The 56,487-nt window shown below is 62.7% G+C and carries 53 protein-coding genes (1 of these 53 only partly in view); 23 read left to right on the top strand and 30 right to left on the bottom strand.

All coding sequences use genetic code 11. From position 1 onward, the window contains the following. Positions 1–509: the 3' portion of a DMT family transporter gene (locus tag J4E58_RS04215; RefSeq protein WP_053259695.1), read on the top strand. 463 nt of this gene lie to the left of the window's left edge; 509 of the gene's 972 nt are visible here — the last part of the coding sequence; its start codon lies off the left edge, out of view; its stop codon occupies positions 507–509. A 200-nt stretch (positions 510–709) separates the two neighbouring features. On the opposite strand, the gene J4E58_RS04210 is transcribed toward J4E58_RS04215, so the two are convergent. Further along, positions 710–1,684: a D-glycerate dehydrogenase gene (locus J4E58_RS04210; RefSeq protein WP_053259696.1), complete on the bottom strand. Its 975-nt coding sequence runs from the start codon at positions 1,682–1,684 to the stop codon at positions 710–712. A 230-nt stretch (positions 1,685–1,914) separates the two neighbouring features. Then, entirely contained in the window at positions 1,915–2,883 is a 969-nt protein-coding gene (locus J4E58_RS04205; protein WP_007930066.1) for a LysR family transcriptional regulator, read from the bottom strand. 262 nt (positions 2,884–3,145) lie between these two features. Here J4E58_RS04205 and J4E58_RS04200 point away from each other — a divergent pair, with 262 nt between their 5' ends. From J4E58_RS04200 to J4E58_RS04185, 4 genes are read left to right on the top strand one after another with little or no spacing between them, the layout of a single operon-like run. Then, positions 3,146–4,657, top strand: coding sequence for an efflux transporter outer membrane subunit (locus J4E58_RS04200; protein WP_087091299.1), 1,512 nt, complete (start codon positions 3,146–3,148; stop codon positions 4,655–4,657). Between the two features lie 53 nt (positions 4,658–4,710). Continuing rightward, the gene (locus J4E58_RS04195) at positions 4,711–6,915 is read left to right on the top strand and encodes an FUSC family protein (protein ID WP_087091300.1); all 2,205 of its coding nucleotides are present in this window, start codon (positions 4,711–4,713) and stop codon (positions 6,913–6,915) included. Continuing rightward, entirely contained in the window at positions 6,905–7,105 is a 201-nt protein-coding gene (locus J4E58_RS04190; protein WP_007930063.1) for a DUF1656 domain-containing protein, read from the top strand. Before J4E58_RS04195 ends, J4E58_RS04190 begins: the two co-directional genes overlap by 11 nt. Positions 7,106–7,115: 10 nt before the next feature. Continuing rightward, positions 7,116–7,976 (top strand): HlyD family secretion protein, encoded by an 861-nt coding sequence (locus J4E58_RS04185; RefSeq protein ID WP_085529874.1) that lies wholly within the window; start codon positions 7,116–7,118, stop codon positions 7,974–7,976. A gap of 72 nt (positions 7,977–8,048) precedes the next feature. Here J4E58_RS04185 and J4E58_RS04180 read toward each other — a convergent pair whose 3' ends face one another. From J4E58_RS04180 to J4E58_RS04160, 5 genes are all read right to left on the bottom strand, one after another. After that, complete coding sequence (locus J4E58_RS04180) at positions 8,049–9,071, bottom strand: sel1 repeat family protein (RefSeq protein ID WP_256580906.1); 1,023 nt, start codon at positions 9,069–9,071, stop codon at positions 8,049–8,051. 278 nt (positions 9,072–9,349) lie between these two features. Next, entirely contained in the window at positions 9,350–10,381 is a 1,032-nt protein-coding gene (locus J4E58_RS04175; RefSeq protein ID WP_087091302.1) for a hypothetical protein, read from the bottom strand. A 233-nt stretch (positions 10,382–10,614) separates the two neighbouring features. Further along, on the bottom strand, positions 10,615–11,610 hold the full coding sequence (locus J4E58_RS04170) for a hypothetical protein (RefSeq protein ID WP_256583137.1): 996 nt from the start codon (positions 11,608–11,610) through the stop codon (positions 10,615–10,617). Positions 11,611–11,828: 218 nt separating this feature from the next. Continuing rightward, positions 11,829–12,653, bottom strand: a complete 825-nt coding sequence (locus tag J4E58_RS04165) for an SDR family oxidoreductase (protein WP_087091304.1) — start codon at positions 12,651–12,653, stop codon at positions 11,829–11,831. Positions 12,654–12,688: 35 nt separating this feature from the next. Next, positions 12,689–13,153, bottom strand: a complete 465-nt coding sequence (locus J4E58_RS04160) for a hypothetical protein (protein WP_053259703.1) — start codon at positions 13,151–13,153, stop codon at positions 12,689–12,691. 192 nt (positions 13,154–13,345) lie between these two features. On the opposite strand from J4E58_RS04160, the gene J4E58_RS04155 reads away from it, so the two are divergent. The 5 genes from J4E58_RS04155 to J4E58_RS04135 all read left to right on the top strand — a co-directional run bounded on the left by J4E58_RS04155 (position 13,346) and on the right by J4E58_RS04135 (position 16,215). Then, the gene (locus J4E58_RS04155; RefSeq protein ID WP_081002213.1) at positions 13,346–13,753 is read left to right on the top strand and encodes a PAAR domain-containing protein; all 408 of its coding nucleotides are present in this window, start codon (positions 13,346–13,348) and stop codon (positions 13,751–13,753) included. Continuing rightward, positions 13,750–14,292 (top strand): DUF4123 domain-containing protein, encoded by a 543-nt coding sequence (locus tag J4E58_RS04150; RefSeq protein WP_007930056.1) that lies wholly within the window; start codon positions 13,750–13,752, stop codon positions 14,290–14,292. The genes J4E58_RS04155 and J4E58_RS04150 overlap by 4 nt, the downstream gene beginning before the upstream one ends. Then, positions 14,280–14,666, top strand: a complete 387-nt coding sequence (locus J4E58_RS04145; RefSeq protein WP_007930053.1) for a hypothetical protein — start codon at positions 14,280–14,282, stop codon at positions 14,664–14,666. Before J4E58_RS04150 ends, J4E58_RS04145 begins: the two co-directional genes overlap by 13 nt. Positions 14,667–15,031: 365 nt before the next feature. Further along, on the top strand, positions 15,032–15,487 hold the full coding sequence (locus tag J4E58_RS32105) for a Tox-REase-5 domain-containing protein (RefSeq protein WP_053259706.1): 456 nt from the start codon (positions 15,032–15,034) through the stop codon (positions 15,485–15,487). 14 nt (positions 15,488–15,501) lie between these two features. Next, positions 15,502–16,215: an Imm52 family immunity protein gene (locus J4E58_RS04135; protein WP_007930050.1), complete on the top strand. Its 714-nt coding sequence runs from the start codon at positions 15,502–15,504 to the stop codon at positions 16,213–16,215. Positions 16,216–16,327: 112 nt separating this feature from the next. Here the strand turns inward: J4E58_RS04135 and J4E58_RS04130 are convergent, their stop codons facing one another. From J4E58_RS04130 to yaaA, 16 genes are all read right to left on the bottom strand, one after another. Continuing rightward, positions 16,328–16,723 carry a hypothetical protein gene (locus J4E58_RS04130; protein WP_172963042.1) on the bottom strand — a complete coding sequence of 132 codons (396 nt, stop codon included), beginning with the start codon at positions 16,721–16,723 and terminating at the stop codon, positions 16,328–16,330. A gap of 109 nt (positions 16,724–16,832) precedes the next feature. Beyond that, a complete protein-coding gene (locus J4E58_RS04125; protein WP_009042263.1) occupies positions 16,833–17,225 on the bottom strand; it encodes a hypothetical protein in 393 nt (130 codons plus the stop codon). Continuing rightward, positions 17,219–18,418 (bottom strand): hypothetical protein, encoded by a 1,200-nt coding sequence (locus J4E58_RS04120; protein ID WP_087091305.1) that lies wholly within the window; start codon positions 18,416–18,418, stop codon positions 17,219–17,221. The genes J4E58_RS04125 and J4E58_RS04120 overlap by 7 nt, the downstream gene beginning before the upstream one ends. Positions 18,419–18,799: 381 nt before the next feature. Further along, positions 18,800–20,251 (bottom strand): mannose-1-phosphate guanylyltransferase/mannose-6-phosphate isomerase, encoded by a 1,452-nt coding sequence (locus J4E58_RS04115; protein ID WP_007930049.1) that lies wholly within the window; start codon positions 20,249–20,251, stop codon positions 18,800–18,802. Between the two features lie 182 nt (positions 20,252–20,433). Then, positions 20,434–21,090, bottom strand: a complete 657-nt coding sequence (locus J4E58_RS04110) for an alginate O-acetyltransferase AlgF (RefSeq protein ID WP_053259711.1) — start codon at positions 21,088–21,090, stop codon at positions 20,434–20,436. Between the two features lie 16 nt (positions 21,091–21,106). Next, complete coding sequence (locus tag J4E58_RS04105; protein WP_007930047.1) at positions 21,107–22,282, bottom strand: alginate O-acetyltransferase; 1,176 nt, start codon at positions 22,280–22,282, stop codon at positions 21,107–21,109. Between the two features lie 11 nt (positions 22,283–22,293). After that, positions 22,294–23,859 carry an MBOAT family protein gene (locus tag J4E58_RS04100; protein ID WP_087091306.1) on the bottom strand — a complete coding sequence of 522 codons (1,566 nt, stop codon included), beginning with the start codon at positions 23,857–23,859 and terminating at the stop codon, positions 22,294–22,296. Positions 23,860–24,071: 212 nt separating this feature from the next. Continuing rightward, positions 24,072–25,196, bottom strand: a complete 1,125-nt coding sequence (locus J4E58_RS04095) for a mannuronate-specific alginate lyase (RefSeq protein WP_053259713.1) — start codon at positions 25,194–25,196, stop codon at positions 24,072–24,074. 7 nt (positions 25,197–25,203) lie between these two features. Continuing rightward, on the bottom strand, positions 25,204–26,652 hold the full coding sequence (locus tag J4E58_RS04090; protein ID WP_007932828.1) for an alginate O-acetyltransferase: 1,449 nt from the start codon (positions 26,650–26,652) through the stop codon (positions 25,204–25,206). Between the two features lie 11 nt (positions 26,653–26,663). Then, on the bottom strand, positions 26,664–28,268 hold the full coding sequence (algG, locus tag J4E58_RS04085; RefSeq protein ID WP_087091307.1) for a mannuronan 5-epimerase AlgG: 1,605 nt from the start codon (positions 28,266–28,268) through the stop codon (positions 26,664–26,666). Between the two features lie 26 nt (positions 28,269–28,294). Continuing rightward, positions 28,295–29,947 carry an alginate export family protein gene (locus tag J4E58_RS04080; RefSeq protein ID WP_256583136.1) on the bottom strand — a complete coding sequence of 551 codons (1,653 nt, stop codon included), beginning with the start codon at positions 29,945–29,947 and terminating at the stop codon, positions 28,295–28,297. Next, positions 29,944–31,476: an alginate biosynthesis TPR repeat lipoprotein AlgK gene (gene algK / locus J4E58_RS04075; RefSeq protein ID WP_062823611.1), complete on the bottom strand. Its 1,533-nt coding sequence runs from the start codon at positions 31,474–31,476 to the stop codon at positions 29,944–29,946. Before algK ends, J4E58_RS04080 begins: the two co-directional genes overlap by 4 nt. A gap of 26 nt (positions 31,477–31,502) precedes the next feature. Beyond that, positions 31,503–32,672 carry an alginate biosynthesis protein Alg44 gene (locus J4E58_RS04070; protein WP_087091308.1) on the bottom strand — a complete coding sequence of 390 codons (1,170 nt, stop codon included), beginning with the start codon at positions 32,670–32,672 and terminating at the stop codon, positions 31,503–31,505. Positions 32,673–32,707: 35 nt separating this feature from the next. Next, on the bottom strand, positions 32,708–34,189 hold the full coding sequence (gene alg8 / locus J4E58_RS04065) for a mannuronan synthase (protein WP_009042274.1): 1,482 nt from the start codon (positions 34,187–34,189) through the stop codon (positions 32,708–32,710). A 204-nt stretch (positions 34,190–34,393) separates the two neighbouring features. Then, the gene (locus J4E58_RS04060; protein ID WP_087091309.1) at positions 34,394–35,710 is read right to left on the bottom strand and encodes a nucleotide sugar dehydrogenase; all 1,317 of its coding nucleotides are present in this window, start codon (positions 35,708–35,710) and stop codon (positions 34,394–34,396) included. An 813-nt stretch (positions 35,711–36,523) separates the two neighbouring features. Continuing rightward, on the bottom strand, positions 36,524–37,303 hold the full coding sequence (gene yaaA, locus J4E58_RS04055; protein WP_087091310.1) for a peroxide stress protein YaaA: 780 nt from the start codon (positions 37,301–37,303) through the stop codon (positions 36,524–36,526). A 226-nt stretch (positions 37,304–37,529) separates the two neighbouring features. On the opposite strand from yaaA, the gene J4E58_RS04050 reads away from it, so the two are divergent. The 6 genes from J4E58_RS04050 (at position 37,530) to J4E58_RS04025 (ending at position 42,916) form a co-directional block, all read left to right on the top strand. Continuing rightward, entirely contained in the window at positions 37,530–38,654 is a 1,125-nt protein-coding gene (locus J4E58_RS04050; protein WP_087091311.1) for a polysaccharide deacetylase family protein, read from the top strand. A gap of 348 nt (positions 38,655–39,002) precedes the next feature. Further along, entirely contained in the window at positions 39,003–40,397 is a 1,395-nt protein-coding gene (locus J4E58_RS04045) for a PhoH family protein (RefSeq protein WP_007929389.1), read from the top strand. 264 nt (positions 40,398–40,661) lie between these two features. Then, positions 40,662–41,135: a cyclic pyranopterin monophosphate synthase MoaC gene (gene moaC / locus J4E58_RS04040; RefSeq protein WP_009047097.1), complete on the top strand. Its 474-nt coding sequence runs from the start codon at positions 40,662–40,664 to the stop codon at positions 41,133–41,135. Then, positions 41,132–41,374, top strand: a complete 243-nt coding sequence (gene moaD / locus J4E58_RS04035; protein ID WP_007932097.1) for a molybdopterin converting factor subunit 1 — start codon at positions 41,132–41,134, stop codon at positions 41,372–41,374. The genes moaC and moaD overlap by 4 nt, the downstream gene beginning before the upstream one ends. Position 41,375: 1 nt before the next feature. Next, complete coding sequence (gene moaE, locus J4E58_RS04030) at positions 41,376–41,828, top strand: molybdopterin synthase catalytic subunit MoaE (protein WP_007932098.1); 453 nt, start codon at positions 41,376–41,378, stop codon at positions 41,826–41,828. 311 nt (positions 41,829–42,139) lie between these two features. Then, entirely contained in the window at positions 42,140–42,916 is a 777-nt protein-coding gene (locus J4E58_RS04025) for an ABC transporter substrate-binding protein (protein WP_087091312.1), read from the top strand. Between the two features lie 83 nt (positions 42,917–42,999). On the opposite strand, the gene J4E58_RS04020 is transcribed toward J4E58_RS04025, so the two are convergent. The 5 genes from J4E58_RS04020 to J4E58_RS04000 all read right to left on the bottom strand — a co-directional run bounded on the left by J4E58_RS04020 (position 43,000) and on the right by J4E58_RS04000 (position 48,301). After that, positions 43,000–43,626, bottom strand: coding sequence for a transcriptional regulator (locus J4E58_RS04020; protein ID WP_009042281.1), 627 nt, complete (start codon positions 43,624–43,626; stop codon positions 43,000–43,002). 87 nt (positions 43,627–43,713) lie between these two features. Then, positions 43,714–44,841 carry an FAD-binding oxidoreductase gene (locus J4E58_RS04015; protein ID WP_087091313.1) on the bottom strand — a complete coding sequence of 376 codons (1,128 nt, stop codon included), beginning with the start codon at positions 44,839–44,841 and terminating at the stop codon, positions 43,714–43,716. 126 nt (positions 44,842–44,967) lie between these two features. After that, complete coding sequence (locus J4E58_RS04010; protein ID WP_087091314.1) at positions 44,968–45,921, bottom strand: ornithine cyclodeaminase family protein; 954 nt, start codon at positions 45,919–45,921, stop codon at positions 44,968–44,970. A 138-nt stretch (positions 45,922–46,059) separates the two neighbouring features. Next, complete coding sequence (gene rhlB / locus J4E58_RS04005) at positions 46,060–47,550, bottom strand: ATP-dependent RNA helicase RhlB (RefSeq protein ID WP_087091315.1); 1,491 nt, start codon at positions 47,548–47,550, stop codon at positions 46,060–46,062. Between the two features lie 94 nt (positions 47,551–47,644). Next, a complete protein-coding gene (locus tag J4E58_RS04000) occupies positions 47,645–48,301 on the bottom strand; it encodes an alpha/beta hydrolase (RefSeq protein ID WP_087091316.1) in 657 nt (218 codons plus the stop codon). A gap of 467 nt (positions 48,302–48,768) precedes the next feature. On the opposite strand from J4E58_RS04000, the gene J4E58_RS03995 reads away from it, so the two are divergent. The 4 genes from J4E58_RS03995 to J4E58_RS03980 all read left to right on the top strand — a co-directional run bounded on the left by J4E58_RS03995 (position 48,769) and on the right by J4E58_RS03980 (position 52,931). Then, positions 48,769–49,800 carry an amino acid ABC transporter substrate-binding protein gene (locus tag J4E58_RS03995; RefSeq protein ID WP_087091317.1) on the top strand — a complete coding sequence of 344 codons (1,032 nt, stop codon included), beginning with the start codon at positions 48,769–48,771 and terminating at the stop codon, positions 49,798–49,800. Between the two features lie 66 nt (positions 49,801–49,866). Continuing rightward, entirely contained in the window at positions 49,867–51,048 is a 1,182-nt protein-coding gene (locus tag J4E58_RS03990; protein ID WP_087091318.1) for an amino acid ABC transporter permease, read from the top strand. 10 nt (positions 51,049–51,058) lie between these two features. Further along, entirely contained in the window at positions 51,059–52,156 is a 1,098-nt protein-coding gene (locus J4E58_RS03985) for an amino acid ABC transporter permease (protein ID WP_007932114.1), read from the top strand. A gap of 10 nt (positions 52,157–52,166) precedes the next feature. Then, complete coding sequence (locus tag J4E58_RS03980; protein WP_007932116.1) at positions 52,167–52,931, top strand: amino acid ABC transporter ATP-binding protein; 765 nt, start codon at positions 52,167–52,169, stop codon at positions 52,929–52,931. Between the two features lie 60 nt (positions 52,932–52,991). On the opposite strand, the gene J4E58_RS03975 is transcribed toward J4E58_RS03980, so the two are convergent. Next, on the bottom strand, positions 52,992–53,465 hold the full coding sequence (locus J4E58_RS03975; RefSeq protein WP_087091319.1) for a type II toxin-antitoxin system MqsA family antitoxin: 474 nt from the start codon (positions 53,463–53,465) through the stop codon (positions 52,992–52,994). Continuing rightward, positions 53,462–53,773 (bottom strand): type II toxin-antitoxin system MqsR family toxin, encoded by a 312-nt coding sequence (locus J4E58_RS03970; RefSeq protein ID WP_087091320.1) that lies wholly within the window; start codon positions 53,771–53,773, stop codon positions 53,462–53,464. The genes J4E58_RS03975 and J4E58_RS03970 overlap by 4 nt, the downstream gene beginning before the upstream one ends. Before the next feature lie 165 nt (positions 53,774–53,938). On the opposite strand from J4E58_RS03970, the gene J4E58_RS03965 reads away from it, so the two are divergent. The 3 genes from J4E58_RS03965 (at position 53,939) to J4E58_RS03955 (ending at position 56,477) form a co-directional block, all read left to right on the top strand. After that, the gene (locus tag J4E58_RS03965) at positions 53,939–54,598 is read left to right on the top strand and encodes a FadR/GntR family transcriptional regulator (protein ID WP_087091321.1); all 660 of its coding nucleotides are present in this window, start codon (positions 53,939–53,941) and stop codon (positions 54,596–54,598) included. Further along, positions 54,588–55,907, top strand: a complete 1,320-nt coding sequence (locus J4E58_RS03960; RefSeq protein WP_087091322.1) for a CynX/NimT family MFS transporter — start codon at positions 54,588–54,590, stop codon at positions 55,905–55,907. Before J4E58_RS03965 ends, J4E58_RS03960 begins: the two co-directional genes overlap by 11 nt. A gap of 99 nt (positions 55,908–56,006) precedes the next feature. Beyond that, positions 56,007–56,477 carry a nuclear transport factor 2 family protein gene (locus J4E58_RS03955; RefSeq protein ID WP_087091323.1) on the top strand — a complete coding sequence of 157 codons (471 nt, stop codon included), beginning with the start codon at positions 56,007–56,009 and terminating at the stop codon, positions 56,475–56,477. Positions 56,478–56,487 lie beyond the last annotated feature (10 nt).

Raw genomic sequence — 56,487 nt, 5'->3', positions numbered from 1 at the left:
TGTTGGGCACCTTGTGTTTCTCGGCGGGCAACATGCTTTCCAGCCTGCAGCAGAAAGCAGGCCTCAGGCCGCTGACCACCAACGCCTGGGGCATGGCCTATGGCGCGGCGATGCTGGCGGGCTATTGCCTGGTCAAGGGCATCCCTTTCGATATGGAGTGGAACGCGCGCTACATCGGCTCCTTGCTGTATCTAGTGATCCCGGGGTCGGTGATCGGCTTCACCGCCTACCTGACCCTGGTTGGCCGCATGGGCCCGGAGCGGGCGGCCTACTGCACCGTGCTGTTCCCGGTGGTGGCGCTGAATGTCTCGGCCTTCGCCGAAGGTTACCAGTGGACCGCCCCGGCGCTGGCCGGGCTGGTCCTGGTGATGCTGGGCAACGTGCTGGTGTTCCGCAAGCCCAGACTTGTGCCTGCATCTGCATCCGGATTTGAATCTGAATCTGTAGCCGCTGCCGAGCCTGCGAGGCTGCGAACGGCGGCGCAGCCGTCGCAAAACCAGGCGACCTGATTCTGCAGGTCTATCGCTGAAGGTCCTGCGGACCTTTTCGCAGCCTCGCAAGCTCGGCAGCGGCTACAGGGTGTGTGGGCGGCAGGGCTTCTGTAGGAGCGAAGCTTGCTCGCGATGGCGGCATCTCAGGCACAGCGCATCGTTCCTGGAGCGGGCAATCGAGCGTCGGCCGGCCGCTCCTACAGAGGACAGCGCGGGTTTCAGCCCTTCCATACCTGCGGGTTGACCAGGTCCTGCGGGCGTTCGCCGAGCAGGGCGCTGCGCAGGTTGGCCAGGGCGCGGTTGGCCATGGCGTCGCGGGTTTCATGGGTGGCCGAGCCGATGTGCGGCAGGGTCACGGCGTTTTTCAGCTGGAACAGCGGCGACTCGGCCAGCGGTTCCTTCTCGTAGACGTCCAGGCCGGCGCCGCGAATGGTGCCGTTCTGCAGGGCTTCGATCAGCGCCGGCTCATCCACCACCGGGCCGCGGGAGATGTTCACCAGGATCGCGCCCGGCTTCATCAGCGCCAGTTCGCGGTGGCTGATCAGGTGCTTGGTCTTTTCGCTCAACGGCACCACCAGGCAGACGAAATCCGCTTCGGCCAGCAACTGCTCGAGGCTACGCAGCTGCGCGCCCAGCTCCTGTTCCAGCGCGGCCTTGCGGCTGTTGCCGCTGTAGATCACCGGCATGTTGAAGCCCAGGCGACCGCGTCGGGCGATGGCCGCGCCGATGTTGCCCATGCCGACGATGCCCAGGGTCTTGCCATGCACATCGCAACCGAACAGCGGTGCGCCGACGCTGGCCTGCCATTGCCCGGCCTTGGTCCAGGCGTCCAGTTCGGCGACGCGCCGGGCGCTGCTCATCAGCAGGGCGAAGGCCAGGTCGGCGGTGCTTTCGGTGAGCACGTCCGGGGTGTTGGTGAGCATGATCCCGCGTTCGTTGAAGTAGGCCAGGTCATAGTTGTCGTAGCCCACCGAGACGCTGGAGACCACTTCCAGCCGGCTGGCGTTTTCCAGTTGCGCGCGACCCAGCTTGCGACCGACGCCGATCAGGCCGTGGGCGTGGGGCAGGGCTTCGTTGAATTGCGCGCCGATATCGCCCTGCTTGGGGTTGGGCACTATCACCTCGAAGTCCTGGCGCAGGCGCTCGATCATGTCCGGGGTGATGCGGCTGAAGGCAAGTACGGTCTTTTTCATCGCGGGAAAGCTCGTCAGGCAGAGGAGAATGCCAAGCAAGCTAACATTCCCCACGGGCTTTTTGTAGCGGCTGCGCAGGCGGTCAGGGCCGGATGATTCTGCGAATGTAGCCGCTGCCGCAGGCTGCGATCGGCCGGCACGGCCGTGACGTTCCAGCAGCCGCAGGAGGTCCTGCGGACCTTTCGCAGCCTGCGGCAGCGGCTACAGGGGGATACATGAGAAAGCCCCGATCAAGGGGCCAGGCGCACGCCGCTGAGTCCGCCGCTCAGTTCATAGGCCGTCAGCTCCGCCTGATGGGCGGCGAGAATCTCCGGCAGGGTGTTGCGCAGGTACTCGACCCAGGTCTTGATCTTGGCGTCCAGGTACTGGCGCGACGGATAGATGGCGTACAGGTTCAGCTCCTGGGAGCGGTACTTGGGCATGACCCGCACCAGGGTACCGTTGCGCAGGCCCTCGATGGCCGCATACACCGGCAGCACGCCCAGGCCCATGCCGCTGGTGATCGCGGTTTTCAGCGCGTCGGCGGAGTTCACCAGGAACGGCGAGCCGTTGAGGGTGACCCCTTCCTGGCCCTCGGGGCCGTCGAACAGCCATTTGTCCAGGGCGATCACCGGGCTCACCAGGCGCAGGCAGGCATGGTTCGACAGATCGCTGGGGCTGCTCGGGCAGCCATTGGCTTTCACGTAGGCCGGCGAGGCGCAGACGATGCTGTAGGTGATGCCCAGGCGCTGGGAGACGAAACCCGAGTCCGGCAGCTCGCTGGCCAGCACGATGGACACGTCGTAACCCTCGTCCAGCAGGTCCGGCACGCGGTTGGCCAGGGTCAGGTCGAAGGTCACGTCCGGGTGCGACTTGCGGTACCGGGCGATGGCGTCGATCACATAGTGCTGGCCGATGCCGGTCATGGTGTGCACTTTTAGCTGCCCGGACGGCCGCGCGTGGGCGTCGCTGGCCTCGGCTTCGGCTTCTTCGACGTAGGCCAGGATCTGCTCGCAGCGCAGCAGGTAGCGCTTGCCGGCCTCCGTGAGCGCGATGCGGCGAGTGGTGCGGTTGAGCAAGCGGGTTTGCAGATGGGCCTCCAGATTGGAGACCGCGCGCGAGACATTCGCCGTGGTGGTGTCGAGCTGGACGGCGGCGGCGGTGAAGCTGCCGGCTTCGGCGACACAGCTGAAGGCGCGCATGTTTTGCAAAGTGTCCATGGGGTGCTCTCTGGGGAGATGGCAAATTGTGACACGAAGTAACAGATTGTTGGCTATTGCACCAAGGGATTATCGCGCGAACGGTAATAAAGATTCACAGGAATCCCAGCTTATCGCCGTAAAGCCCGCCGCCTAGAATTGCGCCGATCTGTAGGGGCCGGCTGCCGGAGCCCGTGCAATGCGGTGGCTCAGTGACACCGTCTCGCGAGCAAGCTCGCTCCTACAGGGATCCGCCTTCTCCCTATTTCAGGAATTCGCAGCAGTGCCGCGTCGCATCAGCAGAGAGCTGAAGACTCTCAGTGTTTGGGCTTTATCGTTAGCAATCAGCGGCTGCATCGGAACCGGGGGCATTGCCCCACAGGGCAAGGCACTACCGGCCAATACACTGGCCACCGACGAGGCGATCCAGAGCGCCGCGCGTGACGCCCGCTGGCCCGCCGCCCAATGGTGGCAGGCCTATGGCGATGCGCAGCTGAACCACTGGGTGACCCTGGCCGTGCAGGGCAGCCCGAGCATGGCCATGGCCGCCGCCCGGGTGCGCCAGGCGCGTGCCATGGCCGGCATCGCCGAGTCGGCCGAGTCGCTGCAGATCAAGGGCGACGCCACCCTCAAGCGCCACAACTGGCCCACCGATCAGTTCTACGGCCCGGGCGAACTGGCCAACAGCACCACCTGGGACAACAACGCCGCGCTCGGCTTCAGCTACGCCCTCGACCTCTGGGGTCGGGAAAGCAATGCCAGCGAGCGTGCCGTGGACCTGGCGCACATGAGCGCCGCCGAGGCGCGCCTGGCCCAGCTGGAGCTGCAGAACAATGTCGTGCGCGCCTATATCCAGCTGTCGCTGCAATACGCCCAGCGCGACATCGTCCTCGCCACCCTGAAGCAGCAGGAACAGATTCTCGAACTGGCGCAAAAGCGCCTGGCCGGCGGCATCGGCACCCACTTCGAAGTCAGCCAGGCGCAGACCCCGCTGCCGGAAACCCATCGCCAGCTGGACGCCCTGGACGAAGAAATCGCCCTGGGGCGCAACCAGATCGCCGCCCTGGCCGGCAAGGGACCGGGGGCGGGCGCGCAGTTGCAACGGCCGAGCCTGTCCCTGGCCGCGCCGCTGAAACTGCCGTCGGCGCTGCCCGCCGAACTGCTCGGCCAGCGCCCGGACGTGGTCGCCAGCCGCTGGCAGGTGGCGGCCCAGGCCCGCGGCATCGATGTCGCCCACGCCGGCTTCTACCCCAACGTCGACCTGGTGGGCAGCCTCGGCTACATGGCCACCGGTGGCGGGGCGCTGGAGTTCCTCACCGGCAAGAAGCTCAACTACAACGTCGGCCCGGCCATCAGCCTGCCGATCTTCGACGGCGGCCGCCTGCGCGCCGAGCTGGGCGAGGCCGCGGCCGGTTATGACATCGCCGTGGCCCACTACAACCAGACCCTGGTCAACGCCCTGAAGAACATCTCCGACCAGTTGATCCGCCGCGAGTCCATGGACAAGCAGGCCGAGTTCGCCGCCGAGTCGGTGGCGTCGGCGCAGAAGACCTACGACATCGCCATGGTCGCCTTCCAGCGTGGCCTCACCGACTACCTCAATGTGCTCAATGCCCAGGGCATGCTGTTCCACCAGCAGCAGATCCAGCAGCAGGTCCAGGCCGCGCGCCTGAGCGCCCATGCCGAGCTGGTGACGGCCCTGGGCGGCGGCCTGGAGGCGGGGCGCGATGTGCCCGAGGACAGCCGGACCCAACCGAGCAAGACCCCGGCGGCGCTGACCCTGCTTGATCATTAACCGCCGAGCACTTGGCACCGACTACACAAGCACCGACTACCGAGTAAGACCCGATGACTCCCTTGCCTGCACCCTTGCGCTGGCTGTACTCCCTTGAATGGCGCCGGGGTTTCTTCGACTGGGCACGCAGCGACGGCGTGACCTGGGTCTATATCTTCAAGGTCCTGGCCGCCGCGTTCCTCACCCTGTGGCTGGCCATGCGCCTGGAGTTGCCGCAACCGCGCACGGCGATGATCACCGTGTTCATCGTCATGCAGCCGCAGAGCGGCCAGGTGTTCGCCAAGAGCTTCTATCGGTTTCTCGGCACCCTGGCCGGGTCGGCGGTGATGGTGGCGCTGATCGCCCTGTTCGCCCAGAACACCGAACTGTTCCTCGGTTCGCTGGCGATCTGGGTCGGCATCTGCTCGGCCGGCGCCGCGCGTTATCGCAACTTCCGTGCCTACGGCTTCGTGCTGGCTGGCTACACCGCGGCGATGGTCGGCTTGCCGGCCCTGGCCCATCCGGACGGGGCCTTTATGGCGGCGGTATGGCGGGTGCTGGAAATCTCCCTGGGGATTCTCTGCTCGACCCTGGTCAGCGCCGCGATCCTGCCGCAGACCGCCAGCGCGGCGATGCGCAACGCCTTGTACCAGCGCTTCGGGGTGTTCGCCCTGTTCGTCACCGACGGTTTGCGCGGCCGCAGCCAGCGCGACGCGTTCGAGAGCGGCAACGTGCGTTTCATCGCCGAAGCGGTGGGCCTGGAGGGCCTGCGCAGCGTCACCGTCTTCGAAGACCCGCACATGCGTCGGCGCAACGGCCGCCTGAGCCGTTTGAACAGCGAGTTCATGGGCATCACCACCCGTTTCAACGCCCTACACCAGTTGCTCGAACGCCTGCGCAGCAGCGCCGCCGAGTATGTGCTGGCGGCGACCAGACCGGGGTTGCAGGACCTCGCCGAACTGCTGGACGGCTTCTCCGGCCGCGCCCTGACCAGCCCCGATGCCGCGCGCCTGGCCGAGCAGCTGGCGAGCTACAAGGGCGAGCTGCCGACGCGGGTGCGCAGCATGCGCGCGCTGTTCCAGGAACATGAGCCGAGCGATGCCGAGCAGCTGGATTTCCACACCGCCTATGAGCTGCTCTATCGCTTCGTCGACGAGCTGCACAGCTACGCCCAGACCCACGCATCCCTGGCCGAACACAGCCATGAACGCGAGCGCTGGGACGAGCCCTTCACCCCGCAGACCAACTGGCTGGCCTCGGCCGCCTCGGGGATCCGCGCCTCGTTCATCCTGATCGTGCTCGGCAGCTACTGGGTCGCCACCGCCTGGCCCAGCGGCGCCACCATGACCCTGATCGCGGCGGCCACCGTCGGCCTCTCGGCCGCCACGCCGAACCCGAAACGCATGGCCTTCCAGATGGCCTGCGGCACCTTGATCGGGGCCGTGGTCGGCTTCGTCGAGATGTTTTTCGTGTTCCCCTGGATCGACGGTTTTCCACTGCTGTGCGTGATGCTGGCGCCGGTGATCGTGCTCGGTTCGTTCCTCGCTTCCCGCCCGCAGTACGCCGGGGTCGGCCTGGGGCTGCTGATCTTCTTCAGCACCGGTTCGGTGCCGGACAACCTGACCGTCTACAACCCCTACGCCTTCATCAACGACTACATCGCCATGGTCATGGGCATGCTGGTCTGCGCCGCCGCCGGGGCGATCATCCTGCCGCCCAACAGCCGCTGGCTATGGCGCCGCCTGGAGCAGGACCTGCGTGGCCAGGTGGTGTACGCCATCAGCGGCAAGCTCAAGGGCCTGGCGTCGAGCTTCGAAAGCCGCACCCGCGACCTGCTGCACCAGGCCTATGGCCTGGCGGCGGGGCAGCCGCAGGTGCAGCGCGAGCTGCTGCGCTGGATGTTCGTGGTGCTGGAGGTGGGCCACGCCATCATCGAGCTGCGCAAGGAGCAGGCGATCCTCCCGGTGCACCCGGCCTACGCCGAATCCCAGCCGTGGCGCCAGGCGATCCGGGTCATGGGCCGTTCGCTGGTACGGCTGTTCCTGCAGCCGGGCCAGAGCAACCTTGCGCGCGCGCTGGTCGCGGTCGATCACGCGATCGGCCGGGTCCAGGCCAGCGATGAACCCTTCGCCCCGCACTTCGATACTTCGGTCTTGCGCCGGGTGAAGAGCTACCTGCACTTCATCCGCAGCTCATTGCTCGACCCGCAATCGCCGCTGGCCGCCTACGCCGCACAGCCCGTACAGGCCCCGACCCAAGGACTTGAACATGCCTCGTGAAATCGCCTTCCACGGCGTGTACATGCCGACCATGACCCTGATGTTCTTCATTGCCGCGGCCCTGGCCTGGGCCCTGGACCGCTTCATCTCGGGTTATGACCTGTACCGTTTTTTCTGGCACCCGGCGCTGCTGCGCCTGAGCCTGTTCTGCTGTCTGTTCGGCGCCATGGCGCTGACTGTCTACCGTTGAGAGTCCTTTGATGAAAAAGTTTTTCAGCCTGCTCGCGACCCTGCTGGTGCTGGCCCTGGCCCTGTGGATCGGCCGCACCCTGTGGGTGCATTACATGAACACGCCGTGGACCCGCGACGGCCGGGTGCGCGCCGACATCATCAACGTCGCGGCCGACGTCACCGGGGAAGTGGTGGACGTGCCGGTGCGCGACAACCAGCTGGTGAAAAAGGGCGACCTGCTGATGCAGATCGACCCCGAGCACTACCAGATCGCGGTCAAGCAGGCGCAGTCGCTGGTGGCTTCGAGAAAGGCCACCTGGGAGATGCGCAAGGTCAACGCCCACCGCCGCGCCGACCTGGACAACCTGGTGATCTCCAAGGAGAACCGCGACGACGCCAGCAATATCGCCGACTCGGCCCTGGCCGACTACCAGCAGGCCCAGGCGCAACTGGAGGCCGCCGAGCTCAACCTCAAGCGCACCCAGGTACGCGCCGCGGTCGACGGCTACGTGACCAACCTCAACGTGCACCGCGGCGACTACGCGCGCATCGGCGAGCCGAAGATGGCGGTGGTCGACATGAACTCGTTCTGGGTCTACGGCTTCTTCGAGGAAACCAAGCTGCCCCATGTGCGTGTCGGCGATAAGGCCGAGATGCAGCTGATGAGCGGCGAGGTGCTCAAGGGCCATGTGGAGAGTATTTCCCGCGGCATCTACGACCGCGACAACCCGGAAAGCCGCGAGCTGATCGCCGACGTCAACCCGACCTTCAACTGGGTGCGCCTGGCCCAGCGCGTGCCGGTGCGCATCCATATCGACGAGGTGCCGGAAGGCGTGTTGCTGGCGGCGGGAATTACCTGCACGGTGGTGGTGAAGGAGGGTGGGGAATAGCCCGCCTCACAGGGGTATTTGTGGCCAAGGCCGGGTTGTGGCGAGCAGGCAAGCTCCTCGCCACAGGCCTGGTTAGCGGTAGGTTTTGTTGACGATCGACAGTGCCTGCTCGATGGTTTCGGCGACGGACAGTTCGTCGTCTTTCATCACCGCGACGATTTTCTTGTCCTGCGCGATGTCCACGCCGGGCTTTTTCAGTTGAGCCTGGCGATTCACCACGATGTAGCTCAGGACATGGCCACGACCCTTGACGAACGGCAGGTCGATGGCCTTGAACATGCTTTGCTTGACGTAGTTGTAACGCTCGGCGGACGACAGGCCCTTGAAGGTGTCCGGGTAGTCCTGATAGATCTCGGCAGAGTAACGGCCGACGTCTTCTTCCCGCGCTTCGGCGTACAGGGCTTGTTTGCTGGTGACCTGGCCGGTGAGTTGGGTGTAGCGCTGGTCACCGTCGGCGATCTGTGCGGCGCTCATTCTGGCTTTCAAGGCATCGGCTGCGGTGGTGTCATCGGCCTTGGCCATGATTCGGGTCCAGGCATAGGCGGCGCTCAGGTTGCCTTGTTCCTCGTACTTTTCGATCAGGTCCTTTTGCGCTTCGGGGTAGCCGTGCCGGGCCGAGCGCTCCAGCCAGCGCAGGGCCAGGGCCGTGTCCTGTTTGGCGCTGGTATTGCCGTAGTTGTAGGCCTGGTACAGGCCATATTCGGCGCACCAGTCGTTCTGCAGCGCCGAGTAAGCCATGTAGTTGAAGGCTTCGGTATTGCGCTGTTCATCGGTTTTGCTTTCATCCTGACCGGCAATCATCGACAGGTAGCAGAACGCGCGAGGGTGTTTCGGCGCGGCCAGCACCATGCAGGTTTTCGCAGCATCGAGCTCCTGGTTTTCGTACAGCAGGAAGCCGACGCCGAACAGAATGTCGCTGTCCATTTGAGCATTGCACTGTTCGTTGCTGGCAACAGTTGGCAATACGTTTTGCAGGGTCAACTTGGGCAGTGTGTCGTTGAGGGACGATTCTTTATCGGCGGTTTTATCGGATGCGGTAGTACAGCCGGCCAGCAACACGGTCAATGCCAGTGGCAGCACGTTGAACAGTTTCAATGGATATTCCCTGATCTGCGATTGAATGAAGAGGCGCATGGAATGAAGCAGGGACAGGACGGGAGAGGGGGAGCTTGAGCAGTTCCATGCTTTCAGTGTCGATGCCAGCGATTCCATGCTGTGTTGAGCGCAAACGCTCAAGAGCGCGCATTCTACTGGGATTGCGAGGGGGCACAACCGAAACCGCAGCATCTGTTTGGCCGCGGCAAAGGGCTCTTGGGCCTTGCGCACGCGACACCTCGGCGGTGCTTCAAAAGAACTAGCGCCAGCCTCTCAAGCTATTGCTTGCGCTTGGCCAGGATGGTTTTGGCCTTGGCCACGGTGTCTTCCACGCTCAGGTCATCGTCGATCAGCAAGGCATGTAGCGCCGGGTCCTGCCACAGGTCCACGGCCGGCCCGGTACTTTGCACAAGGCGGGAAATCAAGGCGTAGGCCACCACTTGGCCTCGCGTGTGGAACTTCGGGTAGAGGTCCAGCATGTCCACCAACTGGGCCACGAAAGCATGCCGTTGCATAGGGGACATGCCCTCGAATACCTCCGGGTGGCTGTAGTACAGATCCCCTGAGCTCAGGGCGATGAGGTCCTTGCGCAGCGCCTGCTCAATATCCTTTTCGGGGGTGAGTTGGCTGAGCAGCTGGGTGTAGTGCTGCTCGCCCTCGGCCATTTGCCGAGGGCTCATTTTGCGCTTCACTGCCTCGATTGTTTTTGCCTCATTCAGGACCCTGGCCCAGGCATAGGCCACCGGGAAATTGTCCTGTTCGCTGCTCCAACGCACCATGTCCTGTTGCGACTCCTGGTCGCCGTGCCGAGCGGCGCGCTCAAGCCAGCCCATGGCCAATTCCTTGTTCGGTGGATGGCCCAGCTTGCCAACGCTGTAGATGTCGTACAGGCCTGCTTCCGCGCAGGATTCATTGTGCTTGGCGGCGTAGGCGATATAGTTGAAGGCTTCGCTTTTGTCGTAGTCGTTTTGCCTGGCGCCGACAATGCTGCCCAGGATGCACAAGCTCGTGGTGTAGCGGGGGGCGGCCATGATCAGGCAGCTGCGGGCCATTTTTATTTCCTTGCTCGCCAGCAAGGTACGGCCTGCGCCATACAGCACCTCGTCCTCATTGATCAGCCGGATGCCGAGGCCGAGCAGCAATTCGCTGTCCATCTCCGGCGTGCAGTACTGGTTGGCCTCGACCTTGGGCAGGATCTGTTCGAGGCTCAGGTCCGGCAGGGAGTTATTGAGCTTTTCGTCCGGTGACGAGGCATTGCAGCCCAGCAGCAGAGTGAAGATAGCCAAGGGCAGCAGGCTACGAGATTTCAATGGAGAGTCCCTGAGGTTCAATCGTAAAAGGGAGGACGCCAAGAGGGCATGAGCAGGGGCGGGGTGCAGCCGTTCCGTGCTTGAGGTGCCGCTTCCTTGCGATTGGAGTGCGGGCATTCTACTGGGATTGCCTGGGTGAACAACCTGACCCCGCCCCCTTGCAGGAGCCGGCACCTACAAGACAGCGGCCATGTATAAGGCCCCTGTAGGCGCGGCCGGCGGTGTTCCCGCTGTTACAGGGCGGCCTGGCCGAGGATCACGTCGGCTTTCTTCACGGCATCCGCCACTTCCAGCTCTTTATCGCTGAGCAGTTCCACGATCTGCGGGTTCTGCAGCACATCGACGCCGGCCTGCTTCAACTGCGCCTGCCGCGCGATGATCACATAAGCGTACAGCTGGCCACGGGTGCTGAACTCGGGGCGGCCGCTCACCGTGGCCACGGCCTGCTCCATGAGGGCATGACGCTCGGCCACCGAGAGGCCCTTGAAGGTCTCGGGGTATTCCATATGGATGTTCGCCGAGTACACCGCGATGTTCTCCTCGCGGGCTTCCTTGCGCACTGCGTCCTTGCTGGTGACGTGCTTGCCCAGTTGCTCGAAGCCTTGTTCGCCTTCGCTGATTTGCTGCGGGTTCATCCGTTGTTTCAAGGCGTCGATCTGTGCGCTGTCATCCAGGACCCTGGCCCAGCTGTAGGCCAGCGGCAGATTGTTCTTGTTGCTGTGCAGGCGCACCAGGGTCTGTTGCGCGTCCGCATCGCCATGGCGCGCGGAGCGCTCCAGCCAGCGCAGGCCCAGGTCGCTGTCCGGGGTCTGCCCGCGCATGCCGTAGGTGAAGTTCTGGAACATGCCGAACTCGGCGCAGGAGTCATTCTTCACTGCGGAATAGGCCATGTAGCCGAAGGCTTCGCGGTCGCGCTCGGCGCTGTCCTTGCTAGTGTCCTGTTCCGCGATGCTCGCCAGGTAGCACAGGGCCCGGTCGTGGGTGGGCGCGGCCATGATCAGGCAACTGCGGGCTTGCTCGGGTTTGTCGTCGTTGTACAGCTGGTAGCCGATGCCATACAGCAGATCGCTGTCCAGCTTGGGGTTGCAGTACTCGTTGGCGACGGCTGGCGGCAACAGCTCCTTGAGGCTGAGCTGGGGCAGGGTGGCGTTCAGCTCCTCGTCTGGCGATGGCGCGCAGCCGATGAGCGCGGTGGCCAATACCAGCGGCAGCAAGTGTTGAGGTTTCAATGGATATTCCCTGATCGACGATTGAGTGACGGCGAGCATGGAAGAGGGGGGAGTTTAAGCGGTTCGCCAGCGATCCATGCGGCCTGATCGAGGCCCTGGGAGCCTCGAGTGCGCGCATTCTACTGGGATTGGGAGAGGGTACAACCTAGGCGACTAAAAGACGTTTTCTGGAACCCGTGGGAAGGGCCGGGCGACGTTCCGCTGCCGGTGATCGGCCGTTACAGTTTTGCGCCCAGGCCAAAACGCTTCATCAGCGCCTTCTCCAGCAAACCCTTGGGCAACAGACTGGCCATCAAGGGCAGCGCCCGGCTGCCATTACCGATCCGAACCAGGCGCGGTGGTTTGTCCTGCTGCACGGCCCTGAGCAGCCTGGCGGCAAATTCGCTGGCGGGCGTCGGGTGGTCCTGGGAGGCCCTGGCCCGTGCGCGGATGCCTTCGCGCAATGGCCACCAGGGCGATCGTTCGGTCAACAGCTGTTCGGCTTCGTGCCCGGCATTCTTGGCAAAACTCGAAGCGATAGCCCCAGGCTGGACCTCCATCACCCGGATGCCGAACGGCGCCAGCTCCATGCGCAGCGCATCGCTCAAGGCATGCACCGCTGCCTTGGAGGCGCAGTAGGCACCGGCAAAAGGCGTCACCAGGACGCCTGACACACTGCCGATATTCACCACCAGCCCGCGGCTGCGGCGCAGCACCGGGAACATGGCCCGGGTCACGCCGACCAGGGCGAACACATTGGTTTCGAACTGCCGCTGCATGGCTTCGACACCGCCATCGAGCAGCGGGCCCATGGCGCCATAACCGGCGTTGTTGATCAGCAGGTCGAGGCCGCCATATTGCTGGTTGATGCGCTCGCCCAGGGCGGTGAGCGCCGGGCCGTCGTTGACGTCCAGTTGCACCGCGTCAAAACCCACGGCTTGCAGCATGGCCACGTCCTCGGCCCTGCGGGCGGTGGGCAGGACGGTGAAACCGGCGGCCTTGAAAACATCCGCCAGGGCGCGGCCGATGCCGCTGGAACAACCGGTGATCAGCGCAACGGGCATGGCGCGGTCCTTGTGCAAAAAGAGGGAGGGGGGAATCAGTCGGAGAAACTACCCTGCAAGCGTTCGGCGCGAAACTCCAGGGTTTGCGGGCGGTAGCCGGGGCGCAGCGGCGGCAGGGGCAGGCAGTCTTCCCAATTGGCGCCCGCCTGCAACTCGCCGGGGCCGCGATAACGCGGGGCGGTGTACTGGTTGTCGGCCAGGTTCACGGTGTCGCCCGGGGCGTAGGCGGCGACGCGCCAGCGCAGTTCGGTCAGCGGCACATCGTTGCCGTTGTTCATCTTCAGCAGCAGCGGGCGATCCGCCGGGCAATGCTCGGGGGCATAGCTGATGCGCAATTCCAGGCGCGCCAGTTGCTGGGCTTCGCGGTTGTCCAGCCAGACCACCCAGACCGCCACCAGGCCCAGCCCGACAGCGGCGGCCATGGACACCGGCAAGGCCTTGGCGGGGTAACGGACCAGCAGGATCAGCCAGGTGATAACCAGCAGAACGCCGATGAACATGAGGTGAACCTCGGGGGAAATAGAGCAGTCATCCTACCTAAGCGTAGGTGGGATTGGCCAACCCTGATCCCAGGACGGAGAGGGCGCAGTGGCGCGGCATTTCGGAAAGATTTTGAAAAGGATTGGGGATTGTCTGTTTTTCGAGCATTCGGCAGAGTCGGTTTTCTCGCCAGTTTCGATAGGGAAGTTGAAATGTCTGGGAAACCTGCCGCGCGCGTTGGCGATCCAACCGCCTGCCCTTTGCCTGGTCACGGTACCAATCCGATAACCAGTGGCTCGCCTGATGTCCTCTTTGACCACCTGCCCGCCGCACGGGAGGGTGACCCGACCGCTTGCGGTTCAGCATTGAACGCCAATGTCATTCCCAACGTACTGATCAACGGAAAGCCAGTCGCTGTCCTGGGTTCCCTGGGCAGTCACGGCAATGTGGTTATGGGTGGTTCGGGGACGATCATCATCGGCAACAGTGGCGGCGGTGCGGTGTCCTCCGCAGTAGCCGCACTCCCCTCCGTACCCGGATTATGTTTGAAGTGCCTGCTGCTGGCCGCTCAGCGCAATCAGACCTTTGTCCCGCTGGAAGTACTGGGGAGCAGCGCATGAGGCGTGTCGGCTCTTTATTCTGGCAGCTCTCGGAACCCTCCGGGCCGTCGTCCAGACTGCTTGCCCTTATCGATGGCGCCCGCTATCTGACGTTGAACAAACGCCTTGAAGAGGCGGGCGACAGCATCCGTTTTCACTGGCTCCTGAGCGCTGGCGCACTGGATGAAATTCGCCATGCCGGCCCGGTACTGGTTGAGTTTCCAGACTCCAGGAGCGGTTTGCACGGGGCATTCGGCAACTGGCTGATTACGCGGGACCAGCAGACGCCGATGGTCTCCTGGCTTTGGAGTGATCAGCCTTTCGACATCCTGCGCGATTATCACCAGGGCTTGTTGTTCAGCCAAATGCCGGATGGGCGCCGAGCACTGTTTCGTTACTACAGTCCCGAGGTCAGGCGTGCGCTGGACAAGGTGATATCACCCTCCCAGATCCAGCAGATCATGCGTCATGTCCAGGACTGGCTGGTCTGGCAACCCCTGCAAGGTTGCTATCTCAGCTACGGTGTCGAGCAGGTAGGGGAGCAAGCATGTTTGAGTTGAGTGCCGAGCAGCTTTCACAACTGGATGACATTCGTCAGAACGAAGTGTTTGAGCGGTTGTTACTGGAAGTACAGCAGGAGAACCCTGAGTGGTTGTCCAGAAAGGGCCTGATGCCGGCTCTACAGATGTTGAAAGACCTGCGTGAGCGTGCGTGGAGTTTTGGCATCAGGGAGCCCGAGTCCGTCGAGCATTTTTTGCGGCATGGATTGACCTTTACCGACTTTGACAAGCAGCCGGCCTTTATCGAGTTCATGAACAGGCCCGTAGCGGATAGCCCCGAACGGCGATTCGAGGATTACGAGGATATCGTGGCGTTCAGGATGAACATGCAGCACTGGCGGGATATGCAAGCCGCCGGGGAGATTCGACCATGAGTGGACTGGGGATTCTGCCAAGTACAGGGCCCATGGTTATTCGCGTGGCGCCTCGCTTGGGGCCACGTTTACCGTTCGAGATTCCAGCCCCGCCTCCCAGGCTGCCGATGCCCGCTCCTCGGCCAATGCCGATGCCGGCGCCCAGGCCCACTCAGCCACTGCCTGCGCCCAGGCCAATCCCGCAGCCCGTCCCTTTGCCGCAGACGCAACCCCAGGCAAAACCCAGGGTAGATGCGCCTCCGACGACCGCTGAGCGGACTCGGGAAGCCGAGCGCGACTGTAAGGTCAAGCGGGACAAGGACTGTGTGAAATGCCCACCTGAACAGGGAACCATGACGATACCCAATAACGGCAAAGGTCATAGTATGTCCGCCCAGTCCGCGCTCTATCAGGCGTGGGTGACTGCTTTCCCGATGCCTTACGAGTGGTGGTGGAACAATACCTGGTGGGATGGTTTCGACAAACCGCGTTGCACCTTGCTGGAAGCCAAGGCCAATTACGCGTTCATGTTCATTCCGCTTATCGGGCTGCCGCGCCCTTGGGCCAATGTGGAGAAAACCCTGATTACTCCTGCCGAGATACATTCCCTGAAAGCCCGGCCCAGCCCGCCGGTTTCGGTTGAATGGCATTTCCTGCAAAGGGTGGTCTATGAGTATTGTGCCGAACAGTATGCGGAGAAGGGGCTCGCCAACCTGACCGCCTACTGGAACCCGATGCCGGGCACCAAGGATCATGATGAGTACATCAAGCAACGTGCAAAAGAGCAGAAAGAGTGGGATGAGTACCGCCGTGAAAATCCCGACCGTGTTTTTGAAGCCTGACTGAGGATGAGCGCTTGTTCAGAAAATTTTCATTCGTTCTGCGTTTCGACAAACAGAAGATCTCAGCGGTCTCGCATGAGGCGCAGTTGGAAAGGGCCGAGCGCTTTCTCAAAGGCCTTGGCGAGATTCATCCTCTGCTGCGGGACTGGTATCTGCAGGGCGGTTCCAGGGAGGAGTCGCTGCGCAAGCGGATCAATGACGACTTCGAGTCTCTGCGTGAAGAGGCCCGGAGCAACCATAACGACGACTTCCCCACGAAATTGCAGTTTTCCGTGTGGAATGGCCTGGATGATCCCCTGAAGGGCGGGTTGGCCTTTCATTACAACGCACACGACCTGGATTCAGTCGCCAGCATGCGCTTCGAAGATGGCGGGGCGCTTGTGGCAGCCATTCCCGATGTGAAACCGGTAGTGATCAGGGTGATTCAGTTGGCTGTTGAACTGTGGCCTGAACTTGACTGGTGTGTGCTGGCGCCAAAAGACCACTATTTGCGCACCAAGGTGTTCAAGGACCGGCAGACCGTCGGCTGGGTCGGGTTTTGTCCACACGTGTTGCGGGCTGGGGATTTTCCGAGCGCCGACCAGCTCATCGACATTCCAAAACGCGGCACGCTGATCGTGAGTTGTCCACAGGTGATGGATGAGGGCAAACGGGCTGATGTCCAGCGAGTTGCGGAGATCGATATCAAGTTGGTGGAGCTGGGGTATTTACCGCTGTTCATGAACTAGCTCGGTGGGCCTCGCCCGGGCACAAAAGAATCCCTCCATCCAGCCGGCTGCCGATAGGAACCACAGCCAGCTGGAAGGTGCTGCGACAGTGCTACCGTACCCGCGCGTCACGTCAGTGCTTAGTCAGTTTCAACAATGCATACATGATCGAGCCCCAGACTAGAAGCACGACATCCATCCAGTTTCTGATGGTCAGCAGGCGCTGGAGATGGGGAGGGAAGTTGTCTATGTCTTCCGAGGAAAGGAAGCCTCTGCGAACCGCAGGGCCAGGCCAAAGCATCGACCCTCGAACGGCCGCCAGCATAAAAAAATTGGTCAACCATCCCTCGTAGGGAAGACTCTCGGCCCAGCGATAAAAGTGTTGGCTCCGTTGCAGGGCCTCCAGCATTTCTCTCAGGTAGCGACGGCTCAGGTAGTAGCTGAACGAGAGGTTTATTACGCACAGTAGAAGCGGACTGGCGACCAGTACGAGGCCTAACCATGAATACCAAAAACTCTTTGCCATCATGGTCGGATTACCCCGTAAATAACTTCCTCAGTTCTTTCCCGGCTCATCACCTGAGTAACTGTCTTGGATGCCTTCATCCCACAAGACGTGTAAAGCTCCATAGAGGTCATCAGCTATCCAACTTCAAAAACGTATACACAATGGCTGTCCATAGGATCACAACGCCGTCCAACGTATTTTTTACAGTCAGAAGGTGTTTCAGTCGTGGAGGGAAATTGCGTACATCCTTTGCACAAAGAAAGCCTCTACGAACTCCGGCGTTAGGGAAGAGCATCATTCCTCGAACGCTGACAAACATCAGAATGCGCTCGAACCATCCCTGATAGGGAAGCTTGTCGAGCCATCCATAGAAGTAAGAACTCTCCTGCATGGCTACCAGCATCTCTTTCAAGTGGCGGCGACTCAGGTAGTAGCTGAATGTAAGACTTGCAAGAGCTAGCAGAACTGGACAGAGGAGCAGTACAAGCGCGATCCCTGAATACCAGAATTTCTCATCTACCATGGCTGCGCGCGCTCATAAATGATTTCCCCAATCCTCTCCCCAATCACATCACCAGAATCTGTTCCCAGGGATGCTCCTACGCCTACCAAGGTTGCAACACATAGCACTCCGCCAATTGCGGTAGAGGCCCCGAGAGCAGCACAAATAAATCTGCTTCCTGCCATTGCGGTTTCAGTACCCAGTGTTCCTCCAGCGGTTGACCCCGCAAACTTCCCCGTTTCAGTAAACATAACCTTCCTGCAACTCCCATCCCCCGCCCCCGCCTGACAAACCTCCTGAACCTTCAACACCGACGAAACCCCACCCAGCGCAATCCCCACATACCCACCCATCTGCATGTACTTCGCCGCGCGGCTGACCGATTTTACGTGGGCGACATAGCCCGGTATCTGCCCGGGCCCACCGGCCTTGTCCCATTGATGGACCAGGCTGCGGCTGGAGAGGCCGAGGGCGGTTTTCAGTTTGGGGTGGTCGCCCAGGGGCGTGTAGTCGCGCAGGCGGGTGGAGTTCAGCAGTTGCGCGTCCAGCTGCGCCAGCAGGCGCCGGCGGCGGGCGAGGAATTCGGGGGACCTGAGGTGGCCGTGTTGGCGGTAGCTGTCCTGATGCAGGCGTTCCATGTCTTGCAAGGTCTCGCGTAGTTTGTCCAGGTGTTTGCCCATCACCGAGGTGCCGATACCCATCCAGGTCGAGGCCTGGCTGGTGAAGCCGGCGATCTCGGCCTGATGGCGAACCATGAAGTCGGCGGCTTCGGGTGTCAGGGGTTCGAGGGCGATCTTAACCTGCTCGGCGGCAAGCATGAGTTGCGCTTCCTCGTAGGTGCAGGCGTGGTTGGCGGGGTCGCTGAGCACGATCAGGCTGCCGGCCTTGGCCGTATCGCCAAGGCCTGGATTGAGGGACAGGTATTTGGCCAGGACGTCGGATGAGGGGCGGTCGAACAGGCGGCGCTGCAACTCGCTCAGAGGCATGCTCCGGGGCACGATGTAGAAGCCTGGGGTGACAGGCGTAGAGGGCTGGACCTGTGAGGGTTTCGCAGGAGTGTCGAGGCCTTGAGGCGTGGTCAGTATCGAGGTGTTCCTTGTACGTGCGCCCGGCAGTGGCGGATTCGGGTTGGCGGGGCGCAGCACACGAGGCATCGGGGTCGGTTCGCCACGGGAATCGGTGGTGTATTTGTTGCCGGAAGGTTGCTCAGCCATCGCTGTTTGCGCTGTGTGTTCTAGCCTTGCGAAACACTAATGAGCGGTATGGATGGGAGTCGTTGAGAGCTATCTGAAACGCCCTGCGGTGTTTTCGAAATGTCGGTAGGAATTGGCGAAACGACTGTAGCCGCTGCCGCAGGCTGCGATCGCCCGCGAAGCGGGCGCAGGGTCATGAGATCGCTGGAAGGCCTTCGGCCTTATCGCAGCCTGCGGCAGCGGCTACAGGAGGTCTTCGTTCAGGCGCGCGGACATAAAAAAGCCCCCGCCCAACCGCCTGCGGATAGGGGACGCAGGCGGTCGGACGGGGGGTGCAAGGACTTGCTGACAACGACTCCCTGCTTTTACTTGCAGCTTGCCGCTTGAAACTTGTCGCTGTGGTTACTGGGCGATGGTTTTCACCGAGATACCGCGTTCCACCGGGGTGGAGCGGCCGTAGATGTCTTCGAAGCGTTCGATGTCGTCTTCGCCCAGGTAGCTGCCCGATTGCACTTCGATGATCTCCAGGGGGATCTTGCCCGGGTTGCGCAGGCGGTGTACCGAGGCGATCGGGATGTAGGTGGACTGGTTTTCGGTGAGCAGGAACACGTTCTCGTCGCAGGTGACTTCGGCGGTGCCGCTGACCACGATCCAGTGTTCGGCGCGGTGGTGGTGCATCTGCAGGGACAGGCACGCGCCCGGCTTGACCGAGATGTGCTTGACCTGGAAGCGCCCGCCCATGTCCACCGAGTCGTAGGAGCCCCACGGACGGTAGACCTCGCAGTGGTTCTGGGTTTCGCTGCGGCCCTGTTCGTTGAGGGTGTTGACCATCTGTTTGACGCCTTGGACCTTGTCCTTGTGGGCGATCATCATGGCGTCCTTGGTTTCCACGACCACGATGTTTTCCAGGCCGATCACCGACACCAGCTTGCCGTTGCCGTGGATCATGCAGTTGCGGCTGTCCTGGATCACCACGTCGCCCTTGCTGACGTTGCCGTTGACGTCCTTTTCATGCACGTCCCACAGCGACGACCAGCAGCCCACGTCGCTCCAGCCGGCGCTCAGCGGCACCACGCAGGCGCGCTGGGTCTTTTCCATCACCGCGTAGTCGATGGAGTTGTCCGGGCAGCAGGCGAAGGTGGCCGGGTCGACGTCCACGGTGTCGGCGTCCTGGGCGCTGCGTTCCAGGGTCAGCAGGCAGGTGTCGTAGATGTCCGGGTCGTGCTTTTTCAGTTCTTCGAGGAAGCGGCTGGCACGGAACAGGAACATGCCGCTGTTCCAGAAGTAGCCGCCGGCCTCGACGAACTCGGCGGCACGCTTGACGTCGGGTTTCTCGACGAAGTGCGAGACGCGGCTCACGCCTTCCGGCAGCAGCGCATCGTTGGTCGACTTGATGTAGCCATAACCGGTTTCCGGCTTGGTCGCCGGCACGCCGAACAGCACCATCTCGCCACGCTCGGCGGCCACGGTGGCCAGGGCCAGGGCGCGTTGCAGGGCTTTCTGGTCTTCCAGCACGTGGTCGGCCGGCAGCACCAGCATCAGTTCATCGCGACCTTCGTTGACCAGCATCATCGCGGTCAGGGCCACGGCCGGCGCGGTGTTGCGGCCGAACGGCTCCATCAGGATGCGCTGCGCTTCGAGTTTGCGCGCCGCCAGCTGCTCGTTGACGATGAAGCGGTGGTCCTTGTTGCAGACCACGATCGGCGTGTCCATGCCTTCGAACACCAGGCGCTCGAGGGTTTGCTGGAACAAGGTGTGTTCGCCGGTCAGGGCGAGGAACTGTTTAGGGAATTGCTTACGCGAAAGCGGCCAAAGACGTGAGCCACTACCACCTGACAAGATCACCGGAATCATGTTGTTACTCCTTCAAATACCGTTTGGGTTAGAGCTACTGCGTTCTGTCGTTTCACTCTCTTGTTGTTGTCTCGGTGTAGCCGCTGCCGAGGTACGAGGCTGCGATGGGCTGCGAGGCGGCCCCTGAGGGCGGTCCTGCGGACCGCTTCGCAGCCTCGTGCCTCGTCAGCGGCTACAGGTTCTTAACGTGTCGAGACCGGGCGCTTGACCCAGACTGGCGACAGGCTGCTGCCGTTGCCGGTGACGTAGAGCACCGCGGCTTCGCCGCGCTCCAGGGCGACCGGCTTGAGGTCGCTGACTTTTTTCTCGCCCTCGTACAGCGCGAAGCTGACTTTCACCGGGTTGATTTCACGTTCGCCACGGCCCTTGGCGGCCACCGACTGGACCACGTCGGTCTTGCCGTCGGCGGTCTTCAGGGTCAGGGCCTTGTCGCTCAGGTTCTGCACCCGGACCAGGGACTTCTGTTTGTTCTTGAACGGCGGTTCTTCGATCAGTTGCGGCTGGCCGCTGGCGTTGTTGACCAGGGTGTAATAGTGGTCGGCGGCGAGTTTCACCGGCACGCTCTGGCTGCCGACCTTGGCGGTGTAGTCGCCGCCGGGCATGAAGCTGAAGTCACTGCTGGCCAGCGGCGCGACGTCGCTGAGGCTGGTGCTGCCGACGGTGGCGCTGACTTCCTGGTTGCTGGCGTTGTAGATACGCACGAAGGACGAGCCTTTGGGCGCGGTCGGGCCGTACAGCGCGGCGTCGCCACCGGCGAAGGCGGGCAGGGACAGGACGCTCATGCCGGCAGCCAGTGTGATTGCCTTGGCGAGACGACGCGGAGTGATAGTGAAAGTCATGGGTGTCACCTCTCTTTCAGTTTTGCGCCCGATCGGGCGTCTCGGATTTGTTGAGTGCAGCTACGTTCTGTTGGCGGGCGCCGGCTTGTTTGAGCTCTGCGACCCACTGCGGGTCGGCGTCGCCGATTTCGTTATTGACCGGCAGATATCGTTCGGGGAACTCCCAGATCAGCACCTGGGGCGGGCTGTTCTTGAAGGCATCGCTTTTCAGGTAGCTGAGCATCGGCAACACCGGGCCGTGGCCGTCTTCGGCGTAGCTGACCACGTCGCTGTGCAGGGCCTGCTTGAGCGCGCCGACGAAGTTCCAGTTCGGGTTGGCGCTGTAGCTGGTACCCACCAGGGCCACCGGCACTTCGTTGTCGGCGAACAGCGCGTCGTCGGCGGCCGGCTGATCGTCGGCGGCGCGGGTCACGCGTTTCTGCAGCGGCTCCTTGGCCGGCATCAGGTTCTCGAACAGCGGGTCCAGGGGCAGGAACAGGCGCAGGTCGCCCTTGTGCACCACGGTCTGCTCGGCTTCGGTGACGAAGCGTTGCGGCTGGCCCATCAGCGGTGCCTTGTCGGCGATCGCCTTGGCCAACTGGTTGGCGGCGACTTCGGCGCCGGCCGGGGTCCAGTGGGTGTCGGTGCGCAGGAACACTTGCTGGCCGTTCTGCTTGGCCTGTTGCAGCGGGCCCAGCAGGTCGGGGGCGAGGATCTTGTCGGCCGCCACCCGGGCGTGGAAGTCCTGGTAGAGGTTGGCGTGGATGCTGGCCGGCTGGACGTCGCCCAGGTGTTCCGGGTACAGGCGCACCTTGGCCGGCACGATCGCCATCACCAGTTTCACGCCTTTCTCTTTCAGGGCCTGGCGCACGCCTTCGACCAGCGCGTAGTTGCCTTGCAGGTTGAGTTCTTCGTTGACGATCGGGTGGAACTCTTCATCGCTGTACAGCCACTGGTCGCGGCCGAGCACCACGCCCGGACGACCTTCGTTGAACAGCTTGAAGTCCAGGGCCGCCCACAGGTTGGTGCCCAGGCGCTTGATCGGGAACTCGTCGTCGTAGTGGGTTTCCACGGCCTTGGCCCAGCGACCGTTGAGCACGGTGGCGTCGTTGTTGGTGCTGAAGCCGAAGAAGCTGCGCACCGACCACAGGCCCAGGACCATCAGGGTCACCAGGAACAGGGCGATATAGAAGACGCGTAATGAGCGGGTCATGGTCAGATCCCTCAGAACTGGAAGTAAAGGAACGGCGAGAAGCTTTGCGCCGAGAGTTTGAGAATCGAAGCGATGAACAGCAGCAGCACCAGGGTGCGCATCACGTAACGCGGCCAGTCGGCGACCCAGTAGGCCGGCTGGACCTGGGCTTCGACGCCCACGGTGTAGCCCGGCTGGTGGATGCTGTCCGGCTTGTCCCCCGGTACGGCCTTGATCAGGCCAGGCTGGGCGGTGGCCGGACCGTCGGCCTCGGTGTTGATTTCAGGCTTGCTCTTGACCGGCGTCGGGTTGCGATACAGGTCACGCAGGCCGAAGAACGCCAGGGTGGCGTAGGCCACGACCAGGGTCGCCACTTGCAGGCCGGTGAGGCTGGCGCGGTTGAGTTCCGACAGCGACCAGTCGCCGAAGCTGAACATGGCGCCGTACATGCGACCGGCGACGTGCAGGTTCTCGGCGCGGAAGATCACCCAGCCCATTACCACCAGCAGGAAGGTCAGCGCCCAGCGGATCGGGTTCAGGCTGCGCGGCGAAGTGTTGATGCCGAGCATCTTCTCGATCGCCAGCCACATGCCGTGCCAGGCGCCCCAGACCACGTAGGTGATGTTCGCGCCGTGCCACAGGCCACCGAGCAGCATGGTCAGGAACAGGTTGCGATAGGTCATCAGCGTGCCTTTGCGGTTGCCGCCCAGGGTGATGTACAGGTAGTCGCGCAGCCAGGTGGACAGGCTGATGTGCCAGCGCCGCCAGAACTCGGTGATCGACTGGCTGATGTAGGGCTGCTTGAAGTTTTCCATGAAGCGAAAACCCATCATCAAGCCCAGGCCGATGGCCATGTCGCTGTAGCCGGAGAAGTCGAAGTACAGCTGCGCGGTGTAGGCCAGGGCGCCCAGCCAGGCGTCGCCCGTGGTCGGGTTCTGCAGGGCGAAGCAATGGTCGGCGACCACCGCCAGGGTGTCGGCGATGAACACTTTCTTGATGAAGCCCTGCATGAAGCGCGTGCAGCCTTCGGAGAACTTGTCCAGGGTGTGGGTGCGGTTGTTGAACTGGTCGGCCAGGTCGCGAAAACGCAGCACGGGGCCGGCGATCAGGTGCGGGAAGATCGCCACGAACGCCGCGAAGTCGATCAGGTTGCGGGTCGCCGGGGTGTCGCCGCGGTAGACGTCGATGATGTAGCTGATGGACTCGAAGATGTAGAACGAGATACCGATCGGCAACAGCACGTGGGTCAGGATGAACGGCTCCAGACCGAACGAGGTCATGATCGAGTTGATGCTGTCCACGCCGAAGTTGGCGTACTTGAAGTAGCCGAGGATGCACAGGTCGACCGCCACGCCGAGCAGCAGCCAGCGCTGGGCCGGCTTGGTGCGTACACCGGCGGCGCCGACTTTCAGGCCGATCCAGTAGTTCCACAGGGTGACGCCGGCGAACAGCGCCAGGAAGTCCACCCGCCACCAGGCATAGAACACGTAGCTGGCGATCAGCAGCAGCAGGTTGCGATAGCGTTGCCCGCTCAGGTAGTACAAGCCGAGAAAGATCGGCAAGAACAGGAACAGGAACACATTGGATGAGAAAACCATCCCGATCTCTCCATGTTTGACCAACAGTAAAGGGCCAGAGCCCCCCCAAACCCCCCCGTGAAAAACCGGGGGCGGCGTATTGCATTCGTCCGTAGCCGCTGCCGAGGTACGAGGCTGCGATCGGCCGCGAAGCGGTCGTGCTCTTGAGGACCTCGGAAGGCTCTTCGAGCCTTGTCGCAGCCTCGTGCCTCGGCAGCGGCTACAGGTGTCGCTTACGAGCCTTTGTTGCCCTTCTCGTGCGAGGGGTCGTAGACCTTGGTCAGGTCGCCACCCAGGCGGAAGGTCTTGAACGGTTGCATCTTGTGCTTGCGTTCCAGTACATCCGGGGCGCAGGTGTAGAGGCTGCAGAAGGGTTCGAGCCAGGCGAATTTCGAGTCGACCTTGAGGTCGGTCATGTCCTGTTCCTTGCCGTTCTTTTCCTCGAACTCATCCGGGTCTTTCACCCCGGCCAGCACCCGCTCGCCCAGGCGTTTCAGGGCGCCGTTGTTTTCCTGGCGCAGGTCGACGCCGTTGACCTGGGCGAAGCTGGCGATCATCGCCAGCGGCGGCAGGGCGTAGTTGTGATAGGCCAGGGCGCGTTGTTGGCGCTTGAGTTCGTTGGGCAGGAAGCCGTCGGCGTCGACCTGATTGGCGCCGACTTTGTATTCCTTCACCGCCCAGTCGAACAGGTCGCGGCGGTTGGTCGCCACGGCGGTGGCCATCACCGACCAGGCGGCCCAGTACGAGTGGTTGTTGGTCTGCTCCAGCGGCAGGTTGTCCCAGTCGCTGACCACCTGGTCGGCCATCTTGCTGAACCAGGCCTCGATCTGCTGCGCCTGCTGCTGGTGAGTGTCCAGCGGATGGGAGTCGGAAAACTTCAGGCGCAGGTAGGCCGAAGCCATGCTGCCCAGGGCCCATTTGCGCATGGACTTGCCGGTGTGGTTGAAGTCCTTGGACATCAACGCATCGGCCTGGGCCCAGGCGCTCAGCCAGCTCAGGGTGCAGTCCAGTTGTTCCGGACGGCCGTCGCGCATGAACTGCATCACCCGCTTGCTGGTACCGCGCTCGATCTTGGTGATGTCGGCGGTGCTGTCGCGAAAGGCCTTTTCCGATTGCACGTTGAGGGTCGCGCGAGCCTTGTCCGACCCTTCGTACTTGCTGCGAAATTGCAGCGAGCCGGTGTAAGGCGCGGGCATGGCGTCGCAGCCTTCGCTGTGGTCGCCGCTCTTGAATTTATCCACCGGCGCGTAGTAACCCTGGGGCGGGCGCAGTGGGGCCGCGGCCTGGGTTGCGCCTGCGAACATCGCCAGGCTCAACAGGCTCGGTGCCAGTAACTGTTTCAGCGTTTTGCTTTGCATAGGAACCTCATTGCCCGATTTGCGCGGTGCGTTGACCGGCATCCGGGAATACGTTGCGTTTGCAAATTTTCGCTTCGACTTTCTGTGCCGCGGCGCCGGCTTCCGGACCCTGGACTTCGACCGCCAGCAGGTTCTGCGAGGCCCAGTCTTCGTCGGTGCGCAGTTCAAAGGCGAAACGCCCGTCGGTGTCGGATGTTTCCGGTTTGTCGATCTTGATGTCCTCGTGGCGCCCGTTCATGTACCAGAGGGTGGCTTGCAGGGTTTTCACCGAGGTGTCGGCGAAGCGGATATCGACCTGGTGGCTGCTGTTGCGCAGGTCCATGTTCTTGCTGTTGACCATCAGCTCGTTCTTGCCGGGCTTGAGGGTGGCGCTGGCGCTCATTTGCGCCGGCTTGCCTTCGCAGCCGTTGTCGAGCAGGGCCATCATCTGCCGGTAGATGGTTTCCTGGTCCAGGCGGTACAGCGGCGAGAATTCCCAGATCAGGATCTTCGGTGGCTTGGTCTGGAATTCCTCGCTGCCCAGGTACTGCAGCATGGAGCCTTCGAAGCCGCCGCCGGGGAAGGCGACGTTGAGAATGTCGGCGCCGATCTCTTCCTGCAGGAAGCCGGCGAAGTTGTAGTTCTTGCCGCTGTGGCTGGTGCCCACCAGGGTGATTTCCGGGTTGCCGGAATCGCCGAACAGGTCGCCGTCGCCGGCTTCGCCCTTGGGTTCGGTGGTGAACTGGTCCATGTACTGGATCGCGTAGCTGGTGCCGCAGAGCTGGCCGGCCATGTTGTGCAGGGTGCCGGTCTTGCCCATGCGCCCGGACTTGTGGGTCTCGAACTCACGCTTGGGAATGTCGGCGAAGGCCGGCAACTGCTTGACCTTCTGCGCCACGATCTTCGCCGTGCGCTGGGCGCCGTACGGGGTCCAGTGCTGGTCGCCGCGGAAGTAGAAGTCGTGGGCCGGCAGGGTCTCCGGCAGTTGCTCGTTGGTCAGCGGCGACAGGTCCGGCACCACGTAGCCCATCTGGGCGAAACGGCCGAGCATGCCCTGGTAGTTTTTCAGTGCCTTGTCGTAGTCGAAGCTGGCCTTCTCCTGCGGGTTGAGCTTGTTGCGGTTCACCAGGCCGCGGGTCGGCTGGTAGACCAGCACCAGCTCCACGCCCTTGCTCTTGAAGGCGTCGTGCAGCTGTTGCAGGCGGCGATAACCTTCCGGCGTGGTGTTGAATTCGGTGCGCAGGTCTTCCTGGGTACGGAACAGCCAGTCGCCCTGGGCTTGCACCAGGGTGGTGAAGTTCTGCTGGTAACGGGTGGTGTAGTTCTTCGCGTCGTGGGCGGCCGGGCACAGGTTGCAGCACGGCTCGGCGGTGAACTTCGGTGCCTGGGTTTCGTCGGCGCGAGCGCTGTTACTGGCGGCGAGAATGCCCGCGGTCAATGCCGAGAGGCTCAAGAGTTTGATCAGGTGTGGGCGCATGACAGTCATCCTCAATCGCGCATTTCGGTCTGGCGTTCGACAGGGTCGATCAGCACGGCTTTCTGCTGGCGCACCAGCAGGTCAAGAATTTCGTCCTGGCGCTCGCCGAGGATCCCCGAGAAGCTGATGCCGCTGCTCTTGGTCGGGGCGAGCATGGACACGCGGTACAGCTCGACGCTCAACGGCGAGTCGATGGACATCGGGCCGCTGCCATTGGCGGCCAGCTCACCGCCGACCACGATCAGCGACACCTGGGCGTCGAACGGGTCGAGCTTGATGTCGCGGTCGGTGTCGGAGAGGTCCTTGATGTGGCCGTAGACGCCGGTCAGGCCGTTGGCCATGGCGACGTTCTCGTACAGGCGGATGTTCACGCTGTTGCGAATGCGGATGCCATGGCGCCGGTTGCTGATCACCTTGTTGCCCCACAGCAGGTTGTCGGCACTCTCGTAGAGGGTGATGCCGTCGGTGTGGTTGCGGTAGATCTCGTTGTCGGCGATCAGGTTGTTCACGCTGTTACGGTCGATCACCAGGCCCGAAAGTTTGTTCTCGTAGCTGCGGTTGTTGAAGATGAAGCTGTCGTTCACTTCCCGGGAAATAATGATCCCGTGCTTCTTCTTGGTCCCGTAGACGGTGTTGTCGGCGATGATCAGCCGGTGCGAACGGTCGTGGGGGTCGATGCCGTAGACGATGTTGTCCTTGTAGGTGTTGCCCTTGACCACGAAGTCGCGGGTCTCGTAGCAATAGAAGCCGTACCACATGTCCGAGAACTCAGAGCCGATGATCCAGCCGGTGGGTTCGGGGCGCTTGAGCACCTTGGCCATGTTCGGCGTGTACTGGGAAATACTCACGCCGTAGGACTTACTGTTGGCGTAGCCGAAGCTGGCCATCTTGCTGTTGACGATGTAGGTCTCGGTGCCGCCCCAGGCCAGCAGGAACGGACGGAATTCCTTGGGCGAGTTGAACGTCGCCGGGCCGTTGTCCTTCTCGCGCCAGCCGGTGACCTTGGTGTCGCGCACGAACAGCTGGCCGTCGTTGACCAGGAACGAACCGCCTTCCTGGGACAGGCGCAGCTCCTGGGTCTGCTGGTCGATTTCCAGGATGCCCTTGCGCCCGACCACGATCGGCAGCCGCGCCAGGTACACGCCCGGCGAGGTTTCGCTGATGTACTGCTTGGGCAGCTTCTTCGCCAGCTCCTTGAGGTTGACGTAACCGTCGTCGATAAAGATCGCCTGGGGGATGCCGTGCTGGCGCACCACCCATTCGGCCATCTTGTTGTCACCGCCGATAAAGTCCTTCAGCGCGTCTTCCTGCATCATGCGGCGCACGCTGATCTTGCCGGGCTTGCTGCGCACGATCTTCGCCGCCGCCGCTTCGGCGGTGTAGCCGGAGAGGTCGGGCAGGGCCGGCTTGGCCAGGTTCAGCGGCGCGGTGGGCGCGCTGCTGACGGTGTAGGTCTTGGCCTGTTGCAGCTCCTTGGCCACGGTCGGCTGCTTGCCGGACGTGGCGGCCGGAGCCGGTTCGACGTTGGCGAAGGCGGCGCTGCTGGCCAGCAGCATGGCGCCGGCCAACAGGCTGATCGAGCCTCTTATCGCTGGGCTGTTCATCGGGCTGTTCATCTCAGGCACTCCCTTGGCGGCTCGCATCAGAAGCGCCAGATCACGTCGACAAAGGCGCGGTGCATGTACGAGTCGACGTTCTTGCCATAAGCATCGCCCGGCTTGAACACGCCGCCACGAAAGCGCACCAGCGCCGAAGGCTCGTCGATCGACTGGCTGAGCGCGGCCGGCAGCAGGCCTTGCTTGAAGTACTTGGTGACCACCAGGTCCACTTCCTGGCCAAGGTCTTTCTCGCCATCGCGCAGCGGCAGGGACGAGCTGGAGAGCAGGGCGCCGGTGGCGTCGTCGTAGTTGTTTTCCACGGCGTTGATACCGTTGCTGCCCACCGGCTTGTTGCCGTCCACGCGCCAGAACTTGTGGTAGATCAGGCTGGCGTCATATTCGTCGGCGAGCATCCAGGAACCGAACAGGGTGGCGGTCTGCATGTTGTTCATTTCGCCGCGGAAGGCTTCGCCGAAACGGTGCACCCGCGAGCGGGTCCCGGTGTAGTTCGAGCGGTTGCTTTCCAGGCCGTTCTGTTCGTAGTCGCCGCTGGCGCGGGCGTAGGCTGCGCCGACCTGCCATTTCGGGTCCAGGCGCAGGCGCACGCCGAGGTCGGTGGCCCAGCCATCGAGGCTCTCGCCGCTCTTGGCCTGGGCCGGGCGGGTGCCGTCGGCGTTCAGCGCGTTGACCTTGTCGCGGTCGCCGCTCATGCCGGTGATGCTCGCCCAGTAGTTGACGGTGTTGGTGTTGCGCCAGTTATAGGCGTCGCTGTTGGCTTCCAGGCCGAGCCAGGTCAGGTCGCCGTTCTGGCGCTTGTCCAGGGAGTCGGTGGCTTCGCCCGGAACCGGGTAGTCGAGCTTGCCGTCGTCGTGGCTGTGGTGCGCGCGCACGCCAGCCCAATGCCCCGGGGTCCACTGGTAGGCCACATCGCCGTAGACGTGCAGGCGATCCTTGTCTTCCGGCGCCAGCTCCTTGAGGTCGGTGCGGTACTCGCTGAAGCGCTCGGCGATGCCGACGTTGGCGCGCAGCAGGGTGGTGTCGAAGGTCCAGTTCAGGGCTTCGATGTTGGTGTCGCGCCATTGGCCGTCGTCGTTGCGCAGGCGCTGGCGACCGAACTTCAACTGCTCGCCCGGGTAGGGGGTGAGGCCGCTGTAGCCGATCCAGAACTCGCGCATCGCCAGGTAGTTCTTCTTGCTCTTGCGGTCGCTGTTGTTGCTGCTTTCGGTGCTGGCGCCGTCGGACTGCTGCAGGGTGTCGGTCTCGATGATATCGGTCGAGGTCACCGCCTGGCCCATGGCGTAGGCGCTCCAGTTGCCGCTTTCGCCGTAGACCCAGGGCCGCAGGTCGAGGCCGACGCCATTGACGTCGCCGCCGCCCAGGGTGCCGAGGTCACGGTCGTCTTCGGACTGGCCGGTGATCTTCACTTCCAGGCCGAAGTTCTTGGTGTCGGTGACGGCCGCCAACGTCGGGTTGGACCAGAGCAGGGCAAAACCCAGGGCCACACCCAGCTTCGACAGGCTGAACAGTTTTCCCGTAGCCGCTGCCGCAGGCTGCGATCGGCTGCGCAGCAGCCGCAAAACCTGCGCACGCGGTGCCACTGACAGATCTCGGTCGCCCGGTTGGCGAGCGCTACGCGCTCGATCGCAGCCTGCGGCAGCGGCTACAGGATTGGCGTGGCTGGATGGAGTGAACTTCATAGGGATTCCTCACCGTCTTCTTCCTGCAGCGCGTGCAGTTCCAACGTGTTCTGGCTCAAGGCGCCACGCACGGCCTGCTCTTGTTGCAGCAGGCGTTGGGCCTCGGCGCGTTGGCCTGGCGGCAGTTGGGCTTCGAGTTGTTGCGCAAGCTCGTTGGCTTGCGGGGTGTCCTGGGTCTTGGCCAGCTGGCTGAAGACATAGGCGTTGAGCGGGTCGGGCTTGGTGCCCTTGCCCTGGGAGAACAGCTGGGCGATGGCGAAGTCGGCGCTGTTCTGGCCGTTGCGCGCGGCGGTCAGCAGGTGGTCCAGGGCTTTTTGCGGATAGACCTGGCCCAGGTAGCCACGGCGGTAGATCTGGCCGAGGTAGTAGTCGGCGGCGACTTCCTTGCCCTGGGCCTTCTTGAAGTGCTCTTCGGCGACCTTGGCGTCGGCCGGGACCATCTTGCCTTCGTAGTAGAGCTTGCCCAGCAGCAGTTCGGCGCGGGGCTGGTCGGCGGCGCGACCGTTGTCCAGGTACTGCATCATCTTGTCGACGTCGCCCAGTTCGGGGAAGTCGTAGAGCAGTTGCGCCAGGGTGACCCAGGAGGCCGGGTAGCCGGGAGCGATCGGCTCCAGCAGCGCCTGCGCGGTTTTCTCGTCGGTCTTGCCCAGGCTCGCATCGCCCAGCACCCGGGCCACGCTGTCGACCCGTTGCGCGCTGATGACGCCGCGGGCGTGGCCGGCCTGCAGCTGTTTGAGCAGCTCGGCCTGTTGCTCCGGCTGGCCGCGTTTCTGGTAGACGGTGGCCAGTTCGACGTAGCAGATATCGGTGACGTTCAGCGCCGCCTTGCAGATGGTTTCCACCTCGGCCAGGTGTTGGTCGTAGGTACCCTGGGTGCGGTACAGCAGCACCTGGGCCAGGCCGGCTTCCGGGTAGCCGGCGCTGCGCCATTGGCTGATCTGCTGCTGGGCGTTGACCTTGGGGAAGCTCTGCGGATATTGCAGGTAGAGCATCGCCAGCGGGATCAGGGTGTTGCCTTCACCATTGGCGAAGGCCTTTTTCAACAGGCCTTCGGCTTCGTGGTGCTCGGCTTCGGTGGAGCCGGGCTTGGCCACCAGCAGGCGACCTAGGCGCGCCTGGGCCCGCGGCGAGGTGTCGGCCGCGGCGCGGTAGGTTGCCTCGGCTTGCTTGATCTTCGCCGGGTCGCGGGTTTCCATCTGGATATCGGCCAGGCCGACCTGGGCGTCGCTGTAACCCAGGTCCGCCAGCTGCCGGTAGTTCTGCTCCGCGAGCACAGTGTCGCCGCGCTTCAGGGCTTCGTTGGCCAGGCGCTGGTCGGGCAGGCCGGCGCAACCGGCCAGGGCCATGGCGGTCACCAGAGGCAACAGCAATGCCGAACCCTGTAGCCGCTGCCGCAGGCTGCGATCGGCCGCGTAGCGGACGGGTTCCGGACGGCGCGCTGTGTTCGCCAGACCGCATTCATCCCCTTCACGAGTGCGTTGCACTCGATCGCAGCCTGCGGCAGCGGCTACAGGGGCCGTTTTCGTCATCGGGAGTGGGGTATGAATATTCATGGTTAGAGACCGGCAGCCATGGCTTTGTCGATCAGCCAGTTCACGGACGGGCCGCGGTCGCTGCTGACTTCCACCGGGCGGCCGGCGAAGGAGCTGCTCAGCGGGGCGTCGGGCTTGATCTGCACGCGAATGTCCGAGGACAGGTCGCTGCTGTTGAGGCTGGTGCTGCTGACGATGGTGCCGCTGCGTACGTCGTCTTCGCCGGCGATCTGGAAGCTGACCTTGGTCCCCGGACGCACGTCGGCGAACTGGCGGTAGGAGAAACGCGCTTCGACGTTGGCCTGGCTGTTACGCGGGACCAGCTGGAAGATCACGTCGCCCTTGCTGGCGTACTGGCCGTCGGCAACCATCTGCTGGGCCACGGTGCAGTCGCAGGGCGAGGTCAGGGTGCCGGTCATCTGCTTGCCGAACAGTTCCTCGACCTTGGCCGGTTGCAGCTGGTCTTCGTTCAGGTGGCCCTTGAGCACGTCGAGCATGCTGGTGCTGAAGGTCGCCAGCGGGGCGCCTTTGGCGGCTACGCCGTCGGCCTGGATCAGGCTCTGCACGGTGCCGTCGCGCGGCATGGTGACGTTCATCCCCGGCGCGCTGACCAGGCCGGCCTGGGCGTGGCTGACGAAGTACATGCCATACACCGACTTGAGGATGAAGCCGAAGGCCGCCAGGCCAACGACGAAGATCCCGGCGCTGAAGGTCACCGCGCGCAGGCGGCCCAGGGCGCTCATGCCGTGGCCGGCGTCCTTGTTCTTGCGCGCCTTGGTGAAGTTGTCGCGCTGCAGGGTGGCGAGCACGTCGCCCATGGTCACGATGTCGCCGGCCAGGTGCGAGGTGATCAGCTGGCGCAGGGTCGAGATGTCCTGGGGCTCGAGGTTCTGGAACTGGCAGCCGACCCGGCCGCTCTGGCGATCCACGGAGCGCACCTGCAACTCCACGTCCATGGCCAGCCCGAGGTTGTCGATGACGAACTGCAGGCGGCCCTTGTGCACGTCGCCGACCTTGATCGGCAACTGCCCGCAGTTGAAGCTCAGGCCGCCGGCGGAGAGGTCGATGACCCGCGCCTCGACCGGGGTCCGGTCGGGGCCGAAGAAGCGCAGCTTGGCCGGGATCTTGACCCGGGCGTGTTGGCGTTGGGCTTCGGATTCATGCACTACATTGACGTTCACGGCGGTGTTCATAAGGGCGATTTCCTAGTTAATTCAGGCAAGGCGGGTCAGACCATCAGCAGCAGCGCGGCGACGAAAATGCTGCCGGCGGAGAAGGTCATGGTCCGAGACGACCAGGTGTTGAACCAACGTTGAAAGCTGGCGAGGTCACGGGACAGAGCAGTCGGTTGGCGGGTCCAGGACTGTTGGTCGAGGCGGAAGAACACGTAGATCTTCACCAGGGCCCCGACGATCTGGTTGTAATAGAGGATCAAAGGGTAGGCCGGGCCGATCCGGTGCCCCGAGCAGGACAGCAGCAGGGTCAGCAGCAGGCGGGTGATACCGATCCACAGCAGGTACACCAGGATGAAGGCGGTGCCGTACTTGAAGCTGGCGATCAGGGCCACGGTCAGGCCGAGCAGGGAGGTCCACATCGACACGCGCTGGTCGAACAGCACCACGCTGGTGAACAGGCCCAGGCGCTTGAGACCCAGGCCCAGGGCCCGGGAGTTCTGCCGCAGGTTGTTGCCGTACCAGCGGAACATCAGCTTGCGGCTGGCCTTGATGAAACTCTTCTCCGGCGGGTGTTCCACGGTGTTGATCGCCGCATCGGGCACGTAGAAGGTGTCGTAGCCCAGGCGCATCAGGCTGAACCAGCTGGACTTGTCGTCGCCGGTGAGGAACTTGAAGCGGCCCAGGCGCCAGTGTTGCAGCGAGTCGCTTTCCACGTCGGCGATGAAGTCCGGGTTGGTGACCACGCTGGCGCGGAACACCGACATGCGTCCGGTCATGGTCAGCACGCGCTTGGACAGGGCCATGGAGCACATGTTGATGTGGCGCTGGGCGAAGCGCAGCTTGTGCCATTCGCTCATGATGTAGCCGCCGCGCACTTCGCAGAACTCGTTGGTGGTCAGGCCGCCGACGTTGCCGAACAGCTGGAACCAGGGCACGGTCTTGCGCACCACGCCTTCGCCGAGCACGGTGTCGCCGTCGATCACCGCTACCACGGCGCGGTCGTCCGGCAGGTGGCGGGAGATGGCGCGGAAACCGAAGGCCAGGCCGTCGCGCTTGCCGGTGCCGGGGATGCGCACGAAGTCGAGCTTGACGTGGGCTGGCGGGTTCATGCGGGCCCAGAGGCTTTTCACCAGCAGCTCGTCGGACATCTCCACGATCGAGCAGACCACGGTGGTGGGGAAGCCGCAGTCGATGGCTTCGCGGATCACCGAGCCATAGACCTGGGCGGTGGTCAGGGCGTCGATCCGGAAGCTGGTGACCATCAGGTACACGTGGGACGGATCGGCGGCCTTGCCCAGCTTGCGGACCTTGCGGCGCAGGTGCGGGTAGACCACGTAGAGAAACAGCATGCCGCGCACGAAATGCGTGGCACCCATCGAGTAGCGCCAGATACCCACGGCGCCAATCAGGAAGATGAAGTCCTTCGATTCGGAGTCGAATGTGGACGCGGGCAACGCCAGGGCGAGACCCATCAGTAAACTCAAGAAAAACAGCCAACCTGCGGCCTGAAGTAGGCCGTGCTTTAGCCTGTGCATAATCTGCATCCGTCTCGATCTCGGGCGAGCCTGTGGGGTGGCCCGATGGGGTTAAGGCAGGCGAAAAAGCCGGGATGGCGTTGGCGCCCTGGCGGACGCCATCGCCAGCAAGCTGGCTCCTACAGGTGCGATGCGATCCTTGCAGGAGCGAGCTTGCTCGCGATCAACCGCGAAGCGGTTGCCGTGCTTCCCGAATCTGCCGGCTTACCAGCAGATACCTTCGGTCCGGCCGCTCGCGCTGGTGGCCTTGGACATGAACCCGACCAGGTCGATGACCTGTTTGCCGTGCGGCACTTCTTCGGCCAGGGCGCGGAACTTCTCGTCGCGGTTGCCGAGGATGATCACGTCGGAGTTGTCGATCACCGAGTCGAAGTCCGCGTTGAGCAGGGACGAGACGTGGGGGATCTTGGACTCGATGTAGTCCTTGTTGGCACCGTGGACGCGGGCGTACTCGACGTTGCTGTCGTAGATGCTCAGGTCGAAGCCCTTGCCGATCAGCATTTCCGCCAGCTCCACCAGCGGGCTTTCGCGCAGATCGTCGGTACCGGCCTTGAAGCTCAGGCCGAGCAGGGCGACTTTGCGCTTGTCGTGGCTGGAGACGATGTCGAAGGCGTTCTGCACCTGGGACTCGTTACTGCGCATCAGCGAGTTGAGCAGCGGCGCTTCGACGTCCAGGGAACCGGCGCGGAAGGTCAGGGCGCGCACGTCCTTGGGCAGGCAGGAACCGCCGAAGGCGAAGCCTGGGCGCATGTAGTACTGGGACAGGTTGAGGGTCTTGTCCTGGCAGACCACGTCCATCACTTCACGACCATCGACGCCGACGGCCTTGGCGATGTTGCCGATCTCGTTGGCGAAGGTGACCTTGGTGGCGTGCCACACGTTGCAGGTGTACTTGATCATCTCGGCGACAGCGATGTCCTTGCGGATGATCGGTGCGTCGAGTTCTTCGTACAGCGATTGCAGGACGTCGCCCGAGGCCTTGTCGAATTCGCCGATCACGGTCATCGGTGGGAAGTCGTAGTCCTTGATCGCGGTGCTTTCACGCAGGAACTCAGGGTTGACCGCGACGCCGAAGTCGACGCCGGCCTTCTTGCCGGAGCAGTCTTCGAGGATCGGGATCACCACGTTGGCGACAGTGCCCGGCAGTACGGTACTGCGCACCACGATGGTGTGGCGGGAGGTCTTGTCGCGCAGGACAAAACCGATCTCGCGGCATACCGCTTCGATGTAGTTGAGTTCCAGGTCGCCGTTCTTCTTGCTGGGCGTGCCGACACAGATCATCGACAAGTCAGTGTCGCGAATCGCCTCGGCGAAGTTGGTGGTTCCGCGCAGACGACCGGTTTGAATACCTTGCGCCAGAAGTTCACCCAGACCCGGTTCAACGATCGGCGATTTACCGGCGTTGATCATGTCGATCTTGTCCTTGGCAACATCGACGCCAACGACCTCATGGCCCCGTGCAGACAGGCAACCGGCACATACCGCGCCGACGTAACCCAAACCAAATATGCTGATGCGCATCGCATTTACCTCTGTGTTATTCACGCCATTAGATGGCCGGAGTTAATGTTTGCCAGCTGTAATTACGCACTCGGAAGTTCAACGAACAGGCGTTGAGATATCCAGTGCAGGCAGACTAAGTTCCGAGTGTCTAAATAAGTGCACTCAAGTTGTGCGCAACTTGGCCTTGTTGTAGGGGCTGCCCTTAAATGTTGCCGTCCTTCCTGCTGGAAGGCAGCTCCGAGGTTGGCGATAATCCTGATTTATAGGAGCAGGCCCATGATAATCAGGTAGTTACACGCTCCCGGAAGCGCTTTAAGGCGGGCTATGCCATGGCCTTGTAGGGGATAGTAATGGTGCATTATCTCCTGTGTATTGACCCTGAGTTCGAGTTCCTGAGCAGTAGGTCAGGACAATATGACAACTTCGCTACTGTCGTTGGATCCCATGTAAGTCATCTCCTACAAACTCGCTGAGAATCGTTACCGGTGGTATGAGCGGTGGTTCAGGACATAGTTCCAGACCGCTGATCCTGTTTTCTGAAATTTCTTGAAATATTGCAAAAGATGGCACTGCTTTCATATTGATAGCACTTACCATTTCAGCCTTTAGTTATGGGGAGTTAAAGCGCGGGGATATTTTTATGCCACTACCGCTAAAAAATTTGTGTGCCACTACTGAAAAAAATGACCTCTGTCGAGTGAAACAAAAGTTATAAATTCAGAAGAAGATATTTTGGCGCCAATTGTTTGGCGTTTTGGCGGGAGTCAAAGAGGAAAGTGACCGCTCGTCGACGCACTCGTTTGCGCGAAACCAGTGCATCGACCGAGTGCGTTATTCCGGTGCGTGATCGCGCAGGAAAACCAGATTGTCGGGTTTCGACTGTTCGGCGCTGTAGCGGTAACCCTGGACATCGAATTGCTTGAGGGCCGCCGGGTCGTTGATGCGTTCTTCTATGACGAAGCGGCTCATCATGCCCCGGGCCTTCTTGGCGTAGAAGCTGATGATCTTGTACTGGCCGTTCTTCAGGTCCTTGAACTCGGTATTGATGATCCGGGCGTTCAGGGCCGTGCGCTTGACCGCCGAGAAGTATTCGTTGGAAGCCAGGTTGAGCAGCAGGTCGTCGCCCTGTTCGGCCAGGGCCTCGTTGAGCCATTCGCTGATGCGCGTGCCCCAGAAGGCGTACAGGTCCTTGCCGCGGGCGTTGGCCAGCTTGGTGCCCATTTCCAGGCGATAGGGCTGCATCAGGTCCAGCGGGCGCAGCAGGCCGTACAGGCCGGAGAGCATGCGCAGATGCTGCTGGGCGTAATCGAAATCGGCTTCGCCCAGGGTTTGCGCATTCAGGCCGGTGTACACGTCGCCCTTGAACGCCAGCAGCGCCTGCTTGGCGTTGGCCGGAGTGAAGGCCGGGGTCCAGCTGCCGAAGCGCGCGGCGTTGAGGCCGCCGATCTTGTCGGAGACGTGCATCAGTTCGCTGATTTGCGCCGGGCTCAGTTCGCGCAATTGCAGGATCAGTTCCTGGGAGTGATCGAGGTACTGCGGCTGGGTGAAGCGTTGAGTGACGGGCGGGGTCTCGAAATCGAGGGTCTTGGCGGGTGAAATCACCATCAGCATGAAGTCGTCTCCTGTAAGCGTCGGGGGATTCTAGGGGCTTGGGCGCTTTGACTCCACCTATGAAGGCAATAGGGCATGCCGCCGGTCGTCCGTCGATCGGCGATGGCCTGCTGCAGGGAGGCGCGTGTCCGCTCTCTATAAAGGGAAGGGGAGCGGCCTAGGCAATAGGGCCGAGAGGCCGGCATCGGCTATAGTGCCGCGCGGGTTTTGTTATGGAGACATCCCTTTGCGCAGCGCGTTTTTTCTTTCGATCTGGCTGTTGAGTTTCGGCGCCCTGGCGGCGCCGAACGATGTGGCGACCCTGGATCGCAGCACCTGGCCGGAACAGCTTGGCAACCCGACCCTGTTCGACGTGGCGTCGCGTGCGGAGATCCTCACCTTCGCCCGTGCCCTGCTGGACAGCGAGGCCTGGGATGAAGCCTCGTTGAAGCAGCGCCTGGGCCTGCGGATCATCAACATGGCGTCGATCGATGCCGTCCGCCAGCGGCTCTGGCGGCAATTGCTGACCAACTACAACTTCGCCCAGCAGAGCTGCGACCAGGACGCTTCCTTCTGTTTCCTGGTGGAAGACATGGACACCCTGCGCGAGCAGGCCGGCAAGTTCCAGTTGGGCGAGGACTCCTATTACGCCCGCTGGGCCGAACCGAGCCGGGCCTTCCATGAACAGTATCTGGAGGAGCTGCTGCGCAAGGCTGCGCTGTTTCCCCAGAGCGCCAGCGAGATCGAGCGATTTGGCGACTACGAGCGCAATGGCGACGAGCTCAATGACCGGCTGTTTTTGTTGACCTTCGACAGCGCCGCCAATCTCGCCCCGGACAACACCCCCTGGCTGACCGAATACCTGCGCAAGTCGAACATGAACGGCACCTTCTTCGTGCTTGGCAGCGAGTTGCAGAGCCGCCTGGAGCAGCGTTCGGTGGCCAGCCTGCAGGCTCTGTATTCGCAGCAGTGCGTGGGTGTGCTGGGCTGGGAGTATCGTTCCCACAGCCATTGGCAGGATTGGCAGGACTCGATCGAGCGCAGCGTCGAGCTGGCCAAGGGCAAGCTGCCGGAAAACTACGTGCCGCTGTTTCGCCCGCCCTACGGTCAGCGCCGGGCGGATGCGCAGGCCTTCTTTAATGCACAGGGCTTGCAGGTGGCGCTGTGGGACATCGATCCGCAGGACGGCGCCGGCAAGCTCAAGGGCGAACAGAGCGGCCAGCGGGTGCTGACCCTGATGCTGTTGTGGCGACACGGGGTGATCAATTTCAACGCCCGGCAGGATGCGGTGAAGACGGCATTGCCCTGGTTGCTGACGCAGACGGCGCAGAGCGGAATCGGTTGGGAGGATTGTCAGGACGCGTTTCGCTAGAAACGACAAAAGGTCCGTATTTACGGGGGGAGAGGAGGTTTTTGCCGATTTTGGCCAGGATTTCGAGGCAGGCGGACTTCCGACTTTAACGGTGCCGGGGCAGCGCGCCAAGGGCTATTCGTCACTCTGCAAAATAAACTTAAAAAAAGCGTCAAAGTGCTTTTTCCTGTCACAGGTTTTGGAGTATTACGAAGTCAGACCGCCGAAACCTGCAACACAGGTGGCGTCTCCCAAGACTCCTTTTGTGTGCACTTCACTCGAACCCCTGCGGGTGAATTCGACGGTCAATTCGAGGCGCAGCACCGCCATGGTATTGCGTCGACTGGCCCCCACATAAGGTGACCGAGTATGGATGACCACGGACGTAGCCCTTCCTCCAACCAGCCAATCCTTTATGTACTCGATACCAATGTATTGATTCACGATCCAAACGCCCTGCTGAACTTCGAAGAACACCATGTGGCGATCCCGATGATCGTCCTGGAGGAACTCGACAAGCTCAAGAGCGGCCATCACAGCGTTGCAGCGGAATGCCGCCAGGCCATTCGCCTGATCGACAAGACCCTGGGTGAGGCTTCGCCTGAAGACGTCGAGCTGGGTGTGCCTATCCAGCGTGGCAAGAGCGGCCCCAAAGGCCTGCTGTCGATCCTCATGAGCAAACGCTCCGAGCCCAACAGCCTGCTGCCGGAAAACCTCAACGACAACATCATCATCAACCAGTTGATCGACCTGCACGCGCGCGACAAGGAGCTGCGCGTGGTGCTGGTGACCAAAGACATCAACATGCGCCTCAAGGCGCGCGCCTGCGGGATCGCCGCCGAGGACTACAGCACCGACCAGCTGGTCGACGATGTGGCCTTGCTGCCCAACGGCTTCCACAACATGACCGGTTCCTTCTGGGACCGCGTGAGCAAGGTGGAAACCCGCCAGGATCACGGCCGCACCTGGCACCAGGTGCAACTCACCGACAACCTGCCGGCGGTGCACATCAACGAGTTCATCATCGACGAACAGGGTTTCGTCGGCTGGATCAAGGAGATTCGCGCCGATGTGCTGCTGATTCTCGACCTGCATCAGGAACCCCTGTTGCACCAGGAAGCCTGGGGCCTGAAACCGCGCGACATCTATCAAGGCCTGGCGCTGTTCGCCCTGCTCGATCCGGACATCCATCTGGTCAACCTGTCCGGGGCTGCCGGTTCAGGCAAGACCATCCTGGCCCTGGCCGCGGCCATCGAGCAAACCATGGTCAGCAAGCGTTATCGGCGCATCATCGCCACCCGCAGCGTGCAGGGGCTGGACCAGGAGATCGGCTTCCTGCCGGGCACCGAAGCGGAAAAGATGGAGCCCTGGCTCGGCGCCATCACCGACAACCTCGAAGCCCTGCACATGGATGACGAAAGCACCCATGGCAGCGTCGACTACATCCTCAGCAAGGTGCCGCTGCAGTTCAAATCCCTCAACTACATTCGTGGCCGCAGCTTCCAGCAGAGCCTGATCCTGATCGACGAATGCCAGAACCTCACCCCGCACCAGATGAAAACCATCATTACCCGTGCCGGCGCCGGTTCCAAAGTGGTGTGCCTGGGCAACCTGGCGCAGATCGATACCCCTTACCTGTCCGCGACCAGCTCCGGGCTGACCTACCTCACTGAACGCTTCAAGGACTTCCCCAACGGGGTGCACATCACCCTGCAAGGGGTGCCACGCTCGATTCTGGCCGAATACGCCGAATCCCATCTGTAACCCTCGCCAGACGGGCGGCCGCGAGGCCGCCCGTTTTTTGTGCCTGGATGAAACTTCTGTAGCCGCTGCCGCAGGCTGCGATCGGCTGCGCAGCAGACGCCAGAGGACCTGTTGCGTTTCCCCAGGAACCCTGGGGAAGTCCGGATCACGTCCGCTACGCGGCCGATCGCAGCCTGCGCCAGCGGCTACAAGGATCGTGTAATCAAGCGTGCGGAAATTTGACCCTCGGGTTTACAATCGCCTTTCCTGATCAGGAGTAAGGCTGTGCTGACTCATCTCGATTCCCAAGGTCGCGCCAATATGGTCGACGTCACCGACAAAGCCGTGACGTCCCGCGAAGCCACGGCCGAAGCCCGGGTGCGCATGCTCCCGCAAACCCTGCAAATGATCGTCAGCGGCGGTCACCCCAAGGGTGATGTATTCGCCGTGGCGCGTATCGCCGGCATCCAGGCGGCGAAAAAGACCAGCGATCTGATCCCCCTGTGCCACCCGCTGATGCTTACCAGCGTCAAGGTCGAGCTCAGCGCCGAAGGCGAGGACAGCGTGCGCATCGTTGCCCGCTGCAAGCTGGCCGGGCAGACCGGGGTGGAAATGGAAGCCCTGACCGCCGCCAGCGTCGCCGCGCTGACCATCTATGACATGTGCAAGGCCGTGGACCGCGGCATGACCATCGAAGGCGTGCGCTTGCTGGAGAAGCTGGGCGGCAAGAGCGGTCATTACCAGGCGGATGAACAATGAACCTGACCGTGAAGTTTTTCGCCCGCTATCGCGAGGCGCTGGGCGTGGATTCGCTGCGGGTCGCTGGCGATTTCGCCACGGTCGACGATGTGCGCGCCCTGCTGGCCCAACGCGAGGGCGCCGAGGTGCTCAGTGAGCAGAACCTGATGTGCGCCCGTAACGAAGACCTGTGCCAGCTCGACGAGCCGGTGAGTGATGGCGACGAAGTGGCGTTTTTTCCTACCGTGACCGGGGGCTGACATGGCGATTCGTGTGCAATCGGGCGCCTTCGATCCGGGGGCGGAAGTCAACGCGATGCATGCGGCGAATGTCGGCGTCGGCGCGGTGGTGAGCTTTGTCGGCTACGTGCGTGATTTCAACGATGGCCTGGATGTGGCCGGGATGTTTCTCGAGCATTACCCGGGCATGACCGAAAAGGCCCTCGGCAAGATCGCCGCCGAGGCCGAACAACGCTGGCCGCTGCTCAAGCTGGAAGTGCTGCATCGCATCGGCGCGCTGGAGCCGGGCGAGCCGATCGTCTTCGTCGGTGCCGCCAGCGCCCACCGCCAGGCGGCGTTCGACGCCTGTGCCTTTGTCATGGACTACCTGAAAACCCGCGCGCCGTTCTGGAAGAAGGAAACCACCGCCGATGGCCCACGCTGGGTGGAAGGTCGCGACAGCGATCATGCGGCGGCGGATCGTTGGAAAGAATGACGGCCTGATTCATCCGTATTGACCGCAAGTCCTCATCGCGGGCAAGCCTCGCTCCTACAGAGGATTGCATGGCTTCTGTAGGAGCAGCCGGTCGACGCTCGATTGCCCGCGATGGCGCCCTCGACTACGCCCCTATTTCTCTGCTTTTTTCCATTTCTGTCTTTCGACCAAAGGCCGGCTGACCTGCGTCCGCTGCGTTGACGAAATATACGTAAAAGTCCAGTATGGATTTACAAGTACAAACAAGGCTCCACTGTTTCAGTCCTTTCTTCTGTCTTGCCAAACCAACAACAACCCGCGAGAGAACGAATATGAAGAAACTCCCCCTCATCAGTGGCCTGGCCCTGAGCCTGTTGGCGTGCAGCAGCCTGTTCGCCGCCGAGAAAACCCTGCGCATCGGCATCGAGGCGGCTTATCCGCCGTTCGCCTCGAAAACCGACAAGGGCGAGATCGTCGGTTTCGACTACGACATCGGCAATGCCCTGTGCGCGCAGATGCAGGTCAAGTGCATATGGGTCGAGGGTGAATTCGACGGCCTGATTCCCTCCTTGAAAGTGAAAAAAATCGACATGGCGCTGTCGTCGATGACCATCAACGAAGACCGTAAGAAGTCGGTCGACTTCACCCACAAGTACTACTTCACTTCCTCGCGGCTGGTGATGAAGGAAGGCGCCACGGTCGATGACCAATACGCCAGCCTCAAGGGCAAGAACGTCGGTGTGCAACGGGCGACCACCACCGACCGCTACGCCACCGAGGTGTTCGAGCCCAAGGGCATCAACGTCAAGCGCTACAGCAACAACGAAGAGATCTACATGGACCTGGCGGCCGGGCGCCTCGATGCGATTTTCGCGGACACCATCCCGCTGAATGATTTCCTGTCGATGCCGCGCGGCAAGGGCTATGCGTTTGTCGGGCCAGAGTTGAAGGACCCGAAGTACGTGGGGGAGGGCGCGGGGATCGCGGTGCGCAAGGGTAATACCGAGCTGGTCAGCCAGTTGAATAGCGCCATCGATGGCATTCGCGCCAGTGGCGAATATCAGAAGATTTCCGAGAAGTACTTCAAGTCCGACATCTACGGCGACTGATGTCGCGTGGCGTTCGTGAGGACGCCATCGCGGGCAAGCCTCGCTCCTGCGGTTTTGTCGGAGCGAGGCTTTTCAGGGGGCCGTCAACCCTTCAATTCCTTCAGGTGCTTGTACACCGTCGCCCGCCCCATGTTCAGCACGTTGGCCACATAGTTGGCGGCGCTTTTGCCCTTGAACGCGCCTTCGGCGTGCAGCGCCAGCACCAGTTCGCGCTTATGTTCGCGGGTCAGCAGGTTCAGGCCCAGCTGCCGTTCGCGCAGCCAGTTGTGCAGGAAGGTGTTGATGCGCTCCTGCCAGTCATCGCGAAACAGCGAGTCCGGTTGCGGGATCAGTTTGCTCGGCGAGAGGAACAGGTCCAGCGCCGCCTTGGCATTCTCGAACAGCGAAATATTCAGGTTGATGCACAGCACCGCCAACGGCTGGCCGCTGCCGTCGCGCAGCACGCTGCTGAGGCTGCGGATCTTCTGGCCGTCCCAGTTGAGCTTTTCGTAGGGGCCGATATTCCGCTCATTGGCATCCTCGCCGAGCATGTCTTCGAGGGCGGAGTCGTCGCCCACTTCGCGCTTGGAGATGTTGTTGGCGATGTAGTCGATCTTCTGCGTGCGCAGATCGTGGATGACCACCTCGGCATGGGGGAAGAACAGCGTGGCGATGGCATCGGCGATCGCCCGGAAGTTATCCAGGACAGGGTCCTGCGCGGGTGAGGTCATGGGTGGTTCTCCAGGCGGTGTCAGCGCCCCGCGAGGCAGGGCGCTGCGAGTGTGCCGCAATCGTTGGGGCGCGTCACCTGAGCGGGGTCAGCCGAGGCGGGCGGGGGAGAGCATGGCGGCGTCCAGGCCAAAGCGCGCCAGCTGCTCCGGCAAGGCTTCGCCACGTACCAGGGCGGCGCTGGCCTGGCCCATGGCCGGCGAGGTCTGGATGCCGTAGCCGCCTTGCGCGGCGACCCAGAACAGGCCCGGTACCTGGGGGTCGAAGCCGGCCAGCAGGTCGCCGTCGCTGACGAAACTGCGCAGGCCGGCCCAGGTCCGGGTCGGACGGCGAATGGTCAGGGTGGTGGCCTCTTCGATCTGGTAGATGCCCATGGCGATGTCCAGCTCTTCCGGCTGTACGTCGTGGGGCTCCACCGGGTCGGCGTTGGCCGGCGAGCCGAGGAACATGCCGGCGTCGGGCTTCATGTAGAAGGATTCGTCGAGGCTCACCAGCATCGGCCAATGGTGGATATCGACGCCTTCGGGGCCGGCGAAGATAAAGGCTGCACGGCGTTTCGGCTGCAGGCCCAGGGGCCGGGCGCCGGCCATGGCGCCGACCTGGTCGGCCCAGGCGCCGGCGGCGTTGATCAGGATGGGCGCGCTAAAGGTCTGGCCGGCAGTCTGTACCTGCCACTGGCCTTGTTCGTCGCGGCTCAGCCCCAGCACTTCACAGTCGGTACGCACCTCGCCCTGGTTGCGCCGGATGCCGCGCAGGTAACCCTGGTGCAGGGCGTCGGTGTCGATGTCGCTGGCGCTTGGGTCGTAGAGGGCGCCGTGGACTTTCTCGCGACGCAGGATCGGCAGGCGCGCGCAGGCTTCGTCGGCGCTCAGCAGCTGCATCTCCGGCACCGTGGCCTTGGCGCTCAGGTACTGGTTGTTCAGCTCGCTGGGGTCGCCGGTGAAGTCCACGGTCATTTCGCCGCGCGGGGTCAGCAGCGGGTGCTCGCAGAACCCTTGCGGCGGGGCATCGAAAAAGTCCCGGCTGGCCAGGGTCAGGGCGCGTACCTGGGGCGTGCCATAGGCGGCGGTATAGAGCGCCGCGGAGCGCCCGGTGGAGTGGTAGGCCGGATGCGATTCGCGTTCCAGCACCAGCACCCGGCCATGGCGCGACAGCCAGTAGCCAGTGGAGGCACCGGCAATGCCGCCGCCGATGATGATGAAGTCTGCCTGGGTCATTCGAGCCTCCGGAAAAAGAGTCAATGCAAGTCCCTGTAGGAGCGAGCTTGCTCGCGATGAGGCCGCCAACGACACCGCGTAGTGTTCAGTTTTTTATCGCGAGCAAGCTCGCTCCTACAGGTTCGTTCATGCGTTGCGTTGCAGATGATAGAGAGCATTGGCCAGGGCGATGTCTTCCAGGCCCAGGCCGATGGAGCGGAAGAACACGTGGCGCCCCGGCTCCGGTCGTTGCGCTAGGTCGCTGAGCAGTTCGGGCAGGTCGCCGAGAATCGCCGCCTTGTCCCAGCCATGCCGTTCGCCGGCGATCAGCATCTCGCCGGCCGAGCCGGGGGTGGTCTGACGATAGTCGCAATACACCTGCATGTCCTTCAGCGCGGCGGGCGGCACTTCATGGGCCCGTGGCGCGTTGGTGCTGATGGAGGTGATCAGCGCCGGCTTGCGCAAGGTGCGCGGGTCGATCACCGGGCCGGCGGAGGAGGTGCAGAGCATGATGACGTCGGCGTCCTGCAGGGCGTTATCGAGCTGGCTGGCGACCTGCAGGCGCGGGTCGAGGGCCTTCAGGCGCGCGATGTCCTCGGCGGATTTTCCGGCCAGGCCAGGGGAGTACAGGCGGATGGATTGCCACTCGCGCAGGGCTTGCACGTAATGCAGGTGGGCCTGGGCCACGGGGCCGCTGCCAATGATCGCCAGGTGCCTGGCGTCGGCCGGTGCCAGGGCATCGACGGCCACGGCGGTGGTGGCCGCGGTGCGCGCGGTGGTCAGTTCACCAGCGTCACAGAGCAGCAGCGGCTGGCCGCTGTCCATGGACATCAGCAGGGTCCAGGCGGTGACCAGCGGGCCTTCGGCGCGGACGATATAGGGCGAGGTCTTGACCCCGTAGACCCGGTCTTCGGCCAGCACGCCCAGGTAGTTGATAAAGTCCCCGGCGCCCTGGGGAAACTCCACCAGTTGCTGCGCCGGCTGCACGGCAAGCCCAGCGGCCAGGTCGTGGAACAGCTTGCGCAAAACCTGCGGCACGTCGATCTGCGCCAGCAACTGGCGGGCTTGAGGCTGGGTCATCACGGACGGCGTGCTGGACATGCGGGTGCTCCCAAGAAATAAACTAATTTGTCTATTATGGACTTTTAGTTTTGTCGGGCAATATCCAGGCGAAAAAAAACGCAGCCTATGGTCGGGCTGCGTTTTTCGTTCGGAAGGTTCCAGTGGAACCTCCTTCGTTCACTCGCGATCAGGCTTTCGGGCGTGCTTGCGCTCCACGGGGCGCAGCAGCTCGGTCGGCGGCATTTCGCAGCTGATCTTGCGACCCAGCAGCGCCTCGATCGACGGCAGCTGATAGGAGTCGTCCTCGCCGGCGAAGCTGATGGACACGCCGTCGGCGCCCGCCCGGCCAGTGCGGCCGATACGGTGCACGTAGTCGTCCGGCACTTCCGGCAGGGTGAAGTTGATCACGTGGCTGATGCCGTCGATGTGGATGCCACGTCCGGCGACATCGGTGGCCACCAGCACGCGGATCTTGCCTTCACGGAAGCCTTCCAGGGTCTTGATGCGCTTGTGCTGCGGCACGTCGCCGGACAGCTGGGCGGCATTCACGCCGTCGCGTACCAGGCGTTCCTCGATGCGCCGCACTTCATCCTTGCGGTTGGCGAAGACCATGACCCGTTCCCAGCCATTGTCGTTGACCAGGTTGTACAGCAGCTTGTACTTGTCGGCGCCGGCCACTGCGTAGATGTGCTGTTCGACGTTGGCGTTGGCCACGTTCTCGGCCTCGATTTCGACGATGGCCGGGTCGGTGGTCCACTGCTTGGCCAGGTTCATCACGTCGTCGGTGAAGGTGGCGGAGAACAGCAGGGTCTGGCGTTCGCTTTTCGGCGGGGTCTGGCGAATGATCTGGCGTACCTGGGGGATGAAGCCCATGTCGAGCATGCGGTCGGCTTCGTCCAGCACCATCACTTCGACCATGTCCAGGTGCACGTCGCCGCGCTGGTTGAAGTCCAGCAGGCGGCCCGGGGTGGCCACCAGAATGTCGCAATGCCGGGCTTCGAGGTGCTTGAGCTGTTTGTCGAAGTCCATGCCACCGACAAAGGTCATCACGTTGAGGCCGGTGTATTTGGTCAGGCTGGCCGCATCCTTGGCGATCTGTACCACCAGTTCGCGGGTCGGCGCGATGATCAGCGCCCGCGGCTCGCCCATGTAGCGCTCTTTCGGCGGTGGGGTCTGCAGCAGCTGGGTGATGATCGAGATCAGGAACGCGGCGGTCTTGCCGGTACCGGTCTGGGCGCGGCCGATGGCGTCTTTGCCGGCCAGGGTGAACCCCAGTACCTGCGCCTGGATCGGCGTGCAGTAGGGGAAACCCAGGTCGTGGATCGCGTGCATCAGTTCCGGCGCGAGTTTGAAGTCGTGGAAGCGGGTCTTGCCTTCCTGCGGTTCGACGACGAAGTCTTCCAGTTTCCAGGTGCTCACCGGTGGTTTCGGCGCACGTGGGCGGCGCGGCTGTTCGGCCTTGGGCTTGTCGCTGCGCGGCGCGGTCTGGGCCGTCGGGGCGGCTGGGGCCACCGGCTCTTGCCTGGCCACGGAGGCGGGCGCGGTCCGTTCCGGCTGATGGCCGTCGGTACGGCTGCTGGGGCTGGAGGAAGATGGGCTGGAGCCTGGCGCGAGCTGCTCAGCCTCGCTTTTACCGAAGATTTTCTTGAGTGCTTTGAGCACGGTCATCTCATCAATTGGTTAAGGAATGTACGCCGGGCAGTGTAATGCAAGAATCGGGCGCGGCGTAGTGGATTGCTCAACGGCTACCTAACTTATCGATTCAGCGCAAACGCTCGCCGAGCCAGGCGCCGATATCGCGAATTTCTTCGGGTAACACTTCGTGGCCCATTGGGTATTCCTGCCATGTCACGGTGACACCATGGTGTTTCAGGTACTCGTAGGCGGTGCGGCCCATGGCGTTCTGTACCACTTCGTCGTACTGGCCGTGCAGGCACAGGGTCGGAATCCGCTGCTGGCTGGCCGACAGTTCCAGTTCATCGCTGAAAGTCGGGGCATAGGTGGAGAGGGCAAGCACGCCACCCAGCGGGCCCTGCCATTTAAGGAAGGCGGTGTGCAGGACGACCGCGCCACCCTGGGAAAAACCGGCGAGGAAAATCCGCGAAGGGTCTATTCCGCTGGCGCGCTGTTCTTCGATCAGGTCGCTCAGGCGTTTGGCTGACTCGTCCAGCTGTTCGCGGTTGATCGCGCGCGCCGGGCTCATGGCCAGAATGTCGTACCAGCTGGGCATGGCATAACCGCCATTGATGGTCACGGCGCGGGTCGGTGCCTGGGGCAGGACGAAGCGGGTGGTCAACAGGCTTTCCTGCAGCGCTTCGGCCACCGGCAGGAAGTCGTAGCGGTCGGCGCCCAGGCCATGGAGCCAGATCACACAGGCGTCGACGGGCTTGCTGGGCTGAAGAATCAAGGGCTCGGTCATGGTTGCTCCAAATATGTGCGCACGCGCCCAAGCGGGGCGTGATCGAGGTGCGCGGTTGGTTAATCAGTGAAGAAGATGTCGCAAGGCTGCAAGTTTTGCTCTTGACCCCGGGCTGAACCGCTTTAGCCGGCACTCTGGTATGGGCTTTGCTATAGCCGTTGCGTGAAGTGATTGCGTTCACCCTGCCGGTAACACTATCAGGCTACTGGCGGGTGTGGGATAGCAAAGATCCGATGATGGACGTTCGCCAGTGGCCGCTACGGGCTTCGCGAACATGCAAGGGCTACAGCCCGTTCGGTCGCTTGGTGAGTATGGGTTTTCTCTTAAATGGATTTTCTCCTACTAGACTCATAGCTAAAGTCCTACGCCGCTTGACCCCATAAAAAGCCAACACGGGTCAACAGTGCCTCATAAGGGTGCGGCAGGACTCAAGCTCCGACACAACAAGAGCAAAACTGGAGGTTTGAATGAAGATGTTGAAATCCACCCTGGCTGTGGTTACGGCCGCTGCGGTACTGGGTATAAGCGGCTTCGCGCAGGCGGGTGCGACCCTGGATGCGGTGCAGAAGAAAGGCTTTGTGCAGTGCGGTGTGAGCGACGGTCTGCCGGGCTTCTCGGTACCGGACGCCACCGGCAAGATCCTCGGCATCGACGCCGACATCTGCCGCGCCGTGGCCGCCGCGGTATTCGGCGACGCGACCAAAGTGAAATTCAGCCAGTTGAACGCCAAGGAGCGTTTCACCGCGCTGCAATCGGGCGAAATCGACATCCTGTCGCGCAACACCACCATGACCAGTTCCCGCGACGCGGGCATGGGCCTGAAATTCCCGGGCTTCATCACCTACTACGACGGCATCGGTTTCCTGGTGAACAACAAGCTGGGCGTCAAGAGCGCCAAGGAACTGGACGGCGCGACTATCTGCATCCAGGCCGGCACCACCACCGAGCTGAACGTGTCCGACTACTTCCGCGGCAACGGCCTGAAATACACCCCGATCACCTTCGACACCTCCGATGAAAGCGCCAAGTCGCTGGAGTCCGGTCGTTGCGACGTGCTGACCTCCGACAAGTCCCAGCTGTTCGCCCAGCGCAGCAAGCTGGCTTCGCCGAAGGACTATGTGGTTCTGCCGGAAACCATTTCCAAGGAACCGCTGGGCCCGGTCGTGCGTAACGGCGACGACGAGTGGCTGGCCATCATCCGCTGGACGGGCTACGCCATGCTCAACGCCGAAGAGGCCGGCATCACGTCGAAGAACGTCGAGGCCGAAGCCAAGTCCACCAAGAACCCGGACGTTGCGCGTCTGCTGGGTGCCGACGGCGAATACGGCAAGGACCTGAAGCTGCGCAAGGACTGGGTGGTACAGATCGTCAAGCAAGTCGGCAACTACGGTGAAGTGTTCGAGAAGAACCTCGGCAAGAGCACTCCGCTGGAGATCGATCGCGGCCTGAACGCGCTATGGAACAACGGCGGCATTCAATACGCACCACCAGTGCGCTGATGGTTCTATCGCCCGGCGGGCCAACCGCCGGGTGATGTTCTTGTTCCATTATTTCCGGGGCACTTCATGCAAAACTCAATCGGCGCACCTAAGCAGAGGCTCAGTCTCAGCGATCCACGAGTGCGTGCGTGGCTATTCCAGATCATCACCGTCGTGGCCGTGATCTCGCTTGGCTGGTACTTGTTCGATAACACGCAAACCAACCTTCAGCACCGGGGGATTACCTCCGGCTTCGACTTTCTCGAGCGCAGCGCCGGCTTCGGCATCGCTCAGCACCTGATCTCCTACACCGAAGCGGACAGCTATGCCCGGGTGTTCGTGATCGGCCTGCTCAACACCCTGCTGGTGACGTTCATCGGCGTAATCCTGGCGACCATCCTCGGGTTCATCATCGGTGTGGCGCGCCTGTCGCAGAACTGGATCATCAGCAAACTGGCGACCGTGTATGTGGAAGTGTTCCGCAACATTCCGCCGCTGCTGCAAATCCTGTTCTGGTATTTCGCGGTGTTCCTGACCATGCCGGGGCCGCGCAACAGCCACAACTTCGGCGACACCTTCTTCGTCAGCAGCCGTGGCCTGAACATGCCGGCGGCCCTGCTGGCCGACGGCTTCTGGCCGTTCGTGATCAGCCTGGTGGTGGCGATTGTCGCCATCGTGCTGATGTGCCGCTGGGCCAACAAGCGCTTCGAAGACACCGGCGTACCGTTCCACAAGTTCTGGACCGGCCTGGCGCTGTTCCTGGTGATCCCGGCACTGTGCATGCTGGTGTTCGGCGCCCCGGTGCACTGGGAAATGCCCGAGCTCAAGGGCTTCAACTTCGTCGGTGGCTGGGTGCTGATCCCGGAACTGCTAGCCCTGACCCTGGCCCTGACTGTCTACACCGCGGCGTTCATCGCCGAGATCGTGCGTTCGGGGATCAAGTCGGTGAGCCACGGCCAGACCGAGGCGGCCCGCTCCCTCGGCCTGCGCAACGGCCCGACCCTGCGCAAGGTGATCATCCCGCAAGCCCTGCGGGTGATCATTCCGCCGCTGACCAGCCAATACCTGAACCTGGCGAAGAACTCGTCCCTGGCGGCGGGTATCGGTTATCCGGAAATGGTTTCGCTGTTCGCCGGTACCGTGCTCAACCAGACCGGCCAGGCCATCGAAGTCATTGCCATCACCATGAGCGTGTACCTGGCGATCAGCATCAGCATTTCCCTGCTGATGAACTGGTACAACAAGCGCATTGCGCTGATCGAGCGGTGAGGAAACGCGCATGAGCACTCATACTTTCAAACCCGACATGCCACCGCCGAGCAGCAGCATCGGGATCGTGGCGTGGATGCGGGCACACATGTTCTCCAGCTGGATCAACACCCTGCTGACCCTGTTTGCCTTCTACCTGATCTACCTGGTGGTGCCGCCGATCCTCAGCTGGGCGATTTTCGACGCCAACTGGGTGGGCACCACCCGCGCCGACTGCACCAAGGAGGGCGCCTGCTGGGTGTTCATCCAGCAGCGCTTCGGCCAGTTCATGTACGGCTACTACCCGGCGGACTTGCGCTGGCGCGTGGACCTGACCGTGTGGCTGGCGGTGATTGGCGTGGCGCCCTTGTTCATCGCCCGGGTTCCGCACAAGGCCATTTATGGCCTGAGCTTCCTGGTGCTGTACCCGATCATTGCCTACTTCCTGCTGCATGGCGGTCTGTTTGGCATGGCCAACGTCGCCACCAGCCAGTGGGGCGGCCTGATGCTGACCCTGGTGATCGCCACCGTCGGCATCGCCGGCGCCTTGCCGCTGGGCATCGTGCTGGCCTTGGGGCGACGCTCGAACATGCCGGCGATTCGTGTGGTCTGCGTGACCTTCATCGAGTTCTGGCGTGGCGTGCCGTTGATCACCGTGCTGTTCATGTCCTCGGTGATGCTGCCGCTGTTCCTGCCCGAAGGCATGAACTTCGACAAGCTGCTGCGGGCGCTGATCGGGGTGATCCTGTTCCAGTCGGCCTACATCGCCGAAGTGGTGCGCGGCGGGTTGCAGGCGATTCCCAAGGGGCAGTACGAAGCGGCTGCGGCCATGGGCCTCGGTTACTGGCGCAGCATGGGCCTGGTGATCCTGCCGCAAGCCCTGAAGCTGGTGATCCCCGGCATCGTCAACACCTTCATCGCCCTGTTCAAGGACACTAGCCTGGTGATCATCATCGGCCTGTTCGACTTGCTCAACAGCGTGAAACAAGCCGCCGCCGACCCGAAATGGCTGGGCATGGCCACCGAAGGCTATGTCTTCGCGGCCCTGGTGTTCTGGATTTTCTGTTTTGGTATGTCCCGCTACTCCATGCATCTGGAGCGTAAGTTGGACACAGGCCACAAGCGTTAGGAGTATCTCCATGAGTGAAGCGATCAAAAAGCCTGTGAGCCCTGAAGGCATTATTCAGATGCAGGGCGTGAACAAGTGGTACGGCCAGTTCCACGTGCTCAAGGACATCAACCTCAACGTCAAGCAGGGCGAGCGTATCGTCCTGTGCGGGCCTTCGGGCTCGGGCAAGTCCACCACCATCCGCTGCCTGAACCGCCTGGAAGAACACCAGCAGGGCCGCATCGTGGTCGATGGCGTGGAGCTGACCAACGACCTCAAGCAGATCGAGGCGATCCGTCGTGAAGTCGGCATGGTGTTCCAGCACTTCAACCTGTTCCCGCACCTGACCATCCTGCAGAACTGCACCCTGGCGCCGATGTGGGTACGCAAGATGCCCAAGCGCAAGGCCGAGGAAATCGCCATGCATTACCTGGAGCGCGTGCGCATTCCGGAGCAGGCGAACAAGTACCCGGGCCAGCTCTCCGGCGGTCAGCAGCAGCGCGTGGCGATTGCCCGGGCGCTGTGCATGAAGCCGAAGATCATGCTGTTCGACGAGCCGACGTCAGCCCTCGACCCGGAAATGGTGAAAGAGGTGCTGGACACCATGATCGGCCTGGCCGAAGACGGTATGACCATGCTCTGCGTGACCCACGAAATGGGCTTCGCGCGCACCGTGGCCAACCGGGTGATCTTCATGGACAAGGGTGAAATCGTCGAACAGGCCGCGCCTAACGACTTCTTCGACAACCCGCAGAACGAGCGGACCAAGCTGTTCCTGAGCCAGATTCTGCACTGATCCAGGTACCGTCTTGAAAATGAACCCGGCCTGGCGCCGGGTTTATTTTTGCCTGGGATTTCACGACGTCGCGCTGCGTGCCTGGTGCGGATCGTTGTCGGCCGCGGGCGCTTGTTGTTCGCTGAGTGCCTGCACGTCGGCCATCAGTTGCGGATGACGATCGAGCAGGCGCATCAACATGGACAGCGGCTGGGGCGGGGCGACCTCGCCGCGTTCGTAGCGGGAGAAGGCGTTGTGCCCGCCGCCGGAGAGCAGCTTTACCGCATCCTTCTGCGAGAGGTGCAACTTGCGGCGGATGCGTTTCATCTCGCTGGCCATGAACTGCCGGCAATCTTCCAGCAATTGGTCGCCGGCGCTGGCGTAGCGTTCGGCGCTGGCCGGGTCGAATTCGACTTCCCCACAGGCCTGGCATTCCCAGCCATCCAGGCCGTCGATTTGCCGCAGCAGGTGCTTGTAATCGATCAGCTCGCTGCGATTGTTGAACGGCTGCATGCCGGCCGGGGCACCGCAGCTGACGCATTGTCTTTGTTTCATGGGTGTTTCTCCTTGAAGGAGATCACTGGGGGACCGCCGCCGGGGCGGTAAGTGACTTTGATGTACAGCTCCACGGAATCGATGTGCGTGTAATACACGTCCTGCCAGATTCGATGATCGAGATAGCTGGTCATCGACTTGTAGAGCATTTTCCCCAGCAGCCCGGCAATCACCTGCTGCATGTCCCGGCAGGTCAGGCCGAGGTGCCGGCCGCTGACCAGGGCGGTTCGGGTAAAGGCGGCTGCCCCCAGCCGGGCGACATCCGCCTTGATCACCGACAGGTCGTAATGAGGTGTGTGCTTTTCCATAAGACACCTGGAGTCGAGATGAAATTACCCTTAAAGGGTTTTTTTGGCAATCGGATTTCCTTTCCGCTTGCTACATGCATGCATCGGCTTTGTTGTTCACCCACGCGAAGCTGACTAATATGCCAAAAAAATTCATCCGATGATTGGATGAAAAGGCGACAGCACATGACAGAAAATTCTCCTTTGATTAAACGTTCCCTGGTCGATCAGGCCCTGGAACAGCTGCGCCAGCGCATCAATGACGGTGCATGGAGCATCGGCCAGCGCCTGCCGACCGAGCCGGAGCTGGCGGCGGAGCTGGGCATCAGCCGCAATACCGTGCGCGAAGCCATGCGGGTCCTGGCGTTTTCCGGCCTGGTGGAGATTCGCCAGGGCGACGGTAGTTACCTGCGGGCGGTGGTCGATCCGCTGGACACCCTCAAGGCCTTGTCCCAGTGCTCCCTGGAGCAGGCGCGCGAAACCCGGCAGATCATCGAGACGGAGGCCATCGGCCTGGCGGCCCTGCGGCGTACCGACCAGGACCTGCTGGCGTTGCGCGAAGCCCTGGCTCTCAGTGGCGATCACTATCACGGCGATCTGGAGAGCTATATCGCCTGCGACCTGGTGTTTCACGGGCGCCTGGTGGACGCCGCGCATAACCCCACCCTCAGCGAGCTGTACCGCTATTTCTCCAGCGTGGTCGGCGCGCAACTGCGCCAGACCCTGAACATCCATCCCCGGCGCCAGGCGGTGTTCGATCTGCACATCGACCTGCTGGACGCCGTCGAGCAGCGCGACCCGGAGCGGGCCAAGGCCATTTCCCGGCAGTTGATCAATGAACCTTGAGACCGAGAGCACCATGTCCAGCCATCAGGCCAATAACCCGCCACCTATTGCTGTCCCTCGACGCGAGGCCGAGCTCGAAGAGTTGTTGATCGACGCCGAAGCCGACGATGCCGAGGTCCAGCAGAGCCACCCGGCGCCGAGTCGCCCGTGGCTGTTGCTGCTGGGGCTGATCCTGGTGGCGCTGAACCTGCGCCCGGCGCTGTCGAGCATGGCACCGCTGCTCAGCGAGGTGTCGCGCAGCCTCGGGCTGTCGGCGGCCCAGGCCGGCCTGCTGACCACCTTGCCGGTGCTGTGCCTGGGCCTGTTCGCGCCGCTGGCCCCGGTGCTGGCGCGGCGTTTTGGTGCCGAGCGCGTGGTGCTTGGCATCCTGCTGACGCTGGCGAGCGGGATCATCCTGCGCAGTTCCCTGGGGGACGTCGGACTGTTCGCCGGCAGCATCCTCGGTGGCGCCAGCATCGGCGTGATCGGGGTGTTGCTGCCGGGCATCGTCAAGCGCGACTTCGCCAAACACGCGGGCACCATGACCGGGGTCTACACCATGGCCCTGTGCCTGGGCGCGGCGATGGCTGCGGGGGCGACCGTGCCCTTGAGCCAGCACTTCGATAACAGCTGGGCGCTGGGCCTCGGCTTCTGGGTGCTGCCGGCGCTGGTAGCGGCGCTGTTCTGGCTGCCCCAGGTCGGCAAGTGGCAGGGCGCGCACCATGTGGCCTATCGGGTGCGCGGTTTGCTGCGCGACCCGCTGGCCTGGCAAGTGACGCTGTATATGGGCCTGCAATCCTCGCTGGCCTACATCGTATTCGGCTGGTTGCCGTCGATCCTTATCGGTCGCGGCCTGAGCCCGACCCAGGCGGGGCTGGTGCTGTCCGGCTCGGTGATCGTCCAGCTCGCCAGTTCGCTGGCTGCGCCCTGGCTGGCAACGCGGGGCAAGGATCAGCGCCTGGCGATCGTAGTCGTGATGCTGCTGACCCTCGGCGGCCTGTTCGGCTGCCTGTATGCCCCGCTCGATGGCCTGTGGGGCTGGGCGATCCTGCTGGGCGTGGGGCAGGGCGGTACTTTCAGCCTGGCGCTGACCCTGATAGTCCTGCGTTCGAAGGACGCCCATGTGGCGGCCAATCTGTCGAGCATGGCCCAGGGCTTTGGCTACACCCTGGCCTCCATGGGGCCGTTCGCGGTCGGCCTGGTGCACGACTGGACTGGCGGCTGGACGGCCCTGGGCTGGATTTTCGCGGTGATCGGCCTGGGGGCCATAATCGCCGGCCTGGGCGCCGGGCGCTCACTCTACGTGCAGGTCGAAAGCGAAAAAATCTGAGCCAACCCACTGTCGGTATTTGCGCGGCGAATGCCGATAGTGTTTCCCGGGTTTGCAGACTATCGTGCAGGCATCTTTCCCCGAGTCGGAGCCTGTTTCATGAGTGACGCCCACCGCGCCTTGATCACTGAGTTCTATAGCGCCTTCCAGCGCCTGGATGCCGAGGCCATGGCCGCCTGCTACACCGAGGATGTGCTGTTCAGTGATCCGGCGTTCGGCGAACTGCGCGGCCGCGATGCCGCTGACATGTGGCGCATGCTCACCACCCGGGCCAAGGATTTCTCCCTGGTCTTCGACAAGGTCCGCGCCGACCAGCGCAGCGGCGAAGCCCACTGGGTGGCGACTTACCTGTTCAGCCAGACTGGCAATACCGTGGTCAACGATATCCAGGCGCGTTTTGTGTTTCGTGACGGCAAGATCTGCGAGCACCACGATCATTTCAATATGTGGCGCTGGGCCCGCCAGGCCCTGGGGACCAAGGGCCTGATCCTCGGCTGGACCCCGCTGCTGAAAAACGCCGTACGCGCCCAGGCCCGCAAAGGCCTGAAAGTCTTCCAGGCCGGCCGCTGAATCTTCGCCT

Source organism: Pseudomonas sp. FW305-25, assembly GCF_017351415.1.
Taxonomy (GTDB): Bacteria; Pseudomonadota; Gammaproteobacteria; order Pseudomonadales; family Pseudomonadaceae; genus Aquipseudomonas; species Aquipseudomonas chlororaphis.
This window is presented reverse-complemented; position numbering and strand designations above follow the sequence as displayed.

Bases quoted from the DNA above. Each gene is read 5' to 3' on its own strand.
- J4E58_RS04210 (WP_053259696.1), bottom strand. From the start codon at position 1,684: ATGAAAAAGACCGTACTTGCCTTCAGCCGCATCACCCCGGACATGATC.
- J4E58_RS04205 (WP_007930066.1), bottom strand. From the start codon at position 2,883: ATGGACACTTTGCAAAACATGCGCGCCTTCAGCTGTGTCGCCGAAGCC.
- J4E58_RS04195 (WP_087091300.1), top strand. From the start codon at position 4,711: ATGACTCCCTTGCCTGCACCCTTGCGCTGGCTGTACTCCCTTGAATGG.
- J4E58_RS04190 (WP_007930063.1), top strand. From the start codon at position 6,905: ATGCCTCGTGAAATCGCCTTCCACGGCGTGTACATGCCGACCATGACC.
- J4E58_RS04185 (WP_085529874.1), top strand. From the start codon at position 7,116: ATGAAAAAGTTTTTCAGCCTGCTCGCGACCCTGCTGGTGCTGGCCCTG.
- J4E58_RS04165 (WP_087091304.1), bottom strand. From the start codon at position 12,653: ATGCCCGTTGCGCTGATCACCGGTTGTTCCAGCGGCATCGGCCGCGCC.
- J4E58_RS04160 (WP_053259703.1), bottom strand. From the start codon at position 13,153: ATGTTCATCGGCGTTCTGCTGGTTATCACCTGGCTGATCCTGCTGGTC.
- J4E58_RS04155 (WP_081002213.1), top strand. From the start codon at position 13,346: ATGTCTGGGAAACCTGCCGCGCGCGTTGGCGATCCAACCGCCTGCCCT.
- J4E58_RS04150 (WP_007930056.1), top strand. From the start codon at position 13,750: ATGAGGCGTGTCGGCTCTTTATTCTGGCAGCTCTCGGAACCCTCCGGG.
- J4E58_RS04145 (WP_007930053.1), top strand. From the start codon at position 14,280: ATGTTTGAGTTGAGTGCCGAGCAGCTTTCACAACTGGATGACATTCGT.
- J4E58_RS32105 (WP_053259706.1), top strand. From the start codon at position 15,032: ATGTCCGCCCAGTCCGCGCTCTATCAGGCGTGGGTGACTGCTTTCCCG.
- J4E58_RS04130 (WP_172963042.1), bottom strand. From the start codon at position 16,723: ATGATGGCAAAGAGTTTTTGGTATTCATGGTTAGGCCTCGTACTGGTC.
- J4E58_RS04125 (WP_009042263.1), bottom strand. From the start codon at position 17,225: ATGGTAGATGAGAAATTCTGGTATTCAGGGATCGCGCTTGTACTGCTC.
- J4E58_RS04120 (WP_087091305.1), bottom strand. From the start codon at position 18,418: ATGGCTGAGCAACCTTCCGGCAACAAATACACCACCGATTCCCGTGGC.
- J4E58_RS04115 (WP_007930049.1), bottom strand. From the start codon at position 20,251: ATGATTCCGGTGATCTTGTCAGGTGGTAGTGGCTCACGTCTTTGGCCG.
- J4E58_RS04110 (WP_053259711.1), bottom strand. From the start codon at position 21,090: ATGACTTTCACTATCACTCCGCGTCGTCTCGCCAAGGCAATCACACTG.
- J4E58_RS04105 (WP_007930047.1), bottom strand. From the start codon at position 22,282: ATGACCCGCTCATTACGCGTCTTCTATATCGCCCTGTTCCTGGTGACC.
- J4E58_RS04100 (WP_087091306.1), bottom strand. From the start codon at position 23,859: ATGGTTTTCTCATCCAATGTGTTCCTGTTCCTGTTCTTGCCGATCTTT.
- J4E58_RS04095 (WP_053259713.1), bottom strand. From the start codon at position 25,196: ATGCAAAGCAAAACGCTGAAACAGTTACTGGCACCGAGCCTGTTGAGC.
- J4E58_RS04090 (WP_007932828.1), bottom strand. From the start codon at position 26,652: ATGCGCCCACACCTGATCAAACTCTTGAGCCTCTCGGCATTGACCGCG.
- algG (WP_087091307.1), bottom strand. From the start codon at position 28,268: ATGAACAGCCCGATGAACAGCCCAGCGATAAGAGGCTCGATCAGCCTG.
- J4E58_RS04080 (WP_256583136.1), bottom strand. From the start codon at position 29,947: ATGAAGTTCACTCCATCCAGCCACGCCAATCCTGTAGCCGCTGCCGCA.
- algK (WP_062823611.1), bottom strand. From the start codon at position 31,476: ATGACGAAAACGGCCCCTGTAGCCGCTGCCGCAGGCTGCGATCGAGTG.
- J4E58_RS04070 (WP_087091308.1), bottom strand. From the start codon at position 32,672: ATGAACACCGCCGTGAACGTCAATGTAGTGCATGAATCCGAAGCCCAA.
- alg8 (WP_009042274.1), bottom strand. From the start codon at position 34,189: ATGCACAGGCTAAAGCACGGCCTACTTCAGGCCGCAGGTTGGCTGTTT.
- J4E58_RS04060 (WP_087091309.1), bottom strand. From the start codon at position 35,710: ATGCGCATCAGCATATTTGGTTTGGGTTACGTCGGCGCGGTATGTGCC.
- yaaA (WP_087091310.1), bottom strand. From the start codon at position 37,303: ATGCTGATGGTGATTTCACCCGCCAAGACCCTCGATTTCGAGACCCCG.
- J4E58_RS04045 (WP_007929389.1), top strand. From the start codon at position 39,003: ATGGATGACCACGGACGTAGCCCTTCCTCCAACCAGCCAATCCTTTAT.
- moaD (WP_007932097.1), top strand. From the start codon at position 41,132: ATGAACCTGACCGTGAAGTTTTTCGCCCGCTATCGCGAGGCGCTGGGC.
- moaE (WP_007932098.1), top strand. From the start codon at position 41,376: ATGGCGATTCGTGTGCAATCGGGCGCCTTCGATCCGGGGGCGGAAGTC.
- J4E58_RS04025 (WP_087091312.1), top strand. From the start codon at position 42,140: ATGAAGAAACTCCCCCTCATCAGTGGCCTGGCCCTGAGCCTGTTGGCG.
- J4E58_RS04020 (WP_009042281.1), bottom strand. From the start codon at position 43,626: ATGACCTCACCCGCGCAGGACCCTGTCCTGGATAACTTCCGGGCGATC.
- J4E58_RS04015 (WP_087091313.1), bottom strand. From the start codon at position 44,841: ATGACCCAGGCAGACTTCATCATCATCGGCGGCGGCATTGCCGGTGCC.
- J4E58_RS04010 (WP_087091314.1), bottom strand. From the start codon at position 45,921: ATGTCCAGCACGCCGTCCGTGATGACCCAGCCTCAAGCCCGCCAGTTG.
- rhlB (WP_087091315.1), bottom strand. From the start codon at position 47,550: ATGACCGTGCTCAAAGCACTCAAGAAAATCTTCGGTAAAAGCGAGGCT.
- J4E58_RS04000 (WP_087091316.1), bottom strand. From the start codon at position 48,301: ATGACCGAGCCCTTGATTCTTCAGCCCAGCAAGCCCGTCGACGCCTGT.
- J4E58_RS03995 (WP_087091317.1), top strand. From the start codon at position 48,769: ATGAAGATGTTGAAATCCACCCTGGCTGTGGTTACGGCCGCTGCGGTA.
- J4E58_RS03990 (WP_087091318.1), top strand. From the start codon at position 49,867: ATGCAAAACTCAATCGGCGCACCTAAGCAGAGGCTCAGTCTCAGCGAT.
- J4E58_RS03985 (WP_007932114.1), top strand. From the start codon at position 51,059: ATGAGCACTCATACTTTCAAACCCGACATGCCACCGCCGAGCAGCAGC.
- J4E58_RS03980 (WP_007932116.1), top strand. From the start codon at position 52,167: ATGAGTGAAGCGATCAAAAAGCCTGTGAGCCCTGAAGGCATTATTCAG.
- J4E58_RS03975 (WP_087091319.1), bottom strand. From the start codon at position 53,465: ATGAAACAAAGACAATGCGTCAGCTGCGGTGCCCCGGCCGGCATGCAG.
- J4E58_RS03970 (WP_087091320.1), bottom strand. From the start codon at position 53,773: ATGGAAAAGCACACACCTCATTACGACCTGTCGGTGATCAAGGCGGAT.
- J4E58_RS03965 (WP_087091321.1), top strand. From the start codon at position 53,939: ATGACAGAAAATTCTCCTTTGATTAAACGTTCCCTGGTCGATCAGGCC.
- J4E58_RS03960 (WP_087091322.1), top strand. From the start codon at position 54,588: ATGAACCTTGAGACCGAGAGCACCATGTCCAGCCATCAGGCCAATAAC.
- J4E58_RS03955 (WP_087091323.1), top strand. From the start codon at position 56,007: ATGAGTGACGCCCACCGCGCCTTGATCACTGAGTTCTATAGCGCCTTC.